56 protein-coding genes, 2 tRNA genes and 1 pseudogene (1 of these 59 cut by a window edge) are annotated in these 56351 nt (G+C 59.9%); 19 read left to right on the top strand and 40 right to left on the bottom strand.

Translation table 11 applies throughout. From position 1 onward, the window contains the following. The 3 genes in view from AWB64_RS11930 to AWB64_RS11940 are tightly spaced (at most 21 nt apart) and all read left to right on the top strand, a layout consistent with a single transcriptional unit that may run on beyond the window. A protein-coding gene (locus tag AWB64_RS11930; RefSeq protein WP_082850451.1) for an FUSC family protein crosses the window boundary here: on the top strand, positions 1-792 show its final stretch. The gene continues 1344 nt to the left of window position 1, outside the view; only the last 792 of its 2136 coding nucleotides appear in the window; its start codon lies beyond the left edge, outside the window; it ends in the stop codon at positions 790-792. Then, the gene (locus AWB64_RS11935; RefSeq protein ID WP_060819086.1) at positions 782-982 is read left to right on the top strand and encodes a DUF1656 domain-containing protein; all 201 of its coding nucleotides are present in this window, start codon (positions 782-784) and stop codon (positions 980-982) included. Before AWB64_RS11930 ends, AWB64_RS11935 begins: the two co-directional genes overlap by 11 nt. 21 nt (positions 983-1003) lie before the next feature. Then, positions 1004-1867: an efflux RND transporter periplasmic adaptor subunit gene (locus tag AWB64_RS11940; RefSeq protein WP_060819265.1), complete on the top strand. Its 864-nt coding sequence runs from the start codon at positions 1004-1006 to the stop codon at positions 1865-1867. A 5-nt stretch (positions 1868-1872) separates the two neighbouring features. Here the strand turns inward: AWB64_RS11940 and astE are convergent, their stop codons facing one another. The 10 genes from astE to AWB64_RS11990 all read right to left on the bottom strand — a co-directional run bounded on the left by astE (position 1873) and on the right by AWB64_RS11990 (position 12499). Then, complete coding sequence (gene astE, locus AWB64_RS11945) at positions 1873-2877, bottom strand: succinylglutamate desuccinylase (RefSeq protein ID WP_060819088.1); 1005 nt, start codon at positions 2875-2877, stop codon at positions 1873-1875. A gap of 7 nt (positions 2878-2884) precedes the next feature. Beyond that, positions 2885-4228, bottom strand: coding sequence for an N-succinylarginine dihydrolase (astB, locus tag AWB64_RS11950; protein ID WP_060819090.1), 1344 nt, complete (start codon positions 4226-4228; stop codon positions 2885-2887). A 9-nt stretch (positions 4229-4237) separates the two neighbouring features. Continuing rightward, the gene (gene astD, locus AWB64_RS11955; protein WP_060819266.1) at positions 4238-5713 is read right to left on the bottom strand and encodes a succinylglutamate-semialdehyde dehydrogenase; all 1476 of its coding nucleotides are present in this window, start codon (positions 5711-5713) and stop codon (positions 4238-4240) included. A 10-nt stretch (positions 5714-5723) separates the two neighbouring features. Beyond that, positions 5724-6773: an arginine N-succinyltransferase gene (gene astA, locus AWB64_RS11960; RefSeq protein WP_060819092.1), complete on the bottom strand. Its 1050-nt coding sequence runs from the start codon at positions 6771-6773 to the stop codon at positions 5724-5726. Further along, on the bottom strand, positions 6770-7825 hold the full coding sequence (aruF, locus tag AWB64_RS11965; protein WP_060819094.1) for an arginine/ornithine succinyltransferase subunit alpha: 1056 nt from the start codon (positions 7823-7825) through the stop codon (positions 6770-6772). Before aruF ends, astA begins: the two co-directional genes overlap by 4 nt. Positions 7826-7869: 44 nt before the next feature. After that, positions 7870-9081 carry an aspartate aminotransferase family protein gene (locus AWB64_RS11970; RefSeq protein WP_060819095.1) on the bottom strand — a complete coding sequence of 404 codons (1212 nt, stop codon included), beginning with the start codon at positions 9079-9081 and terminating at the stop codon, positions 7870-7872. A 106-nt stretch (positions 9082-9187) separates the two neighbouring features. Next, a complete protein-coding gene (locus AWB64_RS11975; protein WP_082850459.1) occupies positions 9188-10105 on the bottom strand; it encodes a GlxA family transcriptional regulator in 918 nt (305 codons plus the stop codon). 64 nt (positions 10106-10169) lie between these two features. Next, positions 10170-10985 carry an ABC transporter ATP-binding protein gene (locus tag AWB64_RS11980; RefSeq protein ID WP_060819268.1) on the bottom strand — a complete coding sequence of 272 codons (816 nt, stop codon included), beginning with the start codon at positions 10983-10985 and terminating at the stop codon, positions 10170-10172. Positions 10986-11122: 137 nt separating this feature from the next. Then, positions 11123-11548: a hypothetical protein gene (locus AWB64_RS11985; RefSeq protein ID WP_244164040.1), complete on the bottom strand. Its 426-nt coding sequence runs from the start codon at positions 11546-11548 to the stop codon at positions 11123-11125. Positions 11549-11608: 60 nt separating this feature from the next. Next, entirely contained in the window at positions 11609-12499 is an 891-nt protein-coding gene (locus AWB64_RS11990; protein WP_374728616.1) for an EAL domain-containing protein, read from the bottom strand. 467 nt (positions 12500-12966) lie between these two features. On the opposite strand from AWB64_RS11990, the gene AWB64_RS11995 reads away from it, so the two are divergent. From AWB64_RS11995 to rpsU, 4 genes are all read left to right on the top strand, one after another. Continuing rightward, a complete protein-coding gene (locus AWB64_RS11995) occupies positions 12967-13512 on the top strand; it encodes a GNAT family N-acetyltransferase (RefSeq protein WP_060819099.1) in 546 nt (181 codons plus the stop codon). A gap of 41 nt (positions 13513-13553) precedes the next feature. After that, a complete protein-coding gene (locus AWB64_RS12000) occupies positions 13554-14147 on the top strand; it encodes an IMPACT family protein (protein WP_060819101.1) in 594 nt (197 codons plus the stop codon). Then, positions 14144-14476: a 2Fe-2S iron-sulfur cluster-binding protein gene (locus tag AWB64_RS12005; RefSeq protein WP_060819103.1), complete on the top strand. Its 333-nt coding sequence runs from the start codon at positions 14144-14146 to the stop codon at positions 14474-14476. The genes AWB64_RS12000 and AWB64_RS12005 overlap by 4 nt, the downstream gene beginning before the upstream one ends. A gap of 199 nt (positions 14477-14675) precedes the next feature. Then, complete coding sequence (gene rpsU, locus AWB64_RS12010; protein ID WP_006999077.1) at positions 14676-14888, top strand: 30S ribosomal protein S21; 213 nt, start codon at positions 14676-14678, stop codon at positions 14886-14888. A gap of 328 nt (positions 14889-15216) precedes the next feature. Here the strand turns inward: rpsU and AWB64_RS12015 are convergent. Next, positions 15217-15293: transfer RNA gene (locus AWB64_RS12015), tRNA-Met, on the bottom strand. Between the two features lie 78 nt (positions 15294-15371). Next, the gene (locus AWB64_RS12020; protein ID WP_060819105.1) at positions 15372-16904 is read right to left on the bottom strand and encodes a peptide MFS transporter; all 1533 of its coding nucleotides are present in this window, start codon (positions 16902-16904) and stop codon (positions 15372-15374) included. A 323-nt stretch (positions 16905-17227) separates the two neighbouring features. Between AWB64_RS12020 and AWB64_RS12025 the strand changes: the two are divergent. After that, a pseudogene (locus AWB64_RS12025) lies at positions 17228-17967 on the top strand (SDR family oxidoreductase). On the opposite strand, the gene AWB64_RS12030 reads toward AWB64_RS12025, so the two are convergent. The 16 genes from AWB64_RS12030 to AWB64_RS12105 form a co-directional block, all read right to left on the bottom strand. Further along, positions 17907-18638 (bottom strand): ribonuclease HI family protein, encoded by a 732-nt coding sequence (locus tag AWB64_RS12030; RefSeq protein WP_063493198.1) that lies wholly within the window; start codon positions 18636-18638, stop codon positions 17907-17909. The pseudogene AWB64_RS12025 and the gene AWB64_RS12030 overlap by 61 nt on opposite strands. A gap of 51 nt (positions 18639-18689) precedes the next feature. Next, entirely contained in the window at positions 18690-19880 is a 1191-nt protein-coding gene (gene ccmI / locus AWB64_RS12035) for a c-type cytochrome biogenesis protein CcmI (protein WP_060819107.1), read from the bottom strand. Next, positions 19877-20350 carry a cytochrome c-type biogenesis protein gene (locus AWB64_RS12040; protein ID WP_063493199.1) on the bottom strand — a complete coding sequence of 158 codons (474 nt, stop codon included), beginning with the start codon at positions 20348-20350 and terminating at the stop codon, positions 19877-19879. Before AWB64_RS12040 ends, ccmI begins: the two co-directional genes overlap by 4 nt. Further along, on the bottom strand, positions 20343-20882 hold the full coding sequence (locus AWB64_RS12045; RefSeq protein ID WP_060819108.1) for a DsbE family thiol:disulfide interchange protein: 540 nt from the start codon (positions 20880-20882) through the stop codon (positions 20343-20345). Before AWB64_RS12045 ends, AWB64_RS12040 begins: the two co-directional genes overlap by 8 nt. Next, entirely contained in the window at positions 20879-22918 is a 2040-nt protein-coding gene (locus AWB64_RS12050; protein WP_060819110.1) for a heme lyase CcmF/NrfE family subunit, read from the bottom strand. The genes AWB64_RS12045 and AWB64_RS12050 overlap by 4 nt, the downstream gene beginning before the upstream one ends. Next, positions 22915-23376: a cytochrome c maturation protein CcmE gene (ccmE, locus tag AWB64_RS12055; protein WP_060819112.1), complete on the bottom strand. Its 462-nt coding sequence runs from the start codon at positions 23374-23376 to the stop codon at positions 22915-22917. The genes AWB64_RS12050 and ccmE overlap by 4 nt, the downstream gene beginning before the upstream one ends. Continuing rightward, positions 23373-23552, bottom strand: a complete 180-nt coding sequence (ccmD, locus tag AWB64_RS12060) for a heme exporter protein CcmD (protein ID WP_060819114.1) — start codon at positions 23550-23552, stop codon at positions 23373-23375. The genes ccmE and ccmD overlap by 4 nt, the downstream gene beginning before the upstream one ends. Positions 23553-23577: 25 nt before the next feature. Then, a complete protein-coding gene (ccmC, locus tag AWB64_RS12065; protein ID WP_060819116.1) occupies positions 23578-24294 on the bottom strand; it encodes a heme ABC transporter permease CcmC in 717 nt (238 codons plus the stop codon). A 20-nt stretch (positions 24295-24314) separates the two neighbouring features. After that, positions 24315-24983 carry a heme exporter protein CcmB gene (ccmB, locus tag AWB64_RS12070; RefSeq protein ID WP_060819122.1) on the bottom strand — a complete coding sequence of 223 codons (669 nt, stop codon included), beginning with the start codon at positions 24981-24983 and terminating at the stop codon, positions 24315-24317. Continuing rightward, on the bottom strand, positions 24971-25681 hold the full coding sequence (ccmA, locus tag AWB64_RS12075; RefSeq protein WP_060819124.1) for a cytochrome c biogenesis heme-transporting ATPase CcmA: 711 nt from the start codon (positions 25679-25681) through the stop codon (positions 24971-24973). Before ccmA ends, ccmB begins: the two co-directional genes overlap by 13 nt. Before the next feature lie 7 nt (positions 25682-25688). Next, a complete protein-coding gene (locus AWB64_RS12080; protein ID WP_060819126.1) occupies positions 25689-26303 on the bottom strand; it encodes a NapC/NirT family cytochrome c in 615 nt (204 codons plus the stop codon). A 9-nt stretch (positions 26304-26312) separates the two neighbouring features. Next, entirely contained in the window at positions 26313-26810 is a 498-nt protein-coding gene (locus AWB64_RS12085; RefSeq protein ID WP_374728618.1) for a nitrate reductase cytochrome c-type subunit, read from the bottom strand. 28 nt (positions 26811-26838) lie between these two features. Continuing rightward, on the bottom strand, positions 26839-29343 hold the full coding sequence (gene napA / locus AWB64_RS12090; protein ID WP_060819130.1) for a periplasmic nitrate reductase subunit alpha: 2505 nt from the start codon (positions 29341-29343) through the stop codon (positions 26839-26841). Next, positions 29315-29617 carry a chaperone NapD gene (locus AWB64_RS12095; protein ID WP_244164041.1) on the bottom strand — a complete coding sequence of 101 codons (303 nt, stop codon included), beginning with the start codon at positions 29615-29617 and terminating at the stop codon, positions 29315-29317. The genes napA and AWB64_RS12095 overlap by 29 nt, the downstream gene beginning before the upstream one ends. A gap of 85 nt (positions 29618-29702) precedes the next feature. Continuing rightward, positions 29703-29861, bottom strand: coding sequence for a periplasmic nitrate reductase, NapE protein (gene napE / locus AWB64_RS12100; RefSeq protein WP_060819134.1), 159 nt, complete (start codon positions 29859-29861; stop codon positions 29703-29705). Between the two features lie 326 nt (positions 29862-30187). Beyond that, on the bottom strand, positions 30188-30892 hold the full coding sequence (locus AWB64_RS12105) for a glutathione S-transferase N-terminal domain-containing protein (RefSeq protein ID WP_060819136.1): 705 nt from the start codon (positions 30890-30892) through the stop codon (positions 30188-30190). Between the two features lie 262 nt (positions 30893-31154). On the opposite strand from AWB64_RS12105, the gene AWB64_RS12110 reads away from it, so the two are divergent. Together AWB64_RS12110 and AWB64_RS12115 are read left to right on the top strand one after the other, a co-directional pair. Then, positions 31155-33332, top strand: a complete 2178-nt coding sequence (locus AWB64_RS12110; protein WP_060819138.1) for a malate synthase G — start codon at positions 31155-31157, stop codon at positions 33330-33332. A gap of 129 nt (positions 33333-33461) precedes the next feature. Further along, positions 33462-33551, top strand: a tRNA-Ser gene (locus AWB64_RS12115). A 423-nt stretch (positions 33552-33974) separates the two neighbouring features. Here the strand turns inward: AWB64_RS12115 and AWB64_RS12120 are convergent. From AWB64_RS12120 to acs, 11 genes are all read right to left on the bottom strand, one after another. After that, positions 33975-34856 (bottom strand): hypothetical protein, encoded by an 882-nt coding sequence (locus tag AWB64_RS12120; protein ID WP_060819140.1) that lies wholly within the window; start codon positions 34854-34856, stop codon positions 33975-33977. Positions 34857-35513: 657 nt separating this feature from the next. Next, positions 35514-35696 (bottom strand): hypothetical protein, encoded by a 183-nt coding sequence (locus AWB64_RS12125; RefSeq protein ID WP_060819142.1) that lies wholly within the window; start codon positions 35694-35696, stop codon positions 35514-35516. Between the two features lie 13 nt (positions 35697-35709). After that, positions 35710-36147, bottom strand: a complete 438-nt coding sequence (locus tag AWB64_RS12130; RefSeq protein ID WP_157766621.1) for a hypothetical protein — start codon at positions 36145-36147, stop codon at positions 35710-35712. Then, positions 36147-36995, bottom strand: coding sequence for a hypothetical protein (locus AWB64_RS31280; protein ID WP_167353917.1), 849 nt, complete (start codon positions 36993-36995; stop codon positions 36147-36149). Before AWB64_RS31280 ends, AWB64_RS12130 begins: the two co-directional genes overlap by 1 nt. Positions 36996-38082: 1087 nt before the next feature. Then, positions 38083-38271 carry a hypothetical protein gene (locus AWB64_RS31570; protein ID WP_157766622.1) on the bottom strand — a complete coding sequence of 63 codons (189 nt, stop codon included), beginning with the start codon at positions 38269-38271 and terminating at the stop codon, positions 38083-38085. Between the two features lie 484 nt (positions 38272-38755). Then, positions 38756-40069: a virulence-associated E family protein gene (locus tag AWB64_RS12145; protein WP_060819149.1), complete on the bottom strand. Its 1314-nt coding sequence runs from the start codon at positions 40067-40069 to the stop codon at positions 38756-38758. Between the two features lie 259 nt (positions 40070-40328). Then, positions 40329-40550, bottom strand: coding sequence for a helix-turn-helix transcriptional regulator (locus AWB64_RS32720; RefSeq protein WP_060819153.1), 222 nt, complete (start codon positions 40548-40550; stop codon positions 40329-40331). A 194-nt stretch (positions 40551-40744) separates the two neighbouring features. Continuing rightward, positions 40745-41932 (bottom strand): tyrosine-type recombinase/integrase, encoded by a 1188-nt coding sequence (locus tag AWB64_RS12160; RefSeq protein ID WP_060819155.1) that lies wholly within the window; start codon positions 41930-41932, stop codon positions 40745-40747. 255 nt (positions 41933-42187) lie between these two features. Next, complete coding sequence (locus tag AWB64_RS12165; RefSeq protein ID WP_060819156.1) at positions 42188-44206, bottom strand: sodium:solute symporter family protein; 2019 nt, start codon at positions 44204-44206, stop codon at positions 42188-42190. Between the two features lie 7 nt (positions 44207-44213). Beyond that, the gene (locus AWB64_RS12170; RefSeq protein ID WP_060819158.1) at positions 44214-44555 is read right to left on the bottom strand and encodes a DUF4212 domain-containing protein; all 342 of its coding nucleotides are present in this window, start codon (positions 44553-44555) and stop codon (positions 44214-44216) included. A gap of 138 nt (positions 44556-44693) precedes the next feature. Continuing rightward, a complete protein-coding gene (acs, locus tag AWB64_RS12175) occupies positions 44694-46676 on the bottom strand; it encodes an acetate--CoA ligase (protein ID WP_060819160.1) in 1983 nt (660 codons plus the stop codon). Between the two features lie 607 nt (positions 46677-47283). Between acs and AWB64_RS12180 the strand changes: the two genes are divergently transcribed. The 8 genes from AWB64_RS12180 (at position 47284) to AWB64_RS12215 (ending at position 53934) form a co-directional block, all read left to right on the top strand. Beyond that, positions 47284-47871, top strand: a complete 588-nt coding sequence (locus AWB64_RS12180; protein WP_060819162.1) for a TIGR00645 family protein — start codon at positions 47284-47286, stop codon at positions 47869-47871. Positions 47872-47983: 112 nt separating this feature from the next. Then, a complete protein-coding gene (locus AWB64_RS12185; protein ID WP_060819164.1) occupies positions 47984-49507 on the top strand; it encodes a fumarate hydratase in 1524 nt (507 codons plus the stop codon). A 225-nt stretch (positions 49508-49732) separates the two neighbouring features. Next, positions 49733-50209 (top strand): bacterioferritin, encoded by a 477-nt coding sequence (gene bfr, locus AWB64_RS12190; RefSeq protein WP_060819165.1) that lies wholly within the window; start codon positions 49733-49735, stop codon positions 50207-50209. Between the two features lie 13 nt (positions 50210-50222). After that, positions 50223-51098, top strand: coding sequence for a glutamate racemase (murI, locus tag AWB64_RS12195; protein WP_060819167.1), 876 nt, complete (start codon positions 50223-50225; stop codon positions 51096-51098). Between the two features lie 244 nt (positions 51099-51342). Continuing rightward, on the top strand, positions 51343-51579 hold the full coding sequence (locus tag AWB64_RS12200; protein WP_060819169.1) for a (2Fe-2S)-binding protein: 237 nt from the start codon (positions 51343-51345) through the stop codon (positions 51577-51579). Positions 51580-51887: 308 nt separating this feature from the next. Next, positions 51888-52658 (top strand): energy transducer TonB, encoded by a 771-nt coding sequence (locus tag AWB64_RS12205; RefSeq protein ID WP_082850455.1) that lies wholly within the window; start codon positions 51888-51890, stop codon positions 52656-52658. Positions 52659-52722: 64 nt separating this feature from the next. Then, positions 52723-53496: a MotA/TolQ/ExbB proton channel family protein gene (locus tag AWB64_RS12210; RefSeq protein ID WP_060819171.1), complete on the top strand. Its 774-nt coding sequence runs from the start codon at positions 52723-52725 to the stop codon at positions 53494-53496. Between the two features lie 12 nt (positions 53497-53508). Further along, the gene (locus AWB64_RS12215; RefSeq protein ID WP_060819173.1) at positions 53509-53934 is read left to right on the top strand and encodes an ExbD/TolR family protein; all 426 of its coding nucleotides are present in this window, start codon (positions 53509-53511) and stop codon (positions 53932-53934) included. A 339-nt stretch (positions 53935-54273) separates the two neighbouring features. Here AWB64_RS12215 and AWB64_RS12220 read toward each other — a convergent pair whose 3' ends face one another. Further along, positions 54274-55236 carry a LysR substrate-binding domain-containing protein gene (locus AWB64_RS12220; protein WP_060819174.1) on the bottom strand — a complete coding sequence of 321 codons (963 nt, stop codon included), beginning with the start codon at positions 55234-55236 and terminating at the stop codon, positions 54274-54276. Between the two features lie 156 nt (positions 55237-55392). On the opposite strand from AWB64_RS12220, the gene AWB64_RS12225 reads away from it, so the two are divergent. After that, positions 55393-56265, top strand: a complete 873-nt coding sequence (locus tag AWB64_RS12225; protein ID WP_060819175.1) for a pirin family protein — start codon at positions 55393-55395, stop codon at positions 56263-56265. The last annotated feature ends 86 nt before the right edge of the window (positions 56266-56351 follow it).

The following is a 56351-nucleotide window of genomic DNA, read 5'->3' on the forward strand; positions in this document are numbered from 1 at the left end:
GCCATTGCGGGAATGATCGTGGTATTCGCGCTGTATCCGCTCATGGACGGCTTCGTGCTGATGTCCGCCGCGCTCGTGCCGTTCCTGATGCTCGGCGTCTTCCTTATGACGCGGCGTGGAATGCTGGGCTACGGCGTGGGCTATTGCATCTTCTTTTGTTTTCTCGCGGGTCCTGACAACGTCATCCACTATGACCCGTCGGGTTTTATCAATGACGCAATCGCGCTTGTCATCTCCATGCTTGCCTGCGCCGTGGCGTTCGCCGTGCTGCTGCCGACCAACGCGCCGTGGCTGCGCCGCTTGCTGCTGCGCGAGTTGCGCCTGCAAGTGGTGACGGCAAGCAAGGCACGTTTGAACGGCCTGGCGATGCGTTTCGAAAGCGGCGCGCGCGATCTGCTTTCACAACTGGATGCCCTCGCCGCCGGCGACGAAGCGTTGCAGCGCGATGCATTGCGCTGGCTCTTCGCGGTGCTTGAAGTGGGTCATGCCGTGATCGACTTGCGTACGGAGCTTGAACGAGCGGACGGCGCATCGATCAGGCAGGCGCTCGATCACGTCGCTCGTCTCTTCGATCATCCGTCGCCTCGGCATTTTCAGATGGCGTTATTGGCGACATCGAGCGCCATAGACAATCTGCGCGCGCTGCTCGATACCGAATGTCAATCGCGCGACGAACGCCATCGCTTGCAGCGGATGTCGAGCCATCTGCATTTCATCCGCACTGCGTTGCTCGACCCGCAATCGCCGATGGCTTCGCTGGGCGAACATATAGGAGCGTCGCATGCCGCGTGATATCGCAATCCTCGATGCCTACGTGCCTGCGATCCTGCTGTTGTTTATCGCGGGCGGTGTTGTCACATGGTTCATCGACCGGCTGCTTGCGTTGACGGGTTTGTACCGCGTGGTCTGGCATCCGTCGCTGTTTCGCGCGTGCCTGCTCGTATGCGTGTGCGGACTGTTGGGACTTTCGGTGTACCGATAATTGAAGGACAAAAACGGCATCATGATCATCAGGAAAATTTTCGGCATCGTCATGACGGCGCTTATCTTTGGCGCCGCGATATTGATCGGGCGCGTGCTCTGGGTCCATTACATGGATCAGCCATGGACGCGCGATGGTCGCGTGCGCGCCGACGTAATCAACGTCGCGCCCGATGTATCCGGCGCAGTGGTCGAGATGCCGGTGATCGATAACCAGTTCGTCCACAAGGGCGACCTGCTCATGCAGATCGATCCGGCGCACTACAGGATCGCCGTCGAGCAGGCGAAGGCGAACGTGGCCGCTCGCAACGCGGAGCTGCGCATGCGCCGCGACGACGCCGCGCGCCGGGCTGACATGGACAACGAAGTGGTATCGAAGGAGTCGCGCGACAACGCCACGCAGGCTGCCTCCGGCGCGGCCGCAAACTTGCAGCAGGCGCAAGCCGCGCTCGATGCCGCCGAGCTCAACCTCGAACGCACCAAGGTGTTCGCGCCGGTCGACGGCTACGTGACGAACCTCAACACGCATCGCGGCGACTATGCAACGGCGGGTTCGGCGAAGCTCGCCATCGTCGATAGTCATTCGTTCTGGGTCTACGGATATTTCGAGGAAACGAAGTTGCCGCATGTGCGGGTGGGCGACAAAGCCGAAATGCGGCTGATGAGCGGCGGCGTGTTGAAAGGCCACGTACAAAGCATTTCTCGCGGCATTTATGATCGGGACAATCCCGAAAGCCGCGAACTGCTCGCCGATGTAAACCCGACCTTCAACTGGGTCCGGCTCGCGCAACGCGTGCCGGTGCGCATACGCATTGATGAAGTGCCGCAAGGCCTGATACTCGCCGCCGGAACGACGTGCACGGTGACGGTCACGCCTTCGAGTTGAGCGCGCTAGGCCAGCGCTTTAAAGGTCTCGTCCGTTGTATCGATCACCATCAGGCCGGCTCGCAAACCTGGCTTCACCGTCGGATTCGGAAACACGATCCGCTCTTCGTCGCGCGTGACTTCGTAGCGGTAATCGCCATCTTCGGCCAGCACCGTACCGCGCGTGAACGGAGTGAAGTTCGCTACGTCGCCGGCAACATGAAGCTTGAGCGCCTCGCTCTGCTTGGTGATCTGCCCGATCACAGTGAACACCGTCAGCGTATCGCCCGGCTTCGCCAACGGCGCAGTGGCTGCGATCAAGCGGCGCAACGCTGCATCGGATGCCGCGAAGCGCGTCAGGTCGTTATGCCCGAACGGACGCACTTTGCCGAGTTCAAGCGTGCATGCGAGCGCGCCTGATTGCTCCGCAGTGAAATGCGTAAACGTGTTGGACTTTTCCTTGTGCAAAAGTACCGCCGACAAACCCGCGTCCCGCAGCCAGTCGAACATCGCTCGCGACAATGGCGCGCCCGCGTAAGGCAAGAGCGCGAACTGCTCGAACATCGACGGACGAATGGCCGTGTGCATGTCGATGTGCCACTTCGCGTGCGTGGGATCGGCTGCGGCAAAGAACGTCCGCGTCACGTCCTCCAGTTGCGCCGCACGCGGCGACTCGTGGCTCGCAGCAAGCGTCAGGTGACGTCCGTTGAAGAGCCGGTTCAGGTCGTCATCGCGATAACGGCACGCAGCACGCATTGCGTCGATATTGCCGAAGATCACAAGCAGGCGGCTTTTCAACAGCGCCTGACCGTTGGCAATATCCGCCACGAGCAAGGACAGCATTTCGATGGGCGCGGTTTCGTCGCCGTGAATTCCCGCCGACGCCACCACGCTCTGATGGACTTGCTCCGGCGGCTCAAAGGAAACAATGCCGTCGCCGAGCCAGGTCCACTTCACGCCATTGGGCAACGCGCCTTCCGTGAGCGCGGGCTTTTTTCCATCGATGACAAAGTCGAGAAAGTTCCTGAACATGGTGGTCTCAGCGCTGGAAATCGTACAGTGTACCCAGCTTGAGAATACCGGTCAGCGCGTCAAGGGCCGCGTGCGATTCATCGAGCAATTTCGGATCGGCGAGATCAGCAGGCGCAACACGATCACGATAAAACCTGTCGATCCACGCGTCGAGTTGCGCGAAGAGCGTGTCGTTCATCCAGACGCCCGGATTCACCGCGGCGCGCTCGGTGTCGTTAAGCACCACGCGCAGTCGCAAACAAGCGGGACCGCCGCCGTTCTTCATGCTTTCGCGCAGGTCGAAGACGAGCACGTCATCAATCGATGTGTGCCGCTCGCCCAGGGAATCGAGGTATTTTGCAACACGTGCGTTTTCGCGGCATTCCTGCGGCACGACGAGTACCTGGCGGCCATCGGGACGTGTGAGCAACTGGCTGTTGAAGAGGTACGACGAAACGGCATCGGCCACGCTGACTGCTTCTTCGGGCACTTCGATTGCGGTGAACGCACCGCCGTGCGCGCCGAGCTTCGCGCGAAGCTGGTCGTACACCTTCGCCTGATCGAGGAACGCGCGTTGATGGCAGAACAACGTGTTGCGGTTTCCCACCGCAATCACGTCGTTGTGGAATACGCCTGCGTCGATCACGTCGGGAAGCTGTTGCGCGAACACCGTGGCGTCGTCCGAGAGGCCATGCAGGCGCGCGACGGCGCGGCTGGCCTCGAGAGTCTGGCGCGCGGGATAGCGCTTTGGCTGCGCCGCATCCTGACTGTATTCGCTGCGTCCATACACAAAAAATTCGACACCCTTCTCGCCGTATTCATTGCAAAAGCGCGTGTGATTCGCCGCGCCTTCGTCGCCTAAAGCGGGTGTGCCGGGCAATGCGTGATGAATGTGAAAACGCGATTCATCGGCGAAAATGGCCGCGAGCGAACGCCGCGTTTCTTCGTGCTCGATCGCGCGATGCAGCTTCGTGCTGAGGTTCGCCGGCGTGAAATGCACGCGGCCGTCATTCGTATCCGCCGATGGGCTGACGGTCGCCGCGTTCGCGGTCCACATGGCGGATGCCGAACTCGCCGCCGCGAGCAACTCGGGCGCTTCGCGCGACGCACGTTCGATCACGTCGACGTCCGTGCCCGTGAAACCAAGGTTGCGCAACAATTTCAGCGACGGCCGTTCGAGCGGCGGCAGCACGCCTTGATAAAAACCAAGATCGGCCAGACGCTTCATCTTGCGCAAGCCCTGCTTCGCGGCCGCCTTGGGATTCGCCGCTGATTTCTCGTTGTTGCGCGACGCGACATTGCCGAACGACAACCCCGCGTAGTTGTGTGTCGGGCCGACCAGCCCGTCGAAGTTCGCTTCGAATGCTTGCATCGTGAATCCTCAGAACTGAAGGCCGGGCGAAACGCTCGCGGGCATGAGCAATTGGGTGCTTTCGACGGATGCCATTGGGTACGAGCAATAATCCGCCGCATAGAACGCGCTTGGACGCTGGTTGCCCGACCGCCCAATCCCGCCAAACGGCGCCGCCGACGAAGCGCCGTTAGTCGGCCGGTTCCAGTTCACTATTCCCGCGCGAATGGCGTGCTGGAAGCGCGTCCACGCGGCTGCGCTGTCGGCCAGCAAACCCGCGGACAAACCGTAGGCCGTGTCGTTCGCGCGTTCGATAGCCTGATCGAACGTGGCATAACGCGTGAGCTGAAGCATCGGCCCGAAATGTTCTTCGTCGGGCACGTTTTGCGCGTTCGTGACGTCGATGATCGCCGGCGTGACAAAGCCCAGTTCCTTTGATTGTTGCTTCATTTCAAGTAACGGCGCGCCGCCTGCTTCAATCAATTGCGTCTGCGCCTGCATGAGCTTTAACGCTGCGCGCGCCGAAATCACCGCGCCCATGAACGGTTGCGGTTCGGCGTCGAAGGCGCCGGTCCTGATCTTCGATGCGACCTCGATCAGGCGCTGCGTGAAACGCTCGCCGAACGCGTTATCGGGAACCAGCAGACGGCGCGCGCACGTGCACCGTTGCCCGGCCGAAAGATACGCTGACTGGATCGTGTGATGCACTGCGGCGTCCATATCCTCGACCTCGGCCACGACCAACGGATTGTTGCCGCCCATTTCGAGCGCAAGAACGATCTCGGGGCGGCCACCAAATTGCCGATGCAATAATGTTCCGGTATCCGAACTACCGGTAAAGAACAGGCCATCAATCTGCCGATGATTGGCGAGCGCAATGCCGGTGTCCTTCTCCCCTTGAAGCAGATTCAGCACGCCCGCAGGCAAGCCGGCCTGCATCCACAACTCCACGGTGAGGGCGGCCACGGCTGGCGCGAACTCCGAAGGCTTGAACACGACCGCATTGCCCGCAATCAACGCCGGGACGATATGCCCGTTCGGCAAATGACCGGGGAAATTGTACGGTCCGAACACCGCCACGACACCATGCGGCCGATGCCGCAATACCGCGACGCCATCGGCCATGTCCTGCCGTTTTTCACCGGTACGCTCGTGATATGACTTCACCGAAATATCGATCTTGGCGGCCATGGTCGCGACTTCCGTGCGCGCTTCCCACAAGGGCTTGCCCGTTTCATGGCCAATGGTATGGGCCAGCGTTTCCTTGTTCTCGTTCAGCAGCACGGCAAAGCGGCGCGTGATCGCGATGCGTTCGTCGAGCGTCAAGGCAGACCATGAAACAAACGCGCGTCGCGCTGCAAGCACGGCGCGATCGACGTCTTGCGCGGACGCGCTCGCCCCTTCCCAAACCACTTCGCCATTGCCCGGATTACGCGATGCAAACGGCGCGCCGCCGCCATCGCTCCACGCGCCATCGATAAACAATTGAGTCGAAATCCTGGTCATGTTCATGTCCTTAATTTGCGTTCTTCGAGCGCGCCTGCGATGCCGGATTCGATACCAGCACGCGCACCGTATCGCCCGCTTTCACGCGCAGCGCCGCAGCCTCTTCTTCGGTCAGCAAGAACGATCCGTCCTCGGGCATGCCGAAGGTGGCGCCGCATCGGAAATCATCGAGCGATGTATTCGATACCAGACTGCGCACCTCATTGTTCGTGGCGCGTTCGCCAACACGCACCGTCACAAGCACGCTTTCACGCACCGTGCGCAAGTCCGCCGTGTGGCATTCGAGCACCGGACCGGCATCGAAGATATCGACGTGATTCTCGTAGCGCAGCCCTTCCGTTTCGAGCATCTTGCGCGCCGGCATGGTGTCGCGATGCGTGAGGCCGACCGCCGCTTGCGCGTCTTCGGGCAGCATCGCGAGATAGACGGGATAGCGCGGCATCAGCTCGGCCAGGAACGACTTCTTGCCGTGCGAGCTGAGATAGTCGGCGGCATTGAAATCGATCTGGTAGAAATGCGAGCCGACCGCTTGCCAGAATGGCGAGACGCCGTTTTCATCGAAATGGCCGCGCAGTTCAGCGCACAAACGCTCCGGAAAACGCTCGCGAAATTGCGCAATGAACATGAAGCGCGAACGCGACAACAAACCGCCAACGCCTGCCGTTCTGTATCGCGGGCTCAGGAATAACGAACAGACTTCCGCATAACCGGTCAGGTCATGCGAGATATTGAGCAACGACATCTTGGTCCATACGCCCAGGTCCCGGCTCGCATGAACCACCGTCGAAACACGATAGTTATAGAACGGCTGCTCAAGTCCCACTTCCGTTTCTATGCCGCACACGCCCGCAATATCGCCTGTAGCCGTGTCTTCCATTGCGAACAGATATCCGGCTTCGTAGGGCTCGGCTTCATTGGCGAGCGTGCGTCTTGCGCGTTCGACGCGCGCGCTCAGCGCATCGCGATCCGGCTTGAACGTGGTGAGTCCCGGTCCGGTTTCGTGCGCGAGCGCGACCAGCGCATCCACGTCTGCGGGCTGCACGCAGCGGACAACGATCATTGCAACTCTCCCGAAGCTTGATGAAGCGGCACGCAGCGCATCGTGCCGGACTCTTTCACGCCGAGCGCCTCACGCAAATCGGCCGATAGCGGCGCACCTTCCGCGCGCGCCGCCGACAGATTGACCAACGCACAGCGGAACGCGTGCGCGCCGCCTGCGGCGACCAGATAGGGCGTACTGGAAAGCGGCGCTCTGTCCGAAGAACCGCTCACCGTGCGCACCTCATTTGCGAGCACCGACGCACTGCGTTCCACCGCGACGGTCAGCACGGGACCGGCGTCGAAGATATCCACGAAACGATCCGGCTCGAAGCCTTCCTCAAGATGGATGTCATAGGCAAGCAAGGCGCCGTCGTCGGGCTCGCCCAGGACGCGCTGCGCTTCGGGCGGCAACAGCGGGACATACAGCGGATAACTCGGCATCACTTCCGCGATGAACGTACGGCTACGCCCGCCCGATTCCAACTCGACCTGCTCGAAGTCACGGCCAAAGAACTTCCGCCCTACGGCTTCCCAGAATGGCGACACGCCGGCGTCATCCGTCACGCCGAGCATCAGCGAGAAGACGTCGTCGGAGAAGCGCTTGCGATTGGCGGCCACGTACATCATGCGGGCACGCGAAAGCAGATGCGCGGCGGCGTCGTGCGTGAATTCGCGTATCGACGGATCGATAAAGAAGCCCGTCAGGCGGCTCTTGCCGGTGAGTTCATGCGACATGGTGAGCGCGTGGATCTTGCGGTTCACCTTGAGTTCGCGCGATGCGTGGATCAGCGCATCGTTGCGAAACGCGTAGAACGGCTCCGAGTATCCCGCCGACGCCACGATGCTCGACGTACCAAGCAACGCGCCCGTCGACGTGTCTTCGAGCACGAACAGATAAAACTCCTCGCCTGGAAACTCAACGTCGGCGCGAAACGAATCTTCGGAGAGTGCAACGCGCGTCGCAAGCACGCCGCGGTCCCGCGGCAGCGAATGCAGCACCGGGTGCGCGGCGTGGGCCATGCGCTCGAGCGAGTCCAGGTCGGCGAGTGTTGCGGGGCGGACGATTAGCATCGGCGATTCCATTGGGTTGAAAGAGGCCGAGGAAGCGCGCACCTTCACCGCGCCACGTCAGCGACAGCTTTTTCGATGCGGGCAAAACCTTCATCGAGATCGGCCATCGGCATGATCAGCGACGGCGCGAAACGCAGCACGTTCGGGCCCGCGATCAACATGATGACGCCCTGTTTCGCGGCCGCGGTCAGCACGTCCTTCGCGCGGTCCTTGTAGGCATCGGCGAGTTCGGCGCCAATCAAAAGACCCTTGCCACGGATTTCCTTGAATACCGAAAAACGTTCATCGATACGCTTCAGGTGCGCCTTGATGGCGTCGCTGCGCTGCTGCACGCCTTCGAGCAGTGCGGGATTGCTGATCAGCTCCACCACCTTGTCCGCGATCGCTGCGCCGAGCGGATTGCCGCCATACGTGGTGCCGTGCACGCCGACCTTGAAATGCGCGGCGATCCTGGTCGTAGTGAGCATGGCGCCGATTGGAAAACCGTTGCCGAGCGCCTTCGCGGTCGTCAGGATGTCCGGCGTCACGCCGTAGCCCATGTACGCGTAGAACGTGCCGGTGCGGCCCACGCCCGTTTGTACCTCATCAAAAATCAGCAGTGCGCCATGTTGATCGCAGGCTTCCCGAAGACCTTGAAGGAACGCGGGATCGGCGGGTATCACGCCGCCCTCGCCTTGAACCGGCTCGACAATCACGGCGCAAGTTTGCGGGCCGATAGCCGCGCGAGCCGCCGCAAGGTCGTTGTACGGGAGATGCGTGATGCCTTGCGGCGTCGGGCCGAAGCCTTCGGCGTATTTTGGCTGGCCGCCGACGCTGACTGTGAAGAGCGTGCGTCCATGAAACGACTGCGTAAAGGAGATGATTTCGACTTTCTGCGGGCCGCTGTTGTCGATGGCGTAACGGCGTGCGAGTTTCAGCGCGGCTTCGTTCGCTTCGGCGCCGGAGTTGGCGAAGAACGCGCGATCGGCGAAGGTAATGTCCGTGAGACGCGTGGCGAGGCGCAGCACGGGTTCGTTGGTGTAGCCGTTGCCGATATGCCAGAGTTTCTGGCCTTGATCGTGAAGAACCTTGAGCAGTTCGGGATGCGCGTGACCCAGCGCCGTCACCGCGATACCACCTGCGAAATCGATGTAATCGCGGCCTTCGGTGTCCCAGACACGCGAACCGAGTCCGCGATCGGGCACGAAATTCGCCGGGGCGAACAAGGGCACCATTACTTCATCGAAAGTACCGCGTGTCACATTCTGGTCGATCATGAATCACTCCTTGGGCGGGATATGCTGATTCGACCGATCGTAGCCTGCGGCAGCGCTTGCGTCTTGCGTGAACGCGACACGATTCCACGTACAAAACGGCGCCCGGTCAACCGGCGTTTCTTTCGATCCAGTTCCGCCGTTCCTCTCGCGGCGTGACGCCAAACTTTTCACGGTAAGCATTGGAAAAATGCGCCGCCGACGCAAACCCGCACGCCAGACTGATCTGCACCACCGACTGGCTGCTTCTTTGCAGTTGGGTACGCGCTTTGATCAGCCGGAGATTGAGGTAATACTTCGCGGGCATCGCGCCAAGATATTGCTTGAACAGGCGCTCCAACTGCCGCCGCGAAATGCCGGAAAGCGCGGCGATTTCGTCCGTGGCAAGCGGCTCTTCTATATTTGCTTCCATCAGTTGCAACGCATCGTTCAAACGCGGATGACGTTCGCCCGGCGCGGTAACGTAAGGAATGCGCTGGCGTTCATCGCCGGAACGCAACACCGGCATGCCCAGCGCGTCGGCAATCCGCTCCGCGAGTTCACGGCTATGGTGGCGCGCGATCATGTTGAGCATGAAATCGGCCGTGGCCTGGCCGCCGCAACACGTGGCGCGGTCCCGGCCAGTTTCGAAAATCTGCTGCGAAACAATGCAGTGCTCGAACTGCTCGGTGAACTGCTGCGCGATGTCCCAGTTCACGGCCACGCGATGACCATCGAGCAAGCCTGCCGAAGCGAGCCACCACACGCCATGATGAATGCCGCTCACAAGCGGCGTGGCCGCCGCGACGCGCGCGAGCGCCTGGAGAAACGCACGCTGGCCGCCAAGCGCCTGAAACCCCTCGCCGAGCACGATCAGCCAGTCGCATTCGGTGTCAGCGCCAAATGCAGCCTGCGCCTTCAGCCACGCGCCGCCGCCAAGCGCCACGTCGCGTCCATCGGGCGACAGGACCTGCCACGCATAAAGCGCATTGCCATCGATTTCATTTGCAAGCCGCAACGTGTCGATGACCGGCCCGGCACCGCTCATGGAACACGGGGCAATGGCCGCAATGGCCACCCGCAACGGCTGCGGCCCGGCTCCGTCCAGCACGTTACTTGAGGCTGCCGGAGAGGAATTGCCGCAACCGTTCGCTGGTCGGCCGGCTCAGGACGTCGGCGGGCGCGCCTTCTTCTTCCGTGCGGCCCTGATGCAGAAACATCACATGATTCGATACGTTGCGCGCGAAGCCCATCTCATGCGTGACCACGATCATGGTGCGGCCTTCTTCCGCCAGCTTCTGCATCACCTTCAGCACTTCGCCGACCAGTTCTGGATCGAGCGCGGAAGTGGGTTCGTCGAAGAGCATCACGTCCGGATGCATGGCAAGCGCGCGCGCGATCGCTACGCGCTGCTGCTGGCCGCCCGACAAATGCGACGGATACTGCTTTTCCACCTTCGGCGCGAGCCCGACTTTCTCGAGACATTCCCGCGCGCGTTCGCTGGCTTCTTTCTTCGATAACCCAAGCACATGCATGGGCGCTTCCATGACGTTTTCAATCGATGTCATGTGCGCCCACAAGTTGAAGTGCTGGAACACCATCGCGAGTTTCGTGCGCACGCGCTGAAGCTGCTTGTGGTCGGCGACTTCGAGATTTCCCCGGCTATCTGTTTTGGTGCGCACCGGCTCGCCGTCCACGATGATGTCACCCGCGTTCGGCCGTTCGAGGAAATTGATGCATCGCAGGAACGTACTTTTGCCCGAACCGCTCGAACCGATGATGCTGATCACGTCGCCGGCGTTGGCGGCGAGAGAGACGCCCTTGAGCACTTCGTTGTCGCCGAAACGCTTATGGATGTCGCGCGCGACGAGTTTGGGCGCGGCGTTGTGCGCGGCGGCCGATGCTGCGGTTTGTGCGGATGTGTCCAACACATTCTCCCCGGAGGATGAGTCTGAAGGTCCGATCGTTTCGATCATGGCTGCGGATTCTACCGAAACCCGCCGCGGCTCCGGCATTGGGACAAACGCCCTCGGCTGACGCGCGGGCCGGCTGCACGTCGCATTCGTCAGTCTGTTTCAGGCTCGCTGGGCAGGACGGCGCGCACGTGCTGGGCCACGCGGCCGTTGGCGAGCGCTATTTCCGGACTGCTTTGCAACAAGGGCAGATATTGGACGTCGAAGGCGGCGTTGCGCTCGCGGGCGCCGAACATCGATGTCACGGCGTGCGCAATATCGACGCGCGCGTCAGGCGTGGCGTCGGTGTCGTCGAGCACGTCGTCAAGCGCCGCAATGAGCGTGGAAAGCGGTCCGAGCCATTTGAAGGCGCTGCCGTTGATCACGATCTGGAGAAATTCGCCCGGCGAAACCGCGCCGAACTCGGCTTCATGCCGGGTGCGCAGTTCGTCGAGCAGCGCGCGGTGCAGCGCCAGTAACGGATGGCGCACATCCTTCAGGAAGGCGGTTGCTACGGAGTCGGTCATTCTTGTAGGCATGGGCGAGGTTCCGGAAATGGACGCAAGCGGACGCGCAAGCAGCAGCGCAATGCCCCAAGCCTACACCGTCACCAGAGCCCGCCCTACATAGCGAATAAAATCCGGCGCGGACAGCGGTTCGGAAAAAAGCCAACCCTGACCGAATTGAGCGCCGCGAGCGTGCAGATAACACGCCTGCTCTTCGTGCTCGATTCCCTCGGCCACGACCTGCACGCCAAGCGTCTGCGCCATGTCCACAATATGCGACGCCACGCTGCTCGACGCCGCGTCCTGGCCGACGGTATCGACGAAGGACTTGTCTATTTTCAGCACATCGACCTGAAAATTCTGCAGGTGCGAGAGACTGGAATACCCCGTCCCGAAGTCGTCTATATACACCGGATGCCCGGCATCGCGAAACGCCTGGATGACTTCCTTGGCGGCATCGGCGTCGAGAAAACAGCGCTCGGTCGCCTCGATCCGGATCTGCTGCGGCGAGATGCCGGCTTCGGCCAGCGCCGGCGTCAGGCGATCCAGGAAACGCCGCGTGACGAGATCGGGCGCGCTCAGGTTGATCGATACATACATCTCGCGATACCGCTGCAAAAACTCGCCGAGTTCGAACAGGATGGTGTCGAACACCTGGTCCGTGATCGCCTGGATCAGACCGCGATGTTCCGCGAGCGGAATGAAGTGGTCGGGACGCACCACGCGGTTGTTCTGCTTCCAGCGCACGAGCGCTTCCGCGCCCACGCAGCGCCGCGTCTCGAGATCCACAATAGGCTGATACGCAACAATGAACTGATGCCGGCGCACGGCGTCGCTGAGCTGCCCGAGCGGCGAAAGGCGCCGGACCATCAGGAGACCTAGCCATGCCGAAACAGCGAGGCCGCCCGCCAGTCCCGCGAACAGCCAGTTCCAGGGACGGGCGCGCAGACGTGCGGCGCCGCCGGCGAATTTGAAGGTGCTCATCGTGCGCGCTTCTTCATGGACGTCATGCCTCTTGTGTACATCCGGGTTCTTCCTGGTTCTTATATGTCGGACGCGATGCGCGCCAGAAGCGTCTTGCCGGCCACGGGATGAACAGTCGTGCCCACTGTTCAAGCTTTTCCCGCGTTCGTGTCATTTCTTCCATTGCCCGCACGCCAAGCAGGTTCATTGCACGGCCGGACACCCGCCGACAGACCGCCGACAGACCGGCGAGCGACCCAGTGTAGCGGCGGCGCGTGCATCCCTTCAATGCTTGCACGGTGACGAAATGCGCCCATTGGTGGGCTGGCGCACGCCGGCTCAGTAGTTTTGCGAGGCATGTGCGGGAGACGTCTGGTAAATGGCGGATAAGGCCGGGAGTCGTGAGAAAATCGGGCAGGTCTTGAACTCATCCGATTGTTTCCATCGCCTGTGCGCGACGCTTTCACGCTCAACTCAAGAGATACTCAATGGCACTGGACGAAGCCCGCGCAGTTACCATCCGCGACGCAACCGCAGCTGATTTCCACACGATCACACGCATCTATGCGCACTACGTGCTGCATGCGCTCGCTACCTTCGAGGAAGTGCCGCCCGACGAGAACGAGATGCGCGCGCGGCACGCATCCATCACGAACGCTGGCCTGCCTTATCTGGTGGCGCAGGCGGACGGTGAAGTGGTCGGCTACACGTATGCAACGGCTTACAGGCCGCGCTCGGCTTACCGGCATACGATTGAGGATTCGGTTTATATCGCCGATGGTCATGGCGGCCGCGGACTGGGTCTCGCGCTACTGAGCGCGCTGATCGAACGATGCGAGGCCGGCCCGTGGCGGCAGATGGTGGCCGTGGTCGGCAACAGCGGCAACGCCGGGTCGATTGCGCTGCACGCACGGCTCGGATTCGAACACGTGGGCGTATTTCGCCGGGTGGGCTACAAGCACGGCCAATGGGTCGATACCGTGCTCATGCAACGTCCATTGGGCGAAGACAAGGCGTTGCTGCCGCCGCGGTAGAAACAGATCAAAAGCAGTCCATTTTTCAGCCAGAGCTTTACTTGCCTACTTACACGCTTGCCGCCGCCGTCACTGCTGAAATCGATATCCGCAAGAGCCGCTTTATCGCCGTGGCGCTGCCGGTTGCCGATCGCGCTGCCGCGATGCTCGAACTCGACGCGCTGCGCACCCGGCACCCCGCCGCCACGCACGTGTGCTGGGCGTTGCTCGCGGGCGGCGAATCCGGCATGTCAGATGACGGCGAACCCTCCGGCACCGCCGGCCGGCCGATCCTGGAAGTCCTGCGCCATCACGAAGTGGATGGTGTGCTGGCCGCCGTCGTGCGCTACTACGGCGGCATCAAGCTCGGCGCGGGCGGGCTCGTGCGTGCGTACACGGACGCCATCGCGACCGCGATGCAGCGCGCCGAGCGCATTGAACGCGTGGCGCTCGGGCTGCTGGAGGTGGAAGTCGATTACTCGGACGAAGCCCGCATCCGCCGATGGATCGAGCAGGAGGGCCACGCGCTCGCCGAGCCTGGCTACGGCATGACGGTGAGCCTGTCGATCCAGATGCCGCTCGCTCAGCGCGACACCGCCGCCGATACCATCCGCGACCTGACACACGGGCGCGCGGTCATTGTGAAAGCGCCATGAGTGCGCGGTCATTCACCATCACCCTGCTGCCTTCGAACCAGGATTTTCCGTCGACCGATGGAACAACCATACTGGAAGCCGCGTCGCTCGCCGGGTTGCGTTTGCCGAGTTCATGCCGCAACGGCACGTGCCGGGCGTGCCTGTGCCAATTGAAAAACGGCGAGGTGCGCTACAAGATCGAATGGCCGGGCTTAACCACCGAAGAAAAAGCCGAAGGCTGGATCTTGCCGTGCGTGGCGATACCGGCGTCGAATGTGGAAATTGAAGCGGATTTCGAGGAAATTCCTCCTCTTGCCGAACTCAAACCCGGTCGCGGTCGTGGCTTCTAACGCGGCTCAAACACAGAAGCGCGACGTTGCTGAAAGACCCGGGTAATCCGGGATTGTTGTCTTTTATCAAAGACCTACGATGACGTTCGCGGCTGCCCCGAAGCGCCCGATTGTTGAGCCGCCTGCAATCAAGGCGTCAAAAAGTGTACAATTGCGTTTCGATTAATTTTCTGGCAGGGCCAGATTAACTGAGATATCAATGACTAAAGTATTGTTGAAAGAGAACGAGCCTTTCGACGTCGCCATGCGCCGTTTTCGTCGCACTGTCGAACGTACCGGCCTGATTCAGGAACTGAAGTCGCGTATGGCTTATGAAAAGCCGACCACCGAGAGGAAGCGCAAGAAAGCCGCTGCCGTTGCTCGTCTGCGCAAGCAAATCCGCCGTGCACAGTTGCCGAAGAAATTCTATTGATGGTTGTATGGCTCACGGGCCATGCGAACTGTGCGTTGCCTGAAGATATTCGTCCAGGTACAGATCCGGGCGTCGGCTCGGGCACAAATTCAGTGACGAAGCAAGTCGGTCTATAAGTCGCGCAATAGTGGGTTGTGTTTATCGCCTGCACTGTCAGCCGCGCAAATCCAGATTGTGAATGCCTGCACGATGTATTCATCATGCGGGTTTTTGGCATTGGTCCAACGAACGTGAAATGCGCATGCGAGCAAGCAAGCAAGCAATCATGTAGCGCTCAGCCGTAAACGCATAAAGCCCGGATAGACCGGGCTTTATGCGTTTGAATCCTTGGTTGCGGGGGTAGGATTTGAACCTACGACCTTCGGGTTATGAGCCCGACGAGCTGCCAGACTGCTCCACCCCGCGAAAAAGATTATAGCGGGACGGGCATCTGCGGTCAAACCTAATCGACGAATAGTGCAACTCTCTCGTGAAGCATCGAACCTATGGCGTTGAGCCCGGCGTAGATGCCGCATAAGGGTCGGTTCCATTTCGCGCGGCATCGACGCATCGGCGATGTTCGCGTGAGAGGCGATTCAACAGCGGCAACAAGACAATAGCCACTGCCGCCCCACCCGCCGCTACCCAGCCAAGACCGAAGAAGAGCGATGTATAAAGCGGCAGCGATTGCAGCGGACCCAGATCTCCCGATGGCATGCGCGCAAGGTTCGCAACCACGCTGCCGAGATACTGCGACACGCCCGTAGCCACGTAATACGCGCCCATCATGAAGCCACTCATGCGCACGGGAACGTAGTGGGCGATCATCGCGAGGCCGAGGCCCGAGACCAGCAACTCGCCGAGCGAATACAGCCCGTAGCCAACGACCATGAACCACGAAGACACGCGGCCCTCGACTGCGTACCGGCCGCTGAACGAAAACACGAAGAAGCCCAGCGCCACGACAATGAAACCCATCGCGTACTTGGCCGCGATGGGCAGATCGTGGCCCTTCTTTGCAAGCCGCGTATAGCCAATCGCGAGGAACGGACTCAGCAGCATGATCCAGAGCGGATTGAGCGCCTGGAATTGCGCCGCGCTCCACGAAAACAGCGTCATGTTGAATAACGTGAATGACGGGTCCACGTTGCGCAGCGCGAACAAGGTCAGCGACGTCGACATCTGCTGGTAGAAGATGAAAAAGAGAATGACCTGCAATGTGAGGATCAAGGCGGCAAGCAATCCTGCCCGTTCGCTGCGGCCACACTTCATCAGCATCCAGCCGAAGATGACGAGAATGGCGGCGCCCGCCGCGTACACGCAGACCGCCGCAACACTTTCGTTCTGCAACACGAATACCGTCGCCACGCCAAGCGCAACGGAGCCCGCAACCACTGCGCCGAAATGGCGCCAGTGCATGGGTTTGTCGTCGGGCGCGGAGCCGATGCGCGCCACCGTCCGGCGCATCAGCGCGAAGTTGATCAAGCCAAGCACCATGCCCGCGAAACACACGGCGAAGGCGACGTGCCAGCCCCAATGATCCTTGATCCAGGGCGTGGCGAGCATCGAAATGGTCGAGCCGATATTCACCGCCATGTAGTAGATGGTGAATGCGCTGTCGAGGCGCGCGTCATCGCCTTCGTAGATGCGCCGCACGAGATTCGCCGCGTTCGCCTTGAACAAGCCGTTGCCGACCACGATCACGCCGAGGGCCGCATACATATATCCCAGCGATTCGAACGGAATCGCAAGCATGAGATAGCCCGACGCCAGCACGCACGCGCCAAAGATCATCGTGCGCCGCGCGCCGAGCACCTTGTCGCCAATCCACCCGCCTATTGCCGGCGCGGAAAAAACGAGCGCCGTGAACGCGCCCCATGTGAGGTTCGCGTGTTCGTCGGCGAAACCGAGCTTGTCGATCATGAACAAAACCAGCAACGCGGCCATGCCGTAATAGCCGAAACGCTCCCACATCTCGATCAGGAAAACGGTCGTAAACGAGCGCGTCTGCGACGTGCCGGACGAGTGTGAAGTCATGATGAATCTCGATTAGGTTTATTAACGCTGCATATGAACCGGCAACCCGGAGAACATCTCCTCCCGTTCATTCATGCAGGAGTCCGATTTATGGCGAGCCGCGATTATCCCAGTGCGATCGGTAAATGTGTCGCAAAGCCTTGCACATACAGCGTTCAACTTTTTGAGACGACGATCGAAATGCAGGACGCTTGACTATCGTCAACAGGTTGAGCGATAGCGTGGTGGCGTTGCACTGTTTCGCTTGCTGCTAAGTGCGCTGTGGACGTTTAAAACTCGTGATAACTTGTTCGCTCGACTTTTACTGAACGGACTGCATTTACATGAACATCATCAAGGCGCTTCTCACCGGCCACACGCGCGGTCTTGGCGCGGCGCTCGCGGACAATCTGCTCGGGCGCGGCATTGCCGTGCTGGGAATCTCGCGTACTCGCAGCGCTGCGCATGCTTCCGGTCTATTGCAGGAAGTGGAACTCGATCTCGCCATTACCTCCGCGGTAGAAACGTGGATTGGAACGGGTGCATTGAAGCGGTTCGTGGAGGGCGCGCATACCGTGGTGCTGATCAATAACGCAGGCATGCTGCAGCCAGTGGGTCCGATCGAGATACAGGATATTGGCGCGATCGGCCGCTCGGTGAGCCTGAACGTCGCCGCGCCGTTGATGTTGTCGGCAGCCGTCGCAGCCGCCAGCACGACAGCACGACAGCGTTGGACCGCCGAATCGTGCACGTTTCAAGCGGCGCGGCGCGCAATGCCTACCCGGGCTGGAGCATCTACTGCGCGACGAAAGCAGCACTCGATCACCACGCGCGCGCAGCGTCCTTGGATCATAACCGCGCGTTGCGCATTGGCAGCGTGGCGCCGGGTGTTATCGATACGGACATGCAAGCCGAGATTCGCGGCATGGGTCTGGATGCTTTTCCGTTGCGCGAAAAATTCGATGAACTCAAGCGCAGCGGCCAACTATCCACTCCCGCCGACGCCGCGCGAAAGGTGCTCGACTATGCGTTAAGCGATGCGTTCGGCGAAACGCCCGTGACGGACGTGCGCGAATTCAAGTGATCGCCCATGGCGCCACGAATGGCGTCTTGCGACAGCGCATCCGCGGCTGTATTGCGGGCGCGCGGTATCCATTGAAGGCGGACGTCGGCGAGTTGTGCAATCAAAGCCCGCGCTTCTTCTGCGTATGAACTGAGCGCGGGCGCGCTCGCGGCTGCGTCGCGCAGCACGTCTTCTATCACGACCTGGCTGTCGCCATGAATCACGAGTTTCGCGGGCGCCGGTTGCCGCGATAACGCCGCCTGAAGCACCGCAATAAGCGCAAGATATTCGGCCTTGCAGCTATCGCCGTGACCGGCGAGGGCGCTGATCTTCACGACATCGCCTATGGGACTTTCGAGCACTCCGCCAATTCCAATCTTGCCGGGATTCGGATGCGCCGAGCCGTCGAACCATGCATGCCACGCCATGGCATCGCGGGGTGCGGGTTTTGGGCTCCGTGCGGCGCGTGCGGCTGCGCGGTCTTCACGCCGGCGCTGCGCGGCCCGAAGCGCCGCCGCTTGTTCGAGACGCCGCGCCTTCACGAGTTCGGCAAGCGGCAAAGCGCCCGCCGACTTTTTCAATGTCTGCGTAAGCGCGGCGTGCTCGCCGAGCGCCGTGAGCTTCGCCAGACGGCGGCTCGCCGCGCGCTCGCGTTTATAGGCAATCTGGAACAACTCGTCGAACTCGAACATATCGGGGAGCAAAGTGGCCGAACGCCGAGCTTAACAAGCTTTTCGATTTTCCTATCCGGATGACGCGGTAATCACGAGCGTGGCGCGCCGGTTTTCTGATCCGGCGACGTTGGTTTGCGCGCTCAAGCCGCCCTCTCCCGTCGCCGCTACAACGCGCGCTTGCACGCTGATTTTCGGATAGGCCGAGAGGGTATCGGCGGGATTGATGGCGAACGAATCATCGAGCATGATCGTCGCCGGCAAATCGTTCGCCGATAAATGGCGCTCCGCCAGCAACGTGCTCGCCGCGCCTTGCGCGCGTGCGCTCAGGATCACCGTTGCGCCGGGCATGGCTTGCACCCCGTCGGCGAACTGCAGCGTCACGGTGATGGCGCTCAAGGCCAACGCTTCGTCTATGTTTTTGCGCGCCTGGATCGCGATGGGCGACGCGGCGTCGAGCGTGTCGATCAGGCGCCGCCAATAGCCGATCGCCTGAGCAAAGCGCCGCGCTTCGAACGCCGCCGACGCCGCCAGCGCCAGTGCTTTTGGATTCGATGCTTCAAGTGCCAGCGCCGCCGCGATTTCTTCCGATGCGCGGCCGTCGAGCCGGCCTTCGTTCGCGCTTGCGAGCGTATCGGCGAAATCGGCGCGCAATTGTGCGTCGCCCGGTTCCAGCGCGACCGCGCGGGCATACGCGGCGGCTGCGTCGGACGGGCGCTCTAGCACCGCATAGGAGCGCGCGAGCGTGGCCCAATCGGCGGCATCGTGCGGATCGGGCACGCGGCTCCTCAGGCGGAACGCGAGCCTCGACACCATCATTTCCACCGAGGAAGCATTCATGTCGTGGGACTCGCCGGATGAGGCGCTCACCGTCTCGTCCAGGTCGAGCGCCGCCGGTTGTCCGAGCTTCAGGTATAGCGCGCACGCCACGGCAGGAAACAGCGCGATCAAGAGTGCGCTCGTGGCCGCGCGCGTCGCCGTTCGCGGACCTGGCGGAGGCACGAGCGACTGCGCGGCGAGCGGGCGGGTATCGGCGAGAACGCGCTGTTCTATTTCGCTGCGCAAGGCGGCGTGCTGATCGTCCGATAGCACGCCTGCCAACCGGTCTTGATCGGCGCCGGCGAGTTCACGCCGATACAGCGACACGTTCAACGCGCGCGACTCACGTGCATCCACCGCGGGTTCGCGCTGCATCAACGGCACGACCGCGCATAACACAGCCACGATCAGCATGGCGGCCGCGACGATCCAGAACGTGATCATAGGCGTCCACCCAGCAGACGCCGGGCGCGCCTGCGCTCAAGGTCCGTGAGAGCCGCCGGAGCAGTTCTGCGCCGACGCAACACCACAACCACAAGCACTGCGAAGCCGAACACGAGCAACACGAAAGGCCCGATCCAAAGCGCGAAAGTCAGCGGCTTGAACGGCGGATCGTAGAGCACGAAGTCGCCATAGCGCGTCACCATGTAATCGCGAATCTGGGCATCGGTCGCACCTTGCTCGACCTGGTCGTGGATGATCGCGCGAAGATCCGCCGCGAGATCGGCAGTCGAATCCGCAATGGTTTCGTTCTGGCATACAAGACAACGAAAGTTCGATTCGAGCCGCTGTATCCGCTCCTTGATTGCCGCGTTCGCGCTCGCGTTGGTGGCATTGGGCACGACCTCGCTCGCGGGCGCATTTGCTTGCGCGAAACATCCGAGTACGAACAGCAAGGCCGCGAGCTTATTCATCGCTGTCCTCGCCTTGCAGCTTTTGCACCAGCGGAAGAATCTGGGTATCGAGCGCGGTTTGCGTGAGTGGCCCCGAACGCTTGAAACGGATCACGCCCTGCCGGTCGATCACGAACGTCTCCGGCACACCATACACGCCATAGTCAATGCCGGTCTGCCCGGAGCGATCCGCCATCGACGCAATATACGGATTGCCCGCCTGCCGCAGCCATTGCCGGGCCGCCTCGGGTTCGTCCTTGTAATCGAGCCCGTAGATGGGCACCACGTTCCTGCCTGCAAGCGAAATCAGCAATGCGTGTTCATCACGGCAGGATTCGCACCATGACGCCCATACGTTCATGATCCAGACGTGCCCGCGTAACGCATCGGGCGAGAGATTTCTTCCGGGGGTATCGAGGCGCGGCAGATCGAACGCGGGCGCACGCTTGCCGATAAACGCAGAGGGCAGCCGCCGCGGGTCGTTGGACAGCGACGCCGCCAGCACCACGCTCAAGCCCGCAAACAGGATAAGTGGCAGCAGAAAACGTTTCACTGGCGCGTCTCCTTGGCATGCGTTGTTGCAATGCCGGCCCGGGGACGGAGGCGGTTGCGTGCGAGTACAGCAGAAGCCGCCGACGCTTCACGCTGCATCCGCACCGCCAGCCGATACCGCCGGTCGCTCGCCGCGAGCAGGCCACCGAACGCCATCAGGAGACAGCCCGCCCAGATCCAGTCGACAAGCGGTTTCACCTGCACGCGCAAAGTCCATGCGCTTGCACTGTCGCCGGCTGCGTCACCGAGCGCGACATAGAGATCGCGCAACGGCGCACGGTCGACGGCGGCTTCGGTCATCGTTGTCTTCTGCACGGCAAAAAACCGCTTCTCCGGATGCATCACCGCGACCACCGCGCCATCGCGGCTTGCTACGACGGTCGCCCGTAACGCGCGATAGTTCGGGCCATCGACCGCCTGCGTGCCGTCGAAGCGAAACGTGTAGCCTCCGGCGCTGATCGACTGGCCAACCTCGAGCCGTCCATCGCCGGCGCTTTCATAGCTTTTGACGAGCGTCACGCCCGCGACGAAAACGCCTACGCCCAGATGCGCGGCGAGCATGCCGTAGAAACCGCGCGGTACGTGAAAGAAACGCAGCAGAAACCCTTCGCGCTGCTCGGCAATACGCATGGCGAGTGCGGTCAGCACCGAGCTAGCGCACCACACCGCAAGCCCGATACCCAATGCAACCAGCGGCCTGAACTCGCCCGCGAGCAACGGCATGGCCGCCGCCGACGCCACGCTCACCAGCGCCGCCCAGCCCAGCCGCATGGCAAGGTGCGGCACGCGTGCGGACTTCCATCGGGCGACTGGACCAATGCCCATCAGGAAAATGGCGGGTGTCATGAGTGGCACGAACACGGCGTCGAAATACGGCGCGCCGACGGAAATCTTGCCGAGCCCGAACACGTCGAGAAACAGCGGATACAGCGTGCCGAGCAACACCGAAGCGGCGGCCACCATGAGCACGACATTGTTCGACAACAGCAACGCCTCGCGAGAAACCAGCGCGAAGCCCGCGCCCAGTCCGATCTTCGGCGCGCGCCACGCGAACAGCATCAATGCGCCGCCTGTCACTATCGAGAGGAATACGAGAATGAAGATGCCTCGCGTGGGGTCGGTCGCAAATGCATGAACAGATGTAATCACGCCCGAGCGCACGAGGAACGTGCCAAGCAGGCTCAGCGAGAACGCGCAGATGGCCAGCAGCACGGTCCACGCGCGAAAGCTGCCGCGTTTATCGGTGACTGCAAGCGAGTGCATCAACGCCGTGCCCACGAGCCACGGCATGAACGATGCATTCTCGACCGGGTCCCAGAACCACCATCCGCCCCAGCCGAGTTCGTAATATGCCCAGCCGCTACCAAGCATGATGCCGAGCGTGAGAAAGGTCCACGCGGCCGTGGTCCATGGGCGGGACCAGCGCGCCCACGTGGCGTCGAGTTCACCCGACAAGAGCGCCGATACCGCGAACGAAAACGCCACGGCAAAACCCACGTAGCCCATGTAAAGGATAGGCGGATGCGAGACCATGCCAGGGTCTTGCAGCAACGGATTAAGATCGCGGCCGTCCATGGCGGGAGGCAGAAGGCGTATGAACGGGTTCGACGTCCAGAGCATGAAGAGCAGGAAGCCCGCGTTGATCCAGCTCATCACGCCGAGCACGCGTGCGACCATTGGCACCGGAAGCTGCTTGCTGAAAACGGAGACGGCTGTCATCCAGAGCGTCAGGAGCAAGGTCCAGAGCAGCAACGAGCCTTCATGCCCGCCCCACACCGCGGCAAAACGGTAGGTGGCGGGCAGCATCGAATTGGAGTTCGACGCCACATAGGCCACCGAAAAATCATCGTTTATAAACGATACCGCCAGGCAGCCGAACGCCATCGCAACGAACGCGTTTTGCGCCCGCGCGAGCGGCCACGCGCAACGCATCCAGCCCGGTATGCCGCGCGCCGCACCGATCAGCGGCAGCACGCCACAGGTAAGCGAAAGCAGCAGCGCGACAATCAGCGCGAACTGGCCGAGTTCGGGGATCATCGGAGCGCTCCTGTCCTGTCCGATACTTTTACCGTGGAACGCGCGCGCCTGATCGCCTCCGCGGCGTCGGGCGGCATGTAGTTTTCATCGTGCTTGGCAAGCACCTGATCCGCCACGAAGACGCCCTCCGGCGACAGACGCCCTTGCGCTACCACGCCCCGGCCCTCGCGAAACAGATCAGGCAATACGCCGCGATACACAACGGGAATCTCGCGCGCGGTATCCGTAATCATGAACCTTACCGTCAAGCCTTCCGGATCACGCTGGACGGAGCCACGCTCGACCAGGCCGCCCACGCGCAGCCGCGCCATGGGCGCCACGCTATCCGCTGCAAGCTGACTCGGCGTGACGAAGAACATCACGTTGGAATTGAACGCGTTCAGGACCAGCAGCGCCGCACCGCCGAGCGTCACCAGCCCGGCAGCGACGCCGCACGCGCGCCGCGTGCGCCCTTTCACGGTCTCTCCGTCAGCGTGCTCGTACGTGTGCTCGGCTGGACGATACGTTCACGCCGCCGATACTTCCTTCCAGCGTTGACCGTGACTGCAATTTCAATCGCCAGTACGAGAAACGTAATGTCGAATGCGACCCACAAATACCAGAGGTCCCCGCTCGCGCTATTCAAGACGTTCATGGTCCTCACCCCTTTCTTCTGTTAATCAGGATTCCCGTTCATCGATAATTCGCCGCACCCGCACGAGCACAACGGCGATGGCATAGCACCAGAACGCCAGCGTCATGACCAGGATGCCGGCGAGCATCGACGCATCCATGGACACGCCGCTGCCAAAAGACAGTGACGCGCCCTGATGCAGCGTGTACCACCACTGCACCGAGAAGTAGATGACCGGAACGTTCATCACGCCTGCAAGCGCGAGCACGGCGCAGGCGCGATCGGCGCGGCGGATGTCGTCGATCGCGCCATGCAGCGAGATGAAGCCTAGGTAAAGGAACAGCAGAATCAGTTCGGACGTGAGCCGCGCGTCCCAGACCCACCACGCGCCCCAGGTCGGACGGCCCCACAACGCGCCGGTGATCAACGCGAGCGCGGTGAAGAGCGCGCCGGTCGGCGCGACGGCGCGCGCCATCATCGCGGAAAGCCGTGTGTTGAGCACGAGGCCGAGTCCAGCGTATGCGGCCATCACGACATAGAGCAGCATCGACATCCACGCAGCCGGCACATGCACGAACATGATGCGATATACGTCGCCCTGCACCGCGTCGGTGGGCGCGACGAACAACGCAATATGAATGCCGGGCATCACGAAGAGAATTGCCGCGATCGCAAAGCCGGGAATCATCTTTCCCGCCAGGCGATGAAACGGTTTGGGCGACGCGTAACGCAACCAGCCAGTTTGAGCGAATGTGGAATTCATTTCAGACTCGTTCGTCGGGCTCATTCAGCGGAAATCCGCAGTGCCGCAGCAGTGGCGACAGGACACAGCGCAAGCGCGGCCAACAAGCCCGCGCCGAGCAGGGAAAAGTTAGCCGCGGACCATCCATCGGCTCGCGATGAATCGGCGGCGTTGGCGCCAAAGATCAGCACCGGCGTTTCCAGCGGCAGCACCAGCACCGCGAGCAGCATGCCGCCACCGCGCACGCCGAGCGTGAGCGCTGCGCCCATCGAACCAATGAGGCTCAGCACTGGCGTACCGATCAACAACGCGAGCGTGAGACGGCAGACAGCGTCGAAGGCAAGGCCATATTGAAGCGCCATGACCGGCGCCAGCAACACCAGCGCAAAGCCGCTTGTCAGCCAGTGCGCGCCGATCTTCGCCATGACCATCGCGAGCAATGATTGCGGCGAGAGCAGCATCTGGTCGAGGGCGCCGTCGGCGAAATCCGGGCCGAACAAACGCGCGAGCGAAAGCATGGCGGCGAACAGCGCCGTGACCCACAACACGCCTGGTGCGACCGCTTGCAGCAACGCGGGATCGGCGCCAAGCGCCAATGGAAACAGACTCGGCGCGATCACGAAAAACAGCAGGCAACCGAGCGCCGACGTGCGCCTTCGCCACGTCAAGGCGAGTTCGCGTTGCACAATGCGCGCGGTCAGTCTGAGCATCGGCCGCTCGGTTCGAAGTAGAGATTGCGCGTGGCCGAGGGCGACGTCGTGATCAGCTTGTGCGTGGTCATCAGCACGATCCCGCCACGCTCCAGATGCCCCTTGATGACGTCCTCGAGCACGCTGGACGATTCTTCGTCGAGCGCGGCGGCGGGCTCGTCGAGCAGCCACAGCGGTTTGTGTTCGAGCAGCAGCCGCGAGATGGCGAGCCGGCGTTTCTGTCCCTGCGACAACCCCCGCACGATTGCATGCCGATACCGGTCGAGCCCCACGCTCTTGAGCGCAGCTTCTTCGACTTCCACACGCTCTTCCGCGACTTCGCCCAACACGGCGCTGAAGGCCAGGTTTTCAGCGGCGGTGAGTTCGTCGCTGATGCCGTTCAAATGCCCGAGATACGCAAGCGACTGCCGCCACGATTCGGGATGTGCGTGAGCGTCCCTGCCGCGCCACCGGATGGTCCCCGCGCTTGGCCGCAAGAGTCCCGCCAGCACGCGCAGCAACGTGGTCTTGCCGCTGCCGTTTGGACCGTGGATCTGCAGCACCTGACCCGCGTCCACGTCGAAAGCGACGTTACTGAAAAGCATTTCTCCGGCACGGTCGAAGCCGAGCTTATCGACGGACAACAGCGCGTTGCCGCGATTTCGCGAATCGCGGTCCGACGTCATATCGGATGTGAAAAACAGATCTTGATTCGTCATGGTGCCCTCACTTTGAACGCGCTTCGCGCAACTGTTCATCCTGCATTGCCTGCGTCATGTTCGGCAGTTCGTGTGCAATGCCCTTGTGACAATCGATACAGGTCTTCTCGCCCGTCGCAAGAAAGCGCTGGTGTGCGTTTTGCGCGCGCGGACTCTGGCGCGTGAAATCCATCGACTCGAAGGAGTGGCAGTTCCGGCATTCCAGCGAGTTGTTGGCCTTGAACCTGCGCCATTCATGCTCGGCGAGTTCCAGCCGCTTGTCCTGGAACTTCTCGCGCGTGTCGACCGTGCCGAACACCTTTGCCCACACTTCCTTTGACGCCTGCATCTTTCTTGCGATCTTGTCCGTCCAGTTGTGAGGTACATGGCAGTCCGAACAGATTGCCCGCACGCCGCTGCGATTGCTGTAGTGGATCGTGGTTTTCAGTTCGGCGAACGTGTTGTCGTGCATCTCGTGGCAACCCGTGCAGAACGCTTCGGTACTCGTCATTTCGAGCGCCGTGTTGAACGCACCCCAGAACACCACGCCCGCAACAAAGCCGCCAAGCGTCAGAAAACCCAGGCTGTAGTACGTGCTTGGGCGGTTGATGGTTTGCCAGTAACGCTTGATCAGGCCGAACATCGCGCGCTCCTACTTCTTGCCGGCCGGCCGCGGCGCGGAAGGCCCGGGCGCGGCGCGCACATCTTCCACATCCGTGAACGTGTTGCCAACGAGCGGCTTCGCATCGGCTTGCGTGACATGACACTGCGTGCAGAAATAGCGCCTCGGCGAGAGACTTCCGAGCGTGGCATTGTCTCGGGTGAGGTAGTGGGATATGCCGATGGGCACCGCTGCGCTATCCGCCGCGCGGCTCCTCGCGTGGCACGCGAGACAGCGGTTGGCGTCCTTGTCGAGTTGATAGCCATCGATCTTGTGCGGGATCGTCGGCGGCTGCTGTGCATAGGCGCGGCCACGGATGACATCCTTATTTTCGGTTGGAGCAATCAACGGCGGTTTCGCCTCTTCGTCCAGAGGCGTCGTGCCGCGCAGGGCGTCATGAAACGGTTCGGCGGGAATCACCGGCTGCGCCGGCGCTCCTTGCGAAAACAGAAACAGGCTTGCGGTCATGACCGCATTCACCACGCTCATTACACGTATCGATCGCATGGCTGCCTCCTCAGACCTTGACGATCTTGACTGCGCACTTCTTGTAGTCGGTCTGAAGCGAGATTGGATCGGTCGCGTCCAGCGTCAGCTTGTTGACCAGTTGGCTCGCGTCGAACCACGGGATGAACACGAGACCGCGCGGAGGTTTGTCGCGGCCACGCGTCTCGATACGCGTGCGGATGAAACCACGCCGTGACATCACCTTGACCTCGACACCGCGCCGCAGGCCGAGCGCCCGGGCGTCGTCCGGATGCATGAAACACACGGCGTTCGGAAACGCCCGATACAACTCCGGCACGCGCCGCGTCATGGACCCCGAGTGCCAGTGTTCGAGCACGCGTCCCGTTGCCAGCCAGAACGGAAACTCCTTGTCCGGCGGCTCCGGCGGCGGTTCGTAGGGCAGCGCGAACACCACCGCGCGTCCGTCCTTGTTGCCGTAGAACTGATAGCCCGTTCCCGCCTTCACGTAGGGGTCCGAGCCCTCCTTGTAGCGCCAGCGCGTCTCCTTGCCATCCACGACCGGCCAGCGCAGACCACGCGCTTCGTGATAGGCGTCGAAAGGCGCGAGGTCGTGGCCATGTCCCCGGCCAAAACTCGCGTATTCCTCAAAGAGACCTTTTTGCAGATAGAAGCCGAACGCTTTTGCTTCACTGTTTTCGTAATGGGCGCTCGTTTCCTTCAGCGAATACTTGTCGACCTGGCCGTTGCGGAAAAGCACGTCATAAAGCGTCTTGCCTTTTAGTTCGGGCTTGCGGGCAATCAATTCCGCCGGCCAGACTTCCTCGACCTTGAAATGCTTCGAGAATTCCACGAGTTGCCAGAGATCCGAGCGCGCGCCGTTGGGTGCATTGACGAGTTGATGCCAGAACTGCGTGCGCCGCTCGGCATTGCCATAGGCGCCCTCTTTTTCGACCCACATTGCAGCAGGCAGGATCAGATCGGCGGAAACAGCGGTTGCGGTCGGATAGACGTCGGACACCACGATGAAGTTATCGGGATTCCGATATCCCGGCAGAATCTCTTCGTTCAGGTTCGCACCCGCCTGCACGTTGTTGTTGCACATGACCCAGTAAGCATTCAGCTTGCCGTCCTTCAGCATGCGGTTCTGCAGCACCGCGTGATAGCCGGGCTTGGGCTCGATTGTCCCTGCCGGCAGCTTCCAGATTTGCTCCGCATGCTCCCGGTGCTCGGGGTTCGTGACCACCATGTCCGCCGGAAGCCGATGCGAAAACGTTCCGACCTCACGCGCCGTTCCACACGCCGACGGCTGCCCCGTGAGCGAAAACGGACTGTTGCCGGGAGTCGCGATCTTGCCTGTCAGCAGATGCAGGTTGTAGATCATGTTGTTCGCCCACGTGCCGCGCGTGTGCTGGTTGAAACCCATGGTCCAGAACGACATCACCTTGATCTTCGGGTCCGCGTACAGTTCGGCCAGTTGATCGAGCTTCACCTTCGATACCCCGGATAATTTCGTCACGTAATCGGCGTCGTACTTCGAAACAAAACGCGCGAAGGTATCGAAGTCGATTGGCTTCGCGCCGGCCGGATCGCCCGCATTCTTCGCGGCCTTTTGCAGCGGATGCCCGGGACGAAGACCGTAGCCAATGTCCGCATTGCCTTGCTTGAAGCTCACATGCTTGCCAACGAAGTCCTTGTTCACGCGATTCGTCTTGATGATCACATTCGCGATGTAATTCAGAATGGCCAGGTCCGATTGCGGCGTAAAGATCATTCTGTAGTCCGCAAGATCGAAACTGCGATGCTCGAATGTGGACAGCACCGCGACTTTCGTCTTTGGGAAGCTCATCTTGCGGTCGGTCACCCGGGTCCAGAGGATCGGATGCATCTCCGACATGTTCGACCCCCACAACACGAACGCATCGGCCTGTTCGATGTCGTCATAACAGCCCATCGGCTCGTCCATGCCGAAGGTGCGCATGAAACCCGTCACCGCCGAGGCCATGCAATGCCGCGCGTTCGGATCGAGATTGTTCGTGCGAAAGCCCGCCTTCATAAGTTTGACCGCCGCGTAGCCTTCGAACACCGTCCACTGTCCCGAACCGAACATGCCAACGGCCGTGGGACCCTTCTCTTTCAGCACGCGCTTGAACTGCGCAGCCATCGTGGCGAACGCCTGGTCCCAAGAGACGGGCGTGAACTCGCCGTCCTTTGCATACTTGCCGTCTTTCATGCGCAACAGCGGTGTGGTCAGACGGTCCTCGCCGTACATGATCTTGGAAAGGAAATAGCCCTTCACACAGTTCAGCCCGCGATTCACTTCCGCTTGCGGGTCGCCCTGGGTCGCGACCACCTTCCCGCCTTTCACCCCCACGCTTACGCCGCAGCCGGTTCCGCAGAACCTGCACGGCGCCTTCGACCACGTGACTTCGGTGTCCGATAAGGTGCCAAGCAGCCTGTCCGCACCCGTGGCGAACGCAGGCAACGCCATGCCCGCCGCCGATGCGGCCGTGGCGGCGGCCGTCTGTTTAATAAAGCTTCGACGCGTCAGGCTCATCGCGAATCTCCTCGTCAAGCGCTGCGACGTCTTCGTGATGCTGATAAACCAGCGATGCCGAATAAACACCCGGCAGCGCGCTGATGGCTTTTATCTGATCCGCGATAATCCCCGACCGGCCGGCTTCGAGCGTCACGACCATTTTCCCTTCCGGACTGATTGCGTGAATCTCGGAACTGGGCAACGTTGAAATGGCCTGCCTGATTTTTTCGATATTCGATTTACTCGCGTGCACGACGATGCCCGCAATATGTGCCTCTGAAATTAAAGCCATTTCGACGAATGCATTTTTCAGTCGCGCAGACATAACCCCGACTCCTGTCGTTGTGTAACGTCAAACCAATAGATTCGCGAATAAGTCAGTGAGGCGGACCGCCAATCAGCATTTGATAAAACCAGACCGCGAAACCGTAAGCAGCCACAAACACAATGGTGAGCACCGGAACCATGACGATGGTCAGGAACAGGAAGCTGCGCAGTTCCTCGGTTTTTCGAAGGGACGTTTCGGTTTCTGTCATGATTATGGCGACGTGATAAGACACGCAATTAAAACCGTGTTTTCGAGATGCTGCTGTGGGATTGATTGTTGGCGCAGGAGAGAAAAGCGTCAAGCGGTTTATTGTTTGATATCGCAGGAACGATAAAGCCGACTATTTCTGAGTTTTTATTTTAATAACAATGCATCGCATGGGATGCAAGCAATTATTGAATTTAAATTTTTTATTATCAATACGCTTTACGTTTCATTAAAAAATTCAATGCCTGAAAATGCGCGCGAGGTTAATTGAAACGGTAGTGAATGAGGCGGCGCAGCGGCCGCCTCAGGAAAGCTCACTTGGAAGCTTCAGCCCCGCTTCGGAATGTTCAATCCTTTTTCCACCGCCGGCCGCGCTACGAATGCGTTCAGCGCGCGTTTCACGTTCGGGAAACTGTCGAAATCCACCAGTTCGCCCGCTTCGTAGAAACCGACCAGATTGCGAATCCACGGGAAACTCGCTATGTCCGCGATGGTGTAGTCGTCGCCCATGATCCACTTGCGGGCCACGAGCCGCTCTTCGACCACGGCCAGCAAGCGTTTTGATTCGGCCACGTAGCGATCCCGCGGACGCTTGTCTTCGTAGTCCCTGCCGGCGAATTTGTTGAAGAAACCAAGTTGCCCGAACATCGGGCCAATGCCGCCCATCTGGAACATCACCCACTGGATCGTTTGGTAGCGGCCGGCGGCGTCTTGCGGGATGAACTGGCCGGATTTATCGGCGAGATAAAGCAGGATCGCGCCCGATTCGAACAGCCCCAGCGGCTTGCCGTCCGGACCATCGGGATCGATGATCGCAGGAATCTTGTTGTTCGGATTCAACGATAAAAACGCCGGCGACATCTGGTCACCGGTCTCGAAGCTGACCAGATGCGGTTCGTACGGCAGGCCGGTCTCCTCCAGCATGATCGAAACCTTGACGCCATTGGGCGTTGGCAGCGAATAAAGCTGAATCCGGTCGGGATGCTGCGCAGGCCATTTTGCTGTGACGGGGAAAGCGGACAACTCGGTCATGGATATCCTCTAGACAAAAGCACGGGCCGGTCGGAAATGATGCGCCGCCTGCATGATTGATCCGGGTTGTTTCGGCGCGGCAGGCCGACAAATATAGTCATTTCGGCTGAACTTGTCTTTTGGCGCCGCGCGCCAGCGCGACCGTAGAGGTGATCCTCCATGCCTCGGATTGCGTCACCAGCGGGCCGACTGGTTCAAGAAGCGTTAACATGGCACCTACAATGCTGCATCGCGACGAATATAAACAGAGCTGGAGATACTCATGAGTCAAATGATTAAGCGAAACGGATTACAGGTTGCCGACGTGCTCGCCGAGTACGTCGAAAATGAGGCGCTTTCGGGCGTCGGCATTGAAAGCGACACCTTCTGGAAAGGTTTCGATGCCCTCGTTCACGACCTCGCGCCGAAGAACCGCGCGTTGCTTGCCGAGCGCGACCGGCTGCAGACGGAACTGGATAAATGGCATCGCGCGAATCCTGGGCCAGTGCGCGATTTGAAGGCGTATCGCGGGTTTCTGGAAGGCATTGGTTATATCGTGCCGGCAAGTTCGGCGGTGAAGGCGACCACGCAGAATATCGATACGGAAATCGCCACGCAGGCCGGGCCGCAACTCGTCGTGCCGCTTTCGAACCAGCGTTATGCGCTCAACGCGGCGAACGCGCGCTGGGGCAGTTTGTACGACGCGCTCTATGGCACCGACGCCATTCCCGACACCAACGGCGCTGAGCGCACCGCGCAATTCAACCCGGCTCGCGGCGCAGCGGTCATTGCGCGCGCGCGTGCCTTTCTTGACGAATCCGCGCCGCTCGCAAACGGCTCGCATGCCGACGCCACCGCGTATCGCGTGGAAGGCGGCAAGCTCGCCGTCGCGCTGAAAAACGGTTCGTCGGCGTTGAAGTTTCCTGAACAGTTCATCGGCTTCCAGGGCGAAGGAAGCGCGCCTTCCGCCGTCCTGCTCAAGCACCACGGCCTGCACTTCGAGATCCAGATCGACGCGGCGGATTCCATTGGCAAGACCGACGCCGCGCATGTGAAGGACGTGCTGATGGAAGCGGCTGTATCGACGATCATCGATTGCGAGGATTCGGTCGCGGCCGTCGACGCCGCAGATAAAGTCCAGCTCTACCGCAACTGGACCGGCCTCATGAAAGGCGACCTGGCCGAGGACGTCACGAAGAACGGCAAGACCTTCACGCGCCGTCTGAACGCGGATCGCGAATACACCGCGCCCGATGGTTCCACGGTCAAGCTGCATGGCCGCTCGCTGCTGTTCATTCGCAACGTCGGGCACCTGATGACCAATCCGGCCGTGGTCGATCGCGAAGGCCACGAGATTCCCGAGGGCATTCTCGACGCCGTGATGACGTCGCTTGGCGCCCTGCATGATCTGAAAAACAAGCTCAATTCGCGCACGGGATCGATTTACATCGTCAAGCCCAAGATGCACGGACCGGCTGAAGTCGCCTTCTCCGATGAGCTTTTTGGCCGTGTCGAAGATCTGCTTGGCTTGCCGCGATACACCATCAAGATGGGCATCATGGACGAGGAACGGCGCACGAGCGTCAACCTGCAGGCTTGCATTGCAGCGGCATCGGCGCGCGTGGCGTTCATCAACACGGGCTTTCTCGATCGCACCGGTGACGAAATGCACAGCGCCATGGAAGCCGGTCCCATGATGCGAAAAGGCGACATGAAAACGTCGGCATGGATCACGGCGTATGAGCGCAACAATGTGCTCGCGGGGTTGAGTTCGGGCTTGCGTGGGCGCGCCCAGATTGGCAAGGGCATGTGGGCGATGCCCGACCTCATGCACGCCATGCTCGAGCAGAAGATTGCGCATCCAAAGGCCGGCGCGAACACGGCGTGGGTGCCTTCGCCGACCGCGGCTACGCTGCACGCGCTGCATTACCATCAAGTCGACGTCCAGGCCGTGCAGCAAGAGCTGGAGAAGACCGGGTACGACAGCGCGCGCGATGCGTTGCTCGACGGGCTGCTGACGATTCCGGTCGTTGAAAAGGCCCAGTGGTCCGATACCGAGATTCGCCAGGAAATCGAGAACAACGCGCAAGGGATTCTGGGGTACGTGGTGCGCTGGGTGGACCAGGGCGTGGGATGTTCGAAGGTGCCGGATATCCACGATATCGGCCTGATGGAAGACCGCGCAACGCTGCGGATCTCGAGCCAGCATATTGCGAACTGGCTGTATCACGGGGTGGTTTCGGAGGCGCTGGTGAACGAGACGTTCGAGCGCATGGCCAAGGTGGTGGACGCGCAGAACGAAGGCGATCCGTATTACCAGCCGATGGCCGGGCACTTCGAAACGTCGCTGGCTTTCAAGGCGGCGAAGGCGCTGGTGTTTGAAGGGCGCGCGCAGCCGAGCGGTTATACGGAACCGTTGTTGCACAAGTTCCGGTTGGAAGTGAAGGCGTTGCGGGGGTAGTCGACTTGGCGATGGGCCAATCGGGTTCATCGCCACCGCCATTGTTCCTAGCGATTCTTGCCTTTCACGAAGGTCGTCACACAAGGGGCTGGCACGAACGCGCGAGTTTGCTATAATCCGCGACTTGCTGGAGAGATGGATGAGCGGTTTAAGTCGCACGCCTGGAAAGCGTGTTTAGGGTCAAACCTAACCGGGGTTCGAATCCCCGTCTCTCCGCCAGAATACGCGGATAAGCCCATGATTTCATGGGCTTTTTTGTTTCGGGATGTAGCCCGATATACACTTAAGACTACACTTTAAACGGTGCAATTTGGCGAATAGAAAGCCGTTTGGGTAAGCCTTTATCAGCTTGACTAGAGGCTTGCTTGGTCGCAGTTGGATGCGCAGCGCACAAAGGCTCCGTACGTACTGGGTCAACAACTCTCATGGTGACGCGGCAAACCGCTATAGGTGGGTGTTGGGTCAGGAGTTTGTCACCACCGTTGCCCTCGCGGATCTGGCGTGCTACGAGAGGCGACACCGCAAAAAGCCCATGCACGAACAAATCTGAGGGCTTTTGCCCAAGGATTTTAAACGCGGTGTAAGCGGCGCTTAGTCAATATCGAACAATGAGCCGCGCGCCTCCGGCATTTGGGAAGATTCTCATGGAGCAGGTTCGGCTGAACCAGCCGCCATCGTGCGGGCTGCCTTGCGCTGGAATTGTTTTAATCTGAGTTCAATGTAATCTGCGAGGAACTCGTACGTCTCCTGCGTAGGCTCTCCGCTAAAAGCAACAGTGACGTCCAAACCATTCGGATCGATAATTTTTTCGCTACGGGCGGAAACGCTCGTCGCCACCGAATTAAGCTGAGACGGTACTGCTGTAGCTCGCGACACATCAAACTCGTGTACGGGTGGCTCAGGCGCATCCAGGTCGTCGCCAGCGGGCATTTCACTTTCAGGCACGCTCAAATATTGTCTTAAACCGGCAAACGACTCGTTTTGTCGCAGCGTCCGCGCGACGCGCGCTGCAGTTTCCTGCTGGAAACCCCGATCAAACATCAGATAATGGCTCAACGTGTGGTCAGAGGGCAGCCCATCCGGCCAGCGTTGAAACACTTCACTTGCTACGGGTGGCGTCAGGGCGGCCTGTCGGGTGTAGGCCGCTTTTTCTTCAGATTCGGGCCGACTATCTAACAAGATACGAAGTGCAAGGTCAGTCAATCGCACCATCCTTGCGCCCGACCCTGGCTCATCGGATAACAGCCCGTAGCTCTTTAGCGCAGCGACTGTCTGTTTAAAACCACTGCTTAGTTCGCTATTACCCCAGTGCTTTGCGACTGAGGAAGACGGCGCGCTGCTGCGGCGCTCGTGCGAATACAGCACTTGCGCTCTTTGCAGGGCTGATTCCAGCGGTATAAAGGGGAAATTGGGACTACGTTCCTTTGTCCTTCGCGTCTCTACGGTATCGTTCACAGCAACCTCCTCGTTGTTCTCTGAACTATAGAGAGATAACTTGATTTCGACAAGTGCGATTTTGTTCACTTGTTCATGACAAATCTATTGACAAGGAACTTTGGGGTCGGATACAGTGGGATCACGGTAGGAAATTTGTTGATTCTGCGAAAGCAGATCAAACAAAAAAAGCCCAGTCGCGCCTTTGACGAGGCGCAATCTGGGCTTCTTACTAAGCAAACGTCCCTGTGTTGACGCACAGGGTAATGGCAAGGTGATATGGACACACCGGATGCCACACGGCTATAGCAAGCACAATGTTAACATAAACGTTGCGCGCTGTGAAAACAACTGTCCTGCATCCCTAATGGGAGGATTGGGCATGTTTGCTCTTTCCAGCAGTATCAAGGACGTTTTTGTTAACACATACACCCGTATCCGCTTTGGGCGGGTTGAGTGCGTGTGCCAACATTGGCGGTCCTCACCTAGCCGCTAATAGCGACCTTAGGTGGACGCGGCGCATATCGGCGCCGCGTCCAACCTGTCTTCAGAAGAGAGTTGTGGTCCATCAGTTAAACAAGATTCAACCAACGGCGCATCCAGCGAATTAGCTCCATTTGCGCTCCGTTGCAAAAGTGAATGCCTCCGATATTTCCGGCGTCGGTGGCCAGCGCGAAGAAATCACCCGATTCACCGCAGTTTTCCCGCTGCGATACCCCTCGGAGCACAAGGCCAGGCGGGACGAAACTAATCGATTGATTCCAGGCCACGGCGCAGCAAACCCGCTGCTGCCTGGGAAAGTGAAATTCGCATGCCGGTAGCCTGCTCGACGCGCTGCTTGTGCGCTTCGATTGCGGCCAATAAGTCGCGATCAGCAACTACTGAAAAATGTTTAGCCTTGCTGGTCGCTTCAAGCGTGTTTGTCTGCATCAGATAGTCCCTTTCAGTAGTCATCAATCCAGCGTTTTTTCGGGCGGCCAGGGCGTTCCGTCATAGCGCGAATAGCAGCAGCGGCGCCCGCGTCGATGTACTGCACGACTCGCCTAATCTGCGCATCGGCAAGCCTAGGCCACAGCCGTTCGATGCGGTCTATTAGGTCTTCACCGCCCTCACCGCCGATCATCACGGAGCCGAAAGCAGGGATTGTCGCCACGACTCGCGGGAATCCTGCGCCGTCAGGCGAGCGCATCACATACGTTGCGCCGTGCAGTGCGTCTTCGATATGGCGCGGCAGATCGACGGGCGATTTCTTCGCCTTGCCCTTCGGCTCGACTGGCTTCACACCATTCGCCAGGCAGACACTGCACTGATGCACCGTGCCCACTACTCGGCTTGTCAGGGAGCGGCAGTTACCGCAGCGCCCGAAAATGTGAAGCGCCATTACGCGGCCACCGTCCAGAAGCGCGAGGCATCCGGCAGCAGCGGCTGGAATGCTGCCCAGGCAGTCACGGCCAGCGAACCGTCGATTTTCGTTCGCTCTGCGATAACGTCCACGTCGCTGCGAATCATGATTGCCGACCGGGCGAACGAACCAATAACGGTGGCACCCATATCTGGCGTCAGTTCGGCCTGGATGCCAGCAGCGCGAAGCACGCCGTTTTGATCGATAGCAGCGCCATGCGCAGCCGTGCCAACCAGGGCGCGAAGCTCGGACATACGAACGCCCGATGCAGAAGCGGCAGCCAGGCTGAATGCGGCAGGCGTCGCGGCCACAATGGCGGCCAGCAAAACTGCGTCGGCAGTGCGAGCCAGGCCCGCAGTGATCGCGTGCATGATCGCGTCTTCCACGCTCGGGTAAGACTTCAGAGTGGCGCGCGTGAACTCAAACCGCAGGCCATAAATGCCCGTATTGGTTTGCGGGCCGCTCGTGCCATCCACGTGGATTTGAGCACGGCTGATTGGCAACGCGGTAACGCCCACTTCTTCACCATCGGGAACCAGCGAAAACGGCATGGCTTCGTATGTTTCGAAGTACGCGGGCTTGCTCACCATCATGATGCCGCCCGCGGTGTCTGAAATGGCCTCGCTTGCGTCCTTAAAAAGGATGACGTTCGCGCCAGCTTGTGCCACCAAGGACTGGCCAATGATCGCGGCATCAATCTTTGAATTCTCTACGGCAGGCGTGCCCATCGGCGCGCGTTTGAAGGTGCCGTCATTGTCTTGTATTTTCGGGAGCAGATCGCCCTGCAAATCGATCACGCCACGCACCACGGCTTTACCGGGGATCACGGCACGCACTTCACCGTTATCTTTAAAAAGCGGTTTGTTGCCCTGCGCTGTGCGGGCTAATTCAAGAAGACGTGAGAGTGTGTTCATAGCGTTTAAACGAGTTAGGAATACTTATGTTTTGTTTCTGTTCTGGATTGTGCTGAAGGTCTCAGATTTTTCCCACGTGTGGGTTTTGGTTCGGAAAGGAAAATCACCGCTCGCACAACGCGACCAGAACGAATGGATTAATAGGGCGTCGCTATCTGGTCGATATTTCTGACGCTTCCCCTAACGCAAGCAGGAAGTCGTCGCGGGTGTACCCGTTCCTCTCGACTAGAGCGGTTCCTGCTTCAATATCGTCACGCTTAGGTTTAGCACCTACGGACCGCAGCCAGCCAATAGCCACTAACGTAACAGGCGGCAGTTTCCGCTTTAGGTTCGCTGTTATCCGTTCACCGCAGCGAAGATGGAGAAGCCAGCCAGGATCGAAACGACCGCGCGATAGGCGAGGAAGCAGCCCGTCCTCGGCGTACTGCCGAATTCGGCGAGGGGTAATGTCGAAAGTTTCGCTCATCTCCTGCGCGGTCCACGCGTAGAAAGGTGTGCCGGTGCTGGTCTCAGTCGCGCTGTCTGCGCTGTCGTGGTCAAGTAAAGTATTTTTCATATTATGGGAAACGGAAACGTCCTAAAAAATGCACTCACATTTTTTTCAACGTGGTGCCTTGTACCCCGCAACGCAGTCCCTGGAGGAAGGACCCATTGTTAGGGGGGTGGCTCACTTCGGGTGCATCGCATCGATGCCTTTCGCGCCTGCGCACAGCCTCGCCACTGGCATCGCCTCGTCACAGGTAGTTCGCGCTTGGTAGCCGCAAACTCGCGCCGCGACCGTTCGCCTGGCCAGCGCCTACACTGGTGTCCATGCCATAAGGCTTGGCAGGGTAGGTGCTGAAGTGCCAAACGCTCAGACCGATATCGAATGCTTCGGCGGCAACGATGCAGCCTGCTGTCATCCAGGCGCACGCATCACCACGTGGCACAGCACGAAGCATCTGCATGTGTCGGCGGGCTAGCGCATCACGGCCAGACAGATAGGCACTACTGCACTCGTTCATATTTGAGTTGCCTCGATACGTAAAGCAGATTCAGCCAGAGCGCGACGTACCAAGCGCTGAAGGTCGCGGCTGATCTTTTCGCTGATTCCTTCGGTATCCGAAATAACGCCAATAAATCGAAGACGTTCGATTAGCGTCACCTCCGATACGTGTACTACCTGCTCAGTTACGACTGCTGTGGACACGTCGCTATGTCGTTTGCTCAATTTCGCCTCTATGGTGTGTGGTGATGACGCGATCCTAGTTGTCCCAAACAAAAAATTGTTGTTTGCAAAAGGAAATACTGCTGAATTTTAGAAAAAACACATTTATATTCAATGGCTTAAATTTTATGAAGTTTTACCTGGCACGAAAATAGACGCGCGCCGCATATTCGTATGACGTATTTCCGCAACGGCATCTATGTAAACCTTTCAAGCACGCTGAGGGTTACGAGGTTACGGCGGTTACGGGTTACATGACCGTTTTAAAACTTCCCCTAATAGCAGCGTCTTTTTAGGGTATTTAGGGTTATCTTTATAAATGGTAGTAACTGGTCGTAACCACGTAACAAACTAAGCGGGGGTTGAAGTTTCAAGGTTACGTCCAAGTGCGGTCTGTCGTAACCGAAGACGTAACCTTTGAGGAACAGGGCGGCACGGATTGCCGAAGTGCTACCCTGTTGCTGCCTCAAAACGGCGAATCTTGTTCAGGCAGGGTACGACTCCAAACGCGCAAACTCTTGCCGTTGCGCTTCACGACCCTAACCGCGAACCCGATGGCAGCAAGCGCCTTGGCAGCGCGCATTTGATCTGGACGTGTTTGCCTGGACAATTCGATGCCAAGTGCGGTGGTAAGAATCTCAGACATCGCTACTTCAGTACGTCCGATGCAATGCTGGGTGATCGCCGACTCCCATACGTCATCTTCTCGGCGCGCCTCTGCTTGTTCCCGCTGCGCGTCTTCAGGCATTTCCCACCACGTGTAACCCGCGTTTAAACGCTCTACAGCCTCGGCGAAAATCTGCTCGCGGTTTTGCTCTAGCCACACTGTGTTGATGTCGCAAACGCGCAAAGGCCAAAATCGACGCGCGCCCGTCGCATCCCGCAGATAGTGGCTTTCGTTCGTTGTTCCAGCGAACACCGTGCGGCGCGGCATATCTTTCGCGTTGCGCCCGTAGGGCGGTCGGAAACGGTCAACTTGGGAACTGAGAACTTGTTTGATGCGGGTGATATCGGACCTTCGAAACGCGTCTAGCTCGGCGATTTCGACCAGCCACTTACCCTGGATGGAAACAAAGAAATCCTTGTTGTCTAGGGAGTCCGTCAATTCAGAATAGAACTTGCCGCCAAGGATCGATAACAGCGTGGACTTGCCCGCGCCCTGCGCGCCTTCAAACACGGGCATCGTGTCCACCTTGCATCCTGGCTGAAGTCCACGTGCGACCATTGACACAATGAAATTGTGGGCGAGCGCTGTGTGATATTCGTCGTCGGGAACGCCCGCCGCGTGCTGAAGCCAGGCATCCAGGCGGTAGGTGCCATCCCACCGCAGGGATTTCAGCCAATCGGCCAATTCGTCACGCTGATCCCTGCTCACGATCACAAACACCGCTTGCTCCACCAGGTCGGGTGTGAACCTCACCAAGCCCATATCGCCCTGCAAAACATCGGTAATTGCCAAACGATCCACGTCAGCCCAGCGCCTTGGTTCGTGACTATTCCAGGTCGTGAACATTTCCTGATGGAAAGTGTCCAGCCAGAAGTGCTCTGCAAAGCGTGGATGCTTTTCAAGGACGGTCCGCACATTGGCGACAGTGCCCAAAGGTTCTCCACGTCCATTGATTTGAAGCGTTATGCCAAACCGGGTAAGGTAATTTTGTGCAAGCGAAGGTTCCGCAACGGTTCCGCCAGGCCGATTCCGCTCGGCTTCGTCGTCCGCGATGGCTTGGCCTGCGTAAGTCATAGCATCGGAAGACTGTGCCAGAATCTCATTGTCGATCATCGGCTGCCTACTGATTTAGCTGCATCAGCGACTGTCTTTGCTATCTGCATGTCGGTAATCGGTGCTCGTTGTTCAGCCCAGCTAATCTGGCGGAGTTGGCATAGATCATGGGTGATTAAAGCGGCGCGTTTCGGCGACGTTCCGTACCGCATGAAGTACACATGCGCTGCACGCCAGGCCGACACAATGCGCTGCGTCTCTGTGTCAGCCATGAGGAACTCAAAAACTGCCTTACCAAACTTCGATTGCCTCCCGTACTTCATGACTGCTCCCGCAATTCGGCGAGACCGCGCGATTCGCGCACCCGTTCATCAATCCAGGCATCGATCTCGGATTCAAGCCATCCAATATGCTTTGGCCCGAACCTGATCGCCACGGGGAATTCAGCCCGTGCCATTTTTTGATAAATGACAGTCTTGCAGATCGACGTGCGCTCTACGACAGCCGGAAGGCGCAAAATCTTGGAGGGTTTGGTTTGCATGGTTTCGGAAAAGTCCGTACTGGTTCGGTTGGTATGGTCGAATTTTCGTTCGCCACGCCCAGCATTTCCACGTGTGGGTTTTAGTTCGGACGGGTTCGCATCGGTTCAGATGCGTATGGCACATCGCAGCGATTTGCCGCAGGGGTTTTTACTGGGGAGTCGAAAAGATAAAGGCCCGCTGGACGGGCCTTTTGTCATGCTGAATGCTTTGCACAGTAGGACGCCCAGGCGTCCATCATTTTGCCCCGTTTGGCTAGCAGGTCACCACGCTGATAGGCTGCCTCCACCTCACTACGGACGGCGTGCGCCAGGGCTTTCTCTGCCAGTTCCCTGGGGAAGTTAGTTGTTTCCGCTGCCCACGTGCGGAACGTTGAGCGGAACCCATGCACGGTCAAGTCCGTGCGGTCCATGCGCTTCAATACTGCCAAGAGAGACATATTCGACAGTCCTTTGTCTTTCGTCATTCCGGGAAACACGAAATCATCCTGCTTGATTTTTTCCATCGCCTTCAGCACGGCAACCGCACGCCCACTCAGCGGCACGCGATGTTCCTTTTTCATTTTCATCCGTTCGGCTGGAACCGTCCACAATTTCGCTTCCAGATCGATTTCTGCCCACTGTGCGCCGATGATTTCGTTTGTCCGCGCAGCAGTGTAGATGCAGAATTCCAGTGCCTTGGCCGCCACACCTTCCATCGCTCGAAGAGACTCCATAAAACCCGCGATGTCAGCGTAAGGAATCGATGCGTGGTGCTCGTCTCCCTGGACCGCGCTTGGCTTAGCCAGCAGGGTATCCAGGTGGCCTTTCCAGCGCGCCGGGTTTTCACCTGATCGAAGGCCACGCGTCGCCGCCCAAGCCAATACCTTTTCGATGCGGCCACGGACGCGGGAAGCGGTTTCGTTCTTCGTCGTCCAGATTGGTTCCAGGATTTGCCGAATATCGGTTGTGTCCACCAATGCAACGTCCTTCGGTCCGATGACCGGCGCCGCGTAGGTTGTCAGCGTGTTCGTCCACTGCTCCGCATGTTTCGCGTTCTTCCATCCAGGGGTTTGGGCTTCAATGTATGCGGTCGCGCACTGCGTGAAAGTCATTTTCGCGGCAGCCTTCGCCCGTTCAGCCAGGCGGATTTCCTTAGGGTCCTGGCCATTTCCTAGCACCTGACGCATCGCTTCGGCTTTGGCTCGGGCGGCTTCGAGGGAAACATTCAGGTATGCGCCAAGGCCGATCCAGTGCGCCTTCTTGTTCCGGGCGTAGCGGAATATCCATGACTTGGAACCCGTAGGCCCTATGTCAAGGTAAAGGCCCCCGCCATCGCTGTAATATCCAGGCGTCTTTTCCTGTTTAACTTTGACTGCTGAAAGCTTCTTTATCGGTCGTGCCATTTTGTCCGCCTGATCGCTTGGTCTACACTCCAGTCTACACTTTATAGACGGATGGTAGCAATCTCACGCGAACAAATGCGGAAGATAAAGCTATACTGGATAAGGGTTAGGCGGGCCTGAAAAAACTTTTACGAACTCCTGTGAACGCATGATAGGCGGACCGTCTCTCCGCCAGAATACGTTTCACATAATCGAGCAACACCCAAACCCGCATCGAGCCTCTTGCCGACGCGGGTTTTTTGCGTTTCGGCGGCCTCACGGATGCCGGATGTAATCCACCAGCGCCCGCGTATAAGCATCCGGTTTCCGGTCAAACACACTCACGACCAAAGCCACCAAAAACCCCGCCGGGACACCAAACACGCCTGAACTAATCGATTCGATCCCGAACCACCTTGCGCCCGAAAACCCGGTGATATGCGTGAAATACGGATATGTCGAAACGATGTAATAAACACACACTCCGAGCCCCGCCAGCATCCCGCAAACCGCACCGAGCTTGGTCGTGCGTTTCCAGAACACGCCCAGCACCAGCACCGGAAACAGCCCGGAAGCCGCCAGCGAAAACGCGGCGCCCACCAAGAACAGAATATTCCCCGTATTCAGCGAAGCCACATAAGAAGCAAACAACGCAACGCCAAGCAACAATATCTTCGATATCGTCACCCTTCTCTGACTGCTCGCGCTCTTGTCGACCATGCAGTAATACACATCGTGCGAAAGCGCATTCGCGATCGTCAGCAGCAAACCATCAGCCGTGGAAAGCGCCGCGGCCAATGCCCCCGCCGCAATCAACCCCGACATCACATATGGCAAGCCCGCAATCTCCGGCGCGGCGAGCACGACCATATCCGGCTGCATCTGAATGCCGGCCCAGCGCACAATGCCATCGCCATTCACATCGCTGATCCGGATCAGATACGGCTCGACCTTTCGCCATTGCATGACCCACGTCGGCAGATCCGCGAACTTGTGTCCAACAATGCCCGTAAGCATTTCATACTTGATCAGGACCGCGAGAACGGGCACGGTGACATAGAACAACGCGACAAAAAACAGCGTCCAGCCAACGGAACGCCGCGCCGACGCAACCGACGTCGTCGTGTTATAGCGCGTCAGGATATGCGGCAAACTCGCCGTGCCAAGCGAGAGACACAGCAACAAGGACAAAAAATTGCGCCGATGCAACCGCGCGTTTTCATCGTCCGAAGGAGGGAACGCCTGGGCCGCGGGAACCGGTGGCGCGGCGCGCTCCAGCATGGCGTCACGCTCGCGCGACCATCGAATGCCAGCGTCGGCCGCATCCTTGGGGAACGAAGCCAGTTCCCGCTCGCACTCGCTGATATCGCGCAACGGACCGTTGCGCCGGCGCAGTTCCGTTATTTCGTCGGTAAGACGCGCCTGTTCCGTATGAAACGACGCCGGCAGTTGATCGATCTGCGCCTGAATCTGCTGCGCTTGCCGCCTGTAGTCGTCGCGGACCTTGGCTTCCTCGGGCGAGCTTGCGATCCGACGCTCAAGTGATTCAACGCGCTCAAGCAGGTGTCCATATGAAAGTTGCGGCAGCCAGCCGAGCCCTTCGCGATGCGCGATCATCGAAACGGGAATCAGCATGGCGCTGATCAAGATGATGTACTGCGCGACTTGCGTCCACGTCACGGCGCGCATGCCGCCAAGGAACGAGCACACAAGAATGCCCGCAAGCCCGCAGAAAATCCCGATGGCGAAATCAATGCCGATAAACCGCGACGCGATCAGCCCGATGCCCTGAATCTGCGCGACCAGATAAACGAACGAACACAAGATGGCCGCGAACGCCGCAATGCCGCGCACGAGGTTGCTGGAAAAGCGCGTGCCGAGGAAATCGGGGATGGTGTAGCGCGCGAGCTTGCGCACATAGGGCGCGAGCAGGAACGCGACGAGGCAATAGCCGCCGGTCCAGCCCATCATGTACGCCAGGCCGTCGTAACCAGTTGCATAGATGGAACCGGCCAGCCCGATGAACGACGCCGCCGACAACCAGTCCGCAGCCGTCGCCATGCCGTTGAACGCCGACGGCACGCGCCGCCCCGCGACGTAATACTCGACAAGATCCGACGTGCGCGATAACAAACCAATCACGGCATACACGGCGATCGGCACGAACAGAAACACATAGCCAATCCACATGCCCGGTCCGGTCACGCGCTCGATGCGCGTCATCACGTAAATGAACGCGAAGAAGCCGAGCGTGTAGAGCGCGTAGGCACGGATCAGGCGATGGTTGAGCTTCATTGAAGAATCATGGCGTCGATGCAACCGGCGTTTGCGCCAAAGCCGCGAGCGTGCGTCGCAGACGTGCATCGGCGAGTTGCATCAGCACGATATACACGACAATCAACGCCACATACACGAGGATCGCGCCTTGCGCGCCGAAGTAGAACGGCAGCGGAAAACCGGCGAACCGCACGTTCGCCAGGCGCGCCGCCATCAGCGGGACGCCGAACGAGACCACGAAGCCAATCAGCATCAGCACCGATATCAACGCGAGGTTTGTCCGCCAGTACACCCGATGCGCGCACGCCATTTCCGCCGTCACGGGCGGCGGCTGCGGGAGACTCACGGACGGTGGCGTCGAAGGCATGTGCTTATCTACCAAATGCTTGGAAAAGCGGCAATCGGGATCGACATTATTCGTGGCGGCGAACTACAAAAGTGGATACAAAAACGGCTCCCTGAAAAAGGGAGCCGCTCGTTCAAAACAGATAGTACTCGAAGAAACTCAATGCGCTTCGCCGAGTTGATCGAGGATCGCGGGGTTCTCCAGGGTCGATACGTCCTGCGTGATCTCCTCGTCCTTCGCGAGAGAACGCAGCAGACGCCGCATGATCTTTCCCGAACGTGTCTTTGGAAGATTTTCGCCGAAACGAATGTCCTTCGGTTTTGCGATTGGACCAATTTCCTTCGCGACCCAGGCGCGCAATTCGTTTGCGATCTTCTTGGCTTCGTCGCCTTCCGGACGCGAGCGTTTCAGCACGACAAACGCGCATACTGCTTCGCCGGTTGTATCGTCGGGACGGCCCACCACGGCCGCTTCCGCAACAATGGGGTTCGATACGAGCGCCGACTCGATCTCCATGGTTCCAAGCCGGTGACCGGAGACGTTCAGCACGTCGTCTATACGGCCCATGATCGTGAAGTAGCCTGTTTCCTTGTCGCGCACGGCGCCGTCGCCGGCGAGGTACAGCGTCCCGCCAAGTTCTTCCGGGAAGTAGCTCTTCTTGAAGCGATCGGGGTCTCCCCACACCGTGCGCAGCGCCGACGGCCACGGCCGCTTGATCACCAGAATTCCGCCCTGTCCGTTTGGCACGTCCTGACCGGTTTCATCCACGACAGCGGCCATGATGCCCGGCAGCGGCAACGTGCATGAACCCGGTACGAGCGGCGTTGCGCCCGGCAGCGGCGTGATCATGTGGCCACCGGTTTCGGTCTGCCACCAGGTATCGACAATAGGACATTGCCCGCCGCCCACGTTCTCGTGATACCACATCCACGCTTCGGGATTGATCGGCTCGCCGACGGTGCCGAGAATGCGCAGCGTCGACAGATCGAAGCTTTTCGGATGAACCTTCGCGTCGGCTTCCGCAGCTTTGATCAGCGAGCGGATCGCGGTCGGCGCGGTGTAGAAGATCGTGACCTTGTGCCGGGCGATCATGTCCCAGAAGCGTCCTGCATTCGGGTACGTGGGCACGCCTTCGAACACGATCTGCGTCGCGCCTATCGCGGTTGGTCCGTATGCAATGTAGCTATGCCCGGTGATCCAGCCGATGTCCGCCGTGCACCAGAAGATGTCGTCGGGCTTCGCGTCAAAGGTCCACTTCATGGTCTGCGCCGCCCACAGCAGCAGACCGCCCGTGCTGTGCTGCACGCCCTTCGGCTTGCCTGTTGAGCCGGACGTGTAAAGGATGAAAAGCGGATGTTCGGCGCTGACCCATTCCGGTTCGCACGTGTCGGATTCATGCTCGACAAGCTCATGCATCCACACGTCGCGGCCTTCATGCCATTGCGTCTTGCCGCCCGTGCGCCTATACACGATCACGCTTTTCACCGCTTCGCAGCCGCCGGCGGCGATGGCTTCGTCGGCGATGTTCTTGAGCGGCAATGCCTTGCCGCCGCGCATCTGTTCGTCGGCGGTGATGAGCGCAACCGCGCCCACGTCGACAAGCCGTTCGTTGAGCGACTTCGACGAGAACCCGCCGAAGACCACCGAGTGCGTGGCGCCAATACGCGCGCACGCCTGCATGGCGACGACGCCTTCTATGGACATCGGCATGTAGATGACCACGCGATCACCCTTCTTCACGCCGCGCTTTTTCAGCGCATTGGCGAAGCGGCCTACGCGCTGCAGCAAGTCCTGGTACGTGACGTTGGTGACCGTGCCGTCGTCGGCCTCGAAAATGATTGCGCGCTTCTCGCCGTTGCCCGCTTCCACATGCCGGTCGATGCAGTTGTACGACGCGTTGATCTCGCCGTCCTCGAACCACTTGAAGAACGGCGCATTGGATTCGTCGAGGACGGTCTCGAACGGCTTGCGCCAGCTCAGCGTTTCACGCGCGAGCCGCGCCCAGAAGCCTTCGTAATCGCGCTCGGCCTCGGACGTCAAGGCCTTGTAAGCGTCCATGCCGGAAATCGCGGCGCCTTCGGACGCTTTGGCCGATGGCGGGAAAATGCGGTGTTCCTGAAGTACGGATTCAATCGCGGACATCGACAACCCCTTCTTTGATGGTGAATCTGAAAATCACGGCGCGGGAGCCGGGGCTCCATTCTTAGCCGCTGTGTTTGTACGGCATACGTCGTATGAACGTATGCCGCGTCTCCGGTACATGCATATGGTTGCTGCCCGCATGGCCTTCGATGCGGCGCAGCATGCTCGCTCAAACGCGCCATGAATGCCTCATTGGCGAAGATAAGCCGCGCGGCTTACCCGCTACTTACGCAATGCGCTCAAAGCCCACGGGGTATACACGTAGTCGCCGGCGCTTTTACAATGCGTGGCTAGCCGCACCCATGCAATGATGCCCTTTGCAAGCGGGCGCCGCCATACCAATGCGCCCCAACGACGCGCCAGATCACTTCCGTGAGCATGTTAACTGAACTCGTTGTACGGGTTCCAGCTTGAACCGTTACGCGCTCTACCTTGTCGCAGCCGCGCCGCTGATGACCTCGTAAGCATCCGGTCGGGGTTGACCCGCAAACCGGTTACATCATCGCGCTACAATGTCGAACTTTGTGGATTTCGCGTCCGCCCTTCGCGCACGTCCACGCCGACGTCTTACTCATCCGACCATTCCGTCCACGAACCGGCACCGCTCATGTCCGCATCCCCGAACATCCCCGGCACCCGTGCGCCCCGGCATCCGATGAAGCCGCTACCCGTCGTCATTTTCATGAGCCGCTGGCTTCAGGTGCCGCTATATCTCGGCCTGATCGTGGCGCAAGCGGTGTATGTGGTGCTGTTCCTGAAAGAAGTCTGGCATCTCGTCACGCACATGACGACGCTCGATGAAACCAACATCATGCTGGTCGTGCTCGGCCTGATCGACGTGGTGATGATCTCGAACCTGCTGATCATGGTGATCGTGGGCGGTTATGAGACGTTCGTCTCACGGCTCGGCGTAGAAGGTCATCCGGACCAGCCCGAGTGGCTCGATCACGTGAATGCCGGCGTGCTGAAGGTAAAGCTTTCCATGGCGCTGATCAGCATTTCGTCCATTCACTTGCTGAAAACGTTCATCAACCCGGACCAGTATTCGGCGCACGCGGTGATGTGGCAAGTGCTGATCCATATAGCGTTCCTCGCGTCGGCGCTGATCATGGCGTGGGTCGACCGCCTGACCACGCATACGCATCCAGTGCACTTCCATGAGGCGCCAGCAACGCCCGCCGCGACGCACGACTAACACGCGTGGCAGCACAGTCAGGCGCTGGTCAAAGCGCCGCTGAAAGCACCCCGGCATCACGATAAAATCCACAAAAAAGTTCCAACACAGCCCGTCCCCACACGTTCAAGCCATGACTATCATCAAGCAGGAAGATCTGATTCAGAGCATCGCGGATTCGCTGCAGCACATCAGCTTTTACCATCCGCTCGACTACATCCAGGCACTCGGCCGCGCGTACGAGCTCGAAGAGAGTCCGGCCGCGAAGGACGCCATCGCGCAGATCCTGACGAACAGCCGCATGTGCGCCGAAGGCCACCGGCCGATCTGCCAGGACACGGGCATCGTCACGGTGTTCGTGAAGGTTGGCATGGACGTCCGATGGGACGGCGCCACCATGAGCGTCACCGACATGATCAACGAAGGCGTGCGCCGCGGTTACCTGAATCCGGACAACGTGCTGCGCGCGTCCATCGTGAGCCCGCCCGAAGGCGCGCGCAAGAATACGAAAGACAACACGCCGGCCGTGATCCACTACGAGATCGTTCCCGGCGACAAGGTCGACGTCCAGATTGCGGCGAAAGGCGGCGGCTCGGAGAACAAGACGAAGTTCGCGATGCTGAATCCGTCTGATTCCATCGTCGACTGGGTGCTGAAAACCGTCCCGCTGATGGGCGCGGGCTGGTGTCCCCCCGGCATGCTGGGGATCGGCATTGGCGGCACAGCCGAGAAGGCGATGGTCATGGCGAAGGAATCGCTCATGGACGCCATCGACATTCAGGATGTTATCGCGCGTGGCCCGAAGGACTGGATCGAAGAATTGCGCGTGGAGCTGCACGAGAAGGTGAATGCGCTGGGTATCGGCGCACAGGGACTTGGCGGCCTCGCGACCGTGCTCGACGTGAAGATCATGGCCGCGCCGACGCACGCCGCATCCAAGCCGATCGCGATCATTCCAAACTGCGCCGCGACGCGTCACGCGCATTTCACGCTGGACGGCTCGGGTGTCGCCAGGCTCGAAGTGCCTTCGCTCGATGCATGGCCGAAGGTCGAATGGGTCGCGAACACGGAAACCAGCCAGCGCGTGGACCTGAACACGCTGACGAAGGAACAGGTCGCCGCGTGGAAACCGGGCCAGACGCTGCTGCTCTCCGGCAAGATGCTGACCGGCCGGGACGCGGCGCACAAGCGCATTGCCGACATGCTCGCCAAGGGCGAAAAGCTGCCGGTGGACTTCACGAACCGCGTGATCTATTACGTCGGCCCGGTGGACCCCGTGCGGGAAGAAGTCGTCGGCCCGGCGGGTCCGACCACCGCCACGCGCATGGACAAGTTCACCGACATGATGTTGTCGCAGACCGGCCTGATCTCGATGATCGGCAAGGCCGAGCGCGGCCCGGGCGCCATCGAGGCAATCAAGAAGCACAAGGCGGCCTACATGATGGCGGTGGGCGGCGCGGCGTATCTGGTATCGAAGGCGATTCGCGGCGCGAAGGTCATCGCATTCGAAGACCTGGGCATGGAAGCCATTTACGAGTTCGACGTGCAGGATATGCCGGTCACGGTCGCCGTCGATTCAACCGGGACTTCCGTACATCAGACGGGACCCAAAGAATGGCAGGCAAAAATAGGTAAAATTCCAGTTGCAACGGCGTAGAGGGTTTAAACTCCTACTCCAGTAATGCGAAGCAAAAAAGAGCCGGGCCTTGTGCCCGGCTCTTGCATTTTGAGGACGCTCTGAAGAGAACTGTTGTCATTCTCATTACACTTCGCCAACGAACATAAACCGCCGCAATCCAGCGGGAAAAACCCATTTTCATATTGGCTTTTTAAACTTGAGCAGTTATGTTTGAAAAGCTATAACGCCACGCAAGGAACCACGATGAAAGGCGACGTAAAAGCGATCGAGTATCTGAACCAGCAGTTGAAGAACGAACTGACGGCAATCAACCAGTACTTTCTTCACGCCCGCATGTACAAGCATTGGGGCCTGGAGAAGCTCGGCAAGCATGAATACGACGAATCCATCGGCGAGATGAAGCACGCCGACTGGCTGATCCAGCGTATTTTCATGCTCGACGGCTTGCCCAACCTGCAAGACCTGCACAAGCTGCTGATTGGTGAAGAGACGCTCGAAATCCTGCAGTGCGATTTGAAGCTGGAACAGATTTCGCAAAGCACGTGCAAGGAAGCCATCGCTTATTGCGAATCGGTTCGCGATTTCATCTCGCGCGAAATCTTCGTGAAAATTCTCGATGACACGGAAGAACATATCGACTGGCTGGAAACGCAGATCGATCTGGTCGCGAAGGTCGGCATCCAGAACTATCAACAGACCATGATGGGCGAAAACGAATAATCGAACAGCCGCAATGCCTCTAGAAGCCACTCGCTCTTCTTCTCAGGCGGCCGGCCTGGCGCTCGGCGCGAACTCGCCCGTAGGCATTTTCGATTCGGGCCTCGGCGGTTTGTCGGTGTTGCGCGCCGTGCGCGCAGCTTTACCGGACGAGCGGCTGATCTACGTCGCGGATTCACTGTACGCACCATACGGCGAGCGCGACGACGACTTTATCGCCGACCGGACGCTGGCTATCGGTGAATGGCTGATTGCACAGGGCGCCAAGGCGCTTGTCGTAGCGTGCAATACGGCGACGGCGCAGTCCATCGCGCAGGCTCGCGAGCGGATGTCCGTTCCCATGATCGGCGTGGAACCGGGCATCAAGCCCGCCGCGCTGATGTCGCAAACCCGCGTGGCCGGCGTGCTGGCCACCGCCGTCACCTTGCGCAGCGCGCGCTTCCAGGCGCTGGCCGAACGTCATGCAACGGATTGCCGCTTTATCCTTCAGCCGGGACATGGGCTCGTTCAGGCGGTGGAACGCTGCGATATCGACTCGCCCGAACTGATCGAACTGCTCAGAAGCTACATCCAGCCAATGCTCGACGCCAACGCCGACACGCTTGTGCTCGGCTGCACCCACTACCCTTTCCTCGACAAGGCGATCCGTTCCATTGCGGGCGACAGGCTTGCGTTGATCGACACGAGCGTTGCGATTGCGCGGCAACTGGAACGGCAACTGGACCTGCACGGCCTGCGTGCGGCACCTTCGCACGCGGCGGAATTGCCGCGCTTTTGCTCGACCAGCGACGGCCAGATGCAGCAACAACTGGTGGCGTCGCTGCTTGGTCTCGATGTACACGTCGAGCGCGTCGTCATTCCATCGCGCCGTACGTTGGCGCTGGAATCCTGAGCGCTCAAAAATGCGGCATGGAGCCGCATCGGCCGTCAAAAACCCCCTATCTGGCTAAATAAAACCCTTTCGCAGATGCGGATTCAGCCCGCATCCTGCTTGGCACGCCTTACCCAGCGTGGCGTCGCGTCCCGCCCCTCATTTCTGCGCATCTTGCGTTCAAAAAAACCAACGCTCCCTATTGCCAACGTTCGCATAAGGAATGATAATAATTCGCATTAACGTTAGCTATCGTGGTTGCCACATGATCGTCTGTGTTTGCAAGTCAGTATCGGACAGAAAGATTCGCGCTTCCATTGCCGACGGCGCTGCTACTTTTGATGAACTGCAATTCGAGCTTGGTGTCGCGATGTGCTGCGGCAAATGCGAAGAAAGTGTACGCGACGTGATGCTGGAAAGCGGATGCGCGTCGCATTGCGGCATGCGCGGCGATCAGCATCAGGCCGTCCCGCTCACGTTCTACGAACGCAAGGCCGCCTGAAGCTGCCCGAAGCGCTGCGAGTCCTCAAAGACCGGCAGATTTCATACGTTCGAAAGCGCCACAATGCACGGCTGCAAGCTGTGAAGCGTGGATCATGTGCAACACCGGAGTTTTCCGCTCGCAAGCCAGGTCACATCAAGCCAGCACGCCAACCCCCATTCAAGGAGGGAACGATGGAACTGCTGATCGGTTTTGTGGCCACGCTGTTTATTTCTCTGCTCATCTTCCGAAAATGAAGTCCTCCAGTCATACATGCTGCATGGGCTTTCGCTGTTCGCACGGCATCACCGCCGTGCAACCACGCTGATATGCCGTCTCCATCATTTACCCCGGGCGGGGCTGCGACGCTCGGTGCGCCGGGCCCCGGTCCGTCGGACAATTCCGTCAATCCTCGCGTTGTCGCGGCGACTGTTGCTGTCGTGGGGATCCACGTCGGCCTGCTCGCAATCGCCCTGACGATGCGCAACGAGCCGCCGCCGCGTCCCATCGAATCGAAGACGATCACCGCCGAACTGATCAGCTCCGCGCCGCCGCAACCCGTCGCCGCGCCTGCAGCCATTCAGTCGACGCCCGTTCCTCCGCCGCCGAAACCGGTTCCACCGAAGCCGACGCCCAAACCGAAGCCGACAGTCCAGCCGCACGTAAAAGCCGCGCCGACGCCGTTGCCCGAAACCGCGGCGCCGTCGACCATTGCAGCCGCTGCGCCGGAAGAAACGCCTGCTGCGCCCGCGCCGCCGGCTCCCGCAGCGCCGCCGCCTGCAGCACCGGCTATCGGCCGTCCGACGATGGCGCTCAATGCGCCAAAGGACGTTGCGCATCTCGATTGCAACATTGCAATGCCGGAATATCCAGCGCTTGCGCGGCGCAGAGGCGAATCCGGCACGGCCGTGGTGAAGTTTGTCGTCGGGCTGACAGGAAAGATCGAGAATATCGAGCTGAAGAAGAGCAGCGGTTCGTCGCGGCTCGATGACGCCGCGCTCGACGCCATGCGCGCAAGCGCCTGCAAGCCCTACAAGGAAAACGGCGAGGCGATCCGCGCCGCCTATTCCCAGCCGTTCGTCTTCGGGCTGAACGACTGACGCGAACGCATGCCGGCAAAAACCAAGAATTCGACCTAATTTTTAGATATCTACAGGAACTGCAATGCAAAGCTATGGTTTGGCCCACGTCTGGGCGCAAGGGGATTTTGTGACGCGGGGCATCGCGCTCGCGCTGGCGATCATGTCGGTGCTGTCATGGACCGTGATCGTGGTGAAAGGTCTGAACGTGCTGCGCCTGAAACGCCTGACCAAGAACGCGGAACAGGCGTTCTGGCACTCGGATGATTTCGCCGATGGCATCAAGAAACTGAGCAACCAGTCGTCCAATGCGCAGGACAACCCGTTCCTCGCCCTCGCCCTTTCCGGCCAGGACGCCGCCGATCACCATCACCAGACGCAACCGCACTTGCATGACCGCATGGATGTGTCGGACTGGATCACGCGCTGCCTGAAAGACACCATGGACGAAGGCGTCGGCCGGATGCAGGCGGGTCTTGCCGTGCTGGCGTCGATTGGCAGTACTGCGCCGTTCGTCGGCTTGTTCGGCACGGTTTGGGGGATTTATCACGCACTTCTGACCATCGGCGCCACGGGGCAGACGTCCATCGACCAGGTTGCGGGACCGGTTGGCGAATCGCTGATCATGACGGCGTTCGGCCTGTTCGTCGCGATTCCGGCCGTGCTCGGCTACAACGCGCTGACGCGCTGGAACAAGTCGATCGTGACGAAACTGAACCGCTTCGCACATGGCCTGCATGCATTCTTCGTGACGGGTACGAAGCTCGCGTCGAGCAAGCGCGGCGACGGCCTGCGCCTGGCCACGCATCAGGCGTCGAGCGCCCCGTCGGGCGTCAAGCCTGCGTCGCGCGTGAGCTAAGGGGAAGTCGTCATGGCCATGAGCCCTTTCTCCAGCGACGAAGATGACGGCATGATGAGCGAGATCAACATGACGCCGCTGGTCGACGTCATGCTCGTTCTGCTGATCATTTTTCTCGTCACGATTCCCGCGATCAATCACGCGGTGAAAATCGATTTGCCGAAGGCGAGCAGCCAGCCGCAGGACACCAAGCCGGCGCATGTGGACGTGGCCGTGGAAGCGGACGGCACAGTGCTCTGGAACGACCAGAAAGTCGACGATAACGCGCTGCAGGCGCGCATAGCGGATGCATCGAAACAGACGCCGCAGCCGGAACTGCGTTTGCGCGCGGATCGCAAGGTGCCGTATGAACGCGTCGCCGACGTGATGTCGGCTGCGCAAGGCGGCGGGTTATCGAAGATCGGGTTCGTGACCGAGCCCAAGGCGGGCGCGAAGTAGTTCGAATGCTGCAAAGCTACAAAGTAAAAGGCCTTCATCGCAATGATGAAGGCCTTTTTTTGTGTGCGCGCGGCACATTCGGGCTAGCGGTTACTTTGGGGCCGAGTAGCCCGAACCCGCGGCATCGCCACATGCGACAGCCGTGCTCGACACGGACAGCGCGATTAGCCCTATCAGGCCTACTATAAAAGCGGCCGTGAGTTTTCGCATAAGCAGCTCCTTAGCGAAGAGATTTCACTATAGTGCCGCGCCAAAGCAGGTTCAAGCGCGCGCCGATTGAATCTCTGCATCGCAAGCGCGCGCTTCAATGTCAGAAACTTGCGCGGGCGTCACGATTAGTCAAACTGTTTCGTGAGCAGCTTCAACCGGAAGAGGACATTCTCCAGGAAAGCGCTCGCCGTCATTGATCGACTCCACCAGAAAGTCCACGAACGCGCGGATTGCCGGAACCATTCCCTGGCGCGACAGGAACACGGCGTAAAGCTGCGGCGCCGGAAAAGTCCAGCCCGGCATGACAGGCGACATCTGGCCGGTCCGAAGCGCCGCGCCATATAACATCTCGGGCAACGCGGCAATGCCCACGCCGCGCATCACGGCCTCGCGGATCATGCCCAGATCCGCCGTGACGAGGCGTGGCTCGTGTTCGAACTCGTGCCGCGTGCCATCGGGCGCGATCATGCGATAAACATGGCGGCCATCGCTGGACGGGACGTCGATGGTGTCGAACTGAGCCAGTTCGGAAGGCACGAGCGGCGGCGCGTTCGGCTTGAGCAGCGACGGCGCCGCGACCAGCATCTGCTCGGTTCGCCATAACGGCCGCGCAACGATAGTGGAGTTGACCGGCGGTTCTGAACGCACGCGCAAGGCGACATCGACGGGATCTTCGAACAGATCGATCACGCGATTCGTCACGCTCATGACGACGCGGACTTCGGGGTATCGATGCAGGAAATCCGGAATCACCGCCGACAAAAACGTCTGCGCAATCGTCACGGGCACGCTCACGCGCACGCTACCGCGAGGCGAATCCCTGAGACTGTGGACAATATCGACGGCCGCTTGCGCTTCGGCGAGCATGCCCTTGCAATGTTGATAGAAAAGCTGGCCGGCTTCGGTCAGCGCGAGTTTCCGGGTGGATCGCTGCATCAACCGCACGCCAAGCGATGTCTCCAGCTCCGACACGCGCCGCGACAACCGCGACTTCGAAATGCCCAGCACGCGCTCGGCGGCCGAGAATCCGCCGTGCTCGACCACGTATGAGAAGTACATCAGGTCATTGAGGTCGTGCGAGTCAGGTTTCATGCGGGCAGGCGGATGGTTGTTTCAGTGGTGGGACAATCCATTGCGGATGGACGGCTTTTTCCCCGGAATCCGGTCCATATAATAGCTCCATGTCTTGAATTTGGCGCTAATCACCGGATTGCGCCCATTCCTGTATCAGCTAACACGAGGACGAAAATGGACACCACACGCAGTATCGAACGCACGATCCCGGCGCTCCGCACGGTGGAGGGCGGCGGTTTTGTCGTGCACCGGCCGTTTCCCACGCGGTTGCTGATGGACTTCGATCCGTTCCTGCTTCTGGACGAAATGGGGCCAGTCGATTACGCGCCGGGCGAGGCCAAAGGCGCGCCCGACCATCCGCATCGCGGATTCGAGACCGTCACCTATGTGCTCGAAGGCGAGTTCGGTCACAAGGATTCCGCCGGTCATTCGGGCACGCTGCGTCAAGGCGACGTGCAATGGATGACGGCTGGATCCGGCGTCGTTCACAGCGAAATGCCCGATCCGGAATTCACGCGCACGGGTGGCCGCGTGCATGGACTGCAGCTTTGGGTAAATCTGCCGAAGCGCGACAAGATGATTCCGCCGCACTATCAGGAGATTGCATCGGCGAGCATTCCGGTGGCGGCAAGCGAGGACGGGCGCGTGCGCGTGAAGGTTATCGCGGGTGAAGCGCTGGGCGTGAAAGCGGCTATAGAAACACGCACGCCGATTCTTTATCAGCATTTCTCGCTGCAGCCGGGCGCGTCGGTCGTGCAGCCGGTGCCGCGCGACTTCCGGGTGTTCGGTTATGCCTTGTCGGGCGATGGCTTCTACGGCTCCAATAAACAGCCTGTCAAGGCGCGGCAAATGATCGTCTTCGCGGACGACGGCGAGACTGTCACTTTCAGCGCCGGCGATGAACCGCTCGAATTGCTGTTGCTCGGCGGCGTGCCGCTGAAGGAGCCGGTCGTGCGCTATGGTCCTTTCGTAATGAACACGGAAGACGAGATTCGCCAGGCCGTGGTGGACTTCCAGGCGGGACGGATGGGCACGATCAACCACTAGCCCGACCTGGCACTGGCGGCGTCCGTTTCACCGGCGCGGCACGAAAGACACTATTTGCGTCACAATAGTCTTTCGTGCCGCGCCAT

Source organism: Caballeronia sordidicola (genome assembly GCF_001544455.2).
Taxonomy (GTDB): domain Bacteria; phylum Pseudomonadota; class Gammaproteobacteria; order Burkholderiales; family Burkholderiaceae; genus Caballeronia; species Caballeronia sordidicola.

Excerpts from the sequence above, each read along its gene's own strand:
- AWB64_RS11935 (WP_060819086.1), top strand. The coding sequence starts at position 782 with ATGCCGCGTGATATCGCAATCCTCGATGCCTACGTGCCTGCGATCCTG.
- AWB64_RS11940 (WP_060819265.1), top strand. The coding sequence starts at position 1,004 with ATGATCATCAGGAAAATTTTCGGCATCGTCATGACGGCGCTTATCTTT.
- astE (WP_060819088.1), bottom strand. The coding sequence starts at position 2,877 with ATGTTCAGGAACTTTCTCGACTTTGTCATCGATGGAAAAAAGCCCGCG.
- astB (WP_060819090.1), bottom strand. The coding sequence starts at position 4,228 with ATGCAAGCATTCGAAGCGAACTTCGACGGGCTGGTCGGCCCGACACAC.
- astD (WP_060819266.1), bottom strand. The coding sequence starts at position 5,713 with ATGACCAGGATTTCGACTCAATTGTTTATCGATGGCGCGTGGAGCGAT.
- astA (WP_060819092.1), bottom strand. The coding sequence starts at position 6,773 with ATGATCGTTGTCCGCTGCGTGCAGCCCGCAGACGTGGATGCGCTGGTC.
- aruF (WP_060819094.1), bottom strand. The coding sequence starts at position 7,825 with ATGCTAATCGTCCGCCCCGCAACACTCGCCGACCTGGACTCGCTCGAG.
- AWB64_RS11970 (WP_060819095.1), bottom strand. The coding sequence starts at position 9,081 with ATGATCGACCAGAATGTGACACGCGGTACTTTCGATGAAGTAATGGTG.
- AWB64_RS11975 (WP_082850459.1), bottom strand. The coding sequence starts at position 10,105 with ATGAGCGGTGCCGGGCCGGTCATCGACACGTTGCGGCTTGCAAATGAA.
- AWB64_RS11985 (WP_244164040.1), bottom strand. The coding sequence starts at position 11,548 with ATGCCTACAAGAATGACCGACTCCGTAGCAACCGCCTTCCTGAAGGAT.
- AWB64_RS11990 (WP_374728616.1), bottom strand. The coding sequence starts at position 12,499 with ATGAGCACCTTCAAATTCGCCGGCGGCGCCGCACGTCTGCGCGCCCGT.
- AWB64_RS11995 (WP_060819099.1), top strand. The coding sequence starts at position 12,967 with ATGGCACTGGACGAAGCCCGCGCAGTTACCATCCGCGACGCAACCGCA.
- AWB64_RS12005 (WP_060819103.1), top strand. The coding sequence starts at position 14,144 with ATGAGTGCGCGGTCATTCACCATCACCCTGCTGCCTTCGAACCAGGAT.
- rpsU (WP_006999077.1), top strand. The coding sequence starts at position 14,676 with ATGACTAAAGTATTGTTGAAAGAGAACGAGCCTTTCGACGTCGCCATG.
- AWB64_RS12020 (WP_060819105.1), bottom strand. The coding sequence starts at position 16,904 with ATGACTTCACACTCGTCCGGCACGTCGCAGACGCGCTCGTTTACGACC.
- AWB64_RS12030 (WP_063493198.1), bottom strand. The coding sequence starts at position 18,638 with ATGTTCGAGTTCGACGAGTTGTTCCAGATTGCCTATAAACGCGAGCGC.
- ccmI (WP_060819107.1), bottom strand. The coding sequence starts at position 19,880 with ATGATCACGTTCTGGATCGTCGCGGCCGCCATGCTGATCGTGGCTGTG.
- AWB64_RS12040 (WP_063493199.1), bottom strand. The coding sequence starts at position 20,350 with ATGAATAAGCTCGCGGCCTTGCTGTTCGTACTCGGATGTTTCGCGCAA.
- AWB64_RS12050 (WP_060819110.1), bottom strand. The coding sequence starts at position 22,918 with ATGATCCCCGAACTCGGCCAGTTCGCGCTGATTGTCGCGCTGCTGCTT.
- ccmD (WP_060819114.1), bottom strand. The coding sequence starts at position 23,552 with ATGAACGTCTTGAATAGCGCGAGCGGGGACCTCTGGTATTTGTGGGTC.
- ccmC (WP_060819116.1), bottom strand. The coding sequence starts at position 24,294 with ATGAATTCCACATTCGCTCAAACTGGCTGGTTGCGTTACGCGTCGCCC.
- ccmB (WP_060819122.1), bottom strand. The coding sequence starts at position 24,983 with ATGCTCAGACTGACCGCGCGCATTGTGCAACGCGAACTCGCCTTGACG.
- ccmA (WP_060819124.1), bottom strand. The coding sequence starts at position 25,681 with ATGACGAATCAAGATCTGTTTTTCACATCCGATATGACGTCGGACCGC.
- AWB64_RS12080 (WP_060819126.1), bottom strand. The coding sequence starts at position 26,303 with ATGTTCGGCCTGATCAAGCGTTACTGGCAAACCATCAACCGCCCAAGC.
- AWB64_RS12085 (WP_374728618.1), bottom strand. The coding sequence starts at position 26,810 with ATGAGCGTGGTGAATGCGGTCATGACCGCAAGCCTGTTTCTGTTTTCG.
- napA (WP_060819130.1), bottom strand. The coding sequence starts at position 29,343 with ATGAGCCTGACGCGTCGAAGCTTTATTAAACAGACGGCCGCCGCCACG.
- AWB64_RS12095 (WP_244164041.1), bottom strand. The coding sequence starts at position 29,617 with ATGGCTTTAATTTCAGAGGCACATATTGCGGGCATCGTCGTGCACGCG.
- napE (WP_060819134.1), bottom strand. The coding sequence starts at position 29,861 with ATGACAGAAACCGAAACGTCCCTTCGAAAAACCGAGGAACTGCGCAGC.
- AWB64_RS12105 (WP_060819136.1), bottom strand. The coding sequence starts at position 30,892 with ATGACCGAGTTGTCCGCTTTCCCCGTCACAGCAAAATGGCCTGCGCAG.
- AWB64_RS12110 (WP_060819138.1), top strand. The coding sequence starts at position 31,155 with ATGAGTCAAATGATTAAGCGAAACGGATTACAGGTTGCCGACGTGCTC.
- AWB64_RS12125 (WP_060819142.1), bottom strand. The coding sequence starts at position 35,696 with ATGCAGACAAACACGCTTGAAGCGACCAGCAAGGCTAAACATTTTTCA.
- AWB64_RS12130 (WP_157766621.1), bottom strand. The coding sequence starts at position 36,147 with ATGGCGCTTCACATTTTCGGGCGCTGCGGTAACTGCCGCTCCCTGACA.
- AWB64_RS12145 (WP_060819149.1), bottom strand. The coding sequence starts at position 40,069 with ATGATCGACAATGAGATTCTGGCACAGTCTTCCGATGCTATGACTTAC.
- AWB64_RS32720 (WP_060819153.1), bottom strand. The coding sequence starts at position 40,550 with ATGCAAACCAAACCCTCCAAGATTTTGCGCCTTCCGGCTGTCGTAGAG.
- AWB64_RS12160 (WP_060819155.1), bottom strand. The coding sequence starts at position 41,932 with ATGGCACGACCGATAAAGAAGCTTTCAGCAGTCAAAGTTAAACAGGAA.
- AWB64_RS12165 (WP_060819156.1), bottom strand. The coding sequence starts at position 44,206 with ATGAAGCTCAACCATCGCCTGATCCGTGCCTACGCGCTCTACACGCTC.
- AWB64_RS12170 (WP_060819158.1), bottom strand. The coding sequence starts at position 44,555 with ATGCCTTCGACGCCACCGTCCGTGAGTCTCCCGCAGCCGCCGCCCGTG.
- acs (WP_060819160.1), bottom strand. The coding sequence starts at position 46,676 with ATGTCCGCGATTGAATCCGTACTTCAGGAACACCGCATTTTCCCGCCA.
- AWB64_RS12180 (WP_060819162.1), top strand. The coding sequence starts at position 47,284 with ATGTCCGCATCCCCGAACATCCCCGGCACCCGTGCGCCCCGGCATCCG.
- AWB64_RS12185 (WP_060819164.1), top strand. The coding sequence starts at position 47,984 with ATGACTATCATCAAGCAGGAAGATCTGATTCAGAGCATCGCGGATTCG.
- bfr (WP_060819165.1), top strand. The coding sequence starts at position 49,733 with ATGAAAGGCGACGTAAAAGCGATCGAGTATCTGAACCAGCAGTTGAAG.
- murI (WP_060819167.1), top strand. The coding sequence starts at position 50,223 with ATGCCTCTAGAAGCCACTCGCTCTTCTTCTCAGGCGGCCGGCCTGGCG.
- AWB64_RS12200 (WP_060819169.1), top strand. The coding sequence starts at position 51,343 with ATGATCGTCTGTGTTTGCAAGTCAGTATCGGACAGAAAGATTCGCGCT.
- AWB64_RS12205 (WP_082850455.1), top strand. The coding sequence starts at position 51,888 with ATGCCGTCTCCATCATTTACCCCGGGCGGGGCTGCGACGCTCGGTGCG.
- AWB64_RS12210 (WP_060819171.1), top strand. The coding sequence starts at position 52,723 with ATGCAAAGCTATGGTTTGGCCCACGTCTGGGCGCAAGGGGATTTTGTG.
- AWB64_RS12215 (WP_060819173.1), top strand. The coding sequence starts at position 53,509 with ATGGCCATGAGCCCTTTCTCCAGCGACGAAGATGACGGCATGATGAGC.
- AWB64_RS12220 (WP_060819174.1), bottom strand. The coding sequence starts at position 55,236 with ATGAAACCTGACTCGCACGACCTCAATGACCTGATGTACTTCTCATAC.
- AWB64_RS12225 (WP_060819175.1), top strand. The coding sequence starts at position 55,393 with ATGGACACCACACGCAGTATCGAACGCACGATCCCGGCGCTCCGCACG.